Raw genomic sequence first — 52175 nt, forward strand, 5'->3', positions numbered from 1 at the left:
ATCATTGTGACATTATAGAGACCGGAAATGAGAGCTGGAGATTCAAAAATAGAGCATGATTTAAACAGACTTTAGGGGGGTCAAAATTGGACGCTGATGGGGGGTCAATTTTGGGTGCTGATTGACACCTTTACAACTGGCTCAAAATAATTTGAACCTTCTTTGAGATAAATAACATCAGTTTCAACCTTGAGTTTCTGTAAACACTCTTTAGCCGATGTGGAAGAAATATTTCCACCTGCATCACTTGAATAACAATCATTAAATCTCTCTAGGATTAGATTGATGCAATTGTTTGTATAATCTCCTACTTCGATATCTTGAACTAACGCTTCCAGTGAATCGTGTAAATTAACATTCGTCTGAAAAACAACTGCTTGGCAATTTTCTCCAAAGTTCACTGTATGTAACAATAGCTTGCCGCCGAAGCTGTCTTTTATCTTATTAGAGCTAATTTTGCTTTGATCTTTTACTTTTGGATCGATTCCAAATATCTCGCAGATGGTCCAGTTATGATTGCTTTTTCCATGAGTTTTTACTTGATAAAAGTCATAAAGACTTTTCCCATCAATATTTCGTCTGATGACAAAATCATCATGGAGATCGCAATAGACCCTATCAACCTCACCACCTTCTAGTATTGAAAGTGAAGCTATAGCGGCAGATCGAACCTGGGCTTTATATCGAGCAAATGAGTCGCGTCCCGCTTGCTCTCTAGGCTTTTTTGTTTCTAGTGAATTTTGCGGACTCATAATATCGAACACTCTTTCATTGATTGCATTATCTCACCCTATATTTTCTAGCGTTTTGCATTTTGGAAATGCTGAACAGCCCCAGAACTGATTGCCTGCTTGCGGGCCTTTTTTGCTGGTGCGAAGTACCATTTCACTGCCGCATTTCGGGCATGATTTGGTTGCGGGTGACTCAGCTAGCTCACTCTTCGCTGCCACGCAACGCCTGACATGTTTGGCATGTTCGCGGCTGGTTTTGAGCGAGGGTTTCAGGCGGCCTTCGGCGATCTGCCCGATGATCTGCTGCACTTCTGTTTCGGTTAGCAGGATTTGCGTCTTTGATTTGATGTAACGGATATAACCGCCGCCGTAGGTGACGTTCTCGGGCATATCGGTTTTGAAGGTACTGTCGCCGACAAACACGACCACGGAAAACATCTTCTCATGCGCAAGCCCAAGCGCGGTCTCCAGCGTTTTGGTGTGTTTGTAATTCTGATGCAGCGGATTCTGGAAGCGGTGCTTCGACTTGTAGATTTGCTGCGTCCACTGCTTTTGATTTGCACTGCCGAAAATCCAGCCCTTCATATTCTTGGTTTCAACCACAAACACGCCGAAGCGGGAGACAATGATATGGTCGATCTGGGTGGTGCCATCCTCGGTCGGGATGGTGACGTTTTTGATCAGGTGGTAATCGTTTTTATTCAGAAACAACCGCGCGGCGAGATTGACCATCGCTTCGCCCATCACACCCTTGAACCATGCCGATTTGAACAGGGCGGCCAACCCAAACAGGGGCAATAACCACCAGAACGTGGAAAAGAGTTGAGAAAACAGTGCGCCGAAATCGGTCATCGAAAGGCTGTCTCACTTGGGGGGGCCGGTTCACTCCTGCGCCCTGTTGCATCCTTGCCAGGGCAAAGCATATACCGAACGCATCAGAAATGCTGTCCCCCATTTAGGGGACAACAAAAACCCGGATGATTGCCATGCTTTTCTGACACAGGGTAGATTGAACAGCATGAACCCTCTGGAAACATATACCATCACCTGTCCATATTGCTGGCAGGAGATTGAAATTACAGTGGATTGCTCCGCAGGAGCGCAACGCTACAGCGAGGATTGTTCGGTCTGCTGCAGGCCTCTGCTGCTGACGATTTTGCAGGATGAAAGCGAAAACTATCGGGTGGAGGTTTCAGCCGAAAATGAATAAAGAGAGTGCAGATCAATCATGGCGATAGATTGCGGCAACAAGCATGCCAGCCAGAATCAGTTCAATCAGGCCACCAATCATCCAGGTGGCCACCAGTGAGCCGGGAACCGGCTGCACAGCGTAGGTGATCAGCTGGGGAGAAACCATCAGCAGGCCGACAATCAGCCCATAACAGGCGCCGCCGCCAATACCACCGCACGTCCGCACGAATGAATAGAGATAACTGAAGACAGCCGCCATCAACAATTGGCCGCCCATCATCCAACCCATATGCGCTTCCATTTCTGCCTGCGATCGCCACAGGCTGGCAGTAGCCTGATAGGTATCGGCCAGATAGATGCCGTGGAACAACCACTCGAAAACAAACACAAACACAGCAACTGCCAGCATCGCCAGCAGCAGACGTCCTGCATTCGGACGCTTAAAACAGGAACAGAACATGGCATCACCTCACTGGCCGAAAGTATATCCTCCTTGCGGATGGCTCAATCTCAATCATTTTGGGGGGATTGGACGCCCTTCAAGAAAACGCTTCAGATCTCTGGCGCTTTTGACCGGGATTTCCTCCATCGGCATGTGGCCGGCATCCGGATAGGTGACGCTTTGCGCATGCGGTAAGGCCTGCCGCCAGCGTTCAAAATGGGACATTGGAATCCAGCGGTCCTGCTCACCCCACATCAGTAATGTCGGCATGCTGATGCGCTCTTTTCCCGGTGCGTCCTGAACAGATTGCGCGTTGGCATATCGAAACAATGACTGGGCGGCTTTTCTGTTACCCGGACGCAACTGCATGTCGTAATAATGATCGACCAGCGCATCATTGATCCGTTCAGGCTGCGCATAGACCTGGCGCAACAGAATGGTGGATGCAAAGCGCGGCGTGAAATGCATTGTGATTGTACCGATTACCGGTGCCGTAAAGGCCCACATCGGAAGCGGCACCTTCTGCTTGAAACCGGCCGCATCAATCAGCACCAGTTTCTGCACCTGTTCGGGATATTCGATGGCATAGTTCCATGCAAAATAACCACCCAGTGAATTGCCTGCCAGCACGAATCGCTCCAGGCCTATAGCCTGCGTAAAGTGATGAATGAATCTGGTGTAATGATCCCTGTTGTATTCGAAATTTGCAGGCCCGGTCAGGCCGAAAGCGGGTATATCCAGTGATATCACCCGGTAATCCGATTTTAACTCATGAACCCAGCCATCCCAGGTATGTAGCGAAGTCAGAATGCCATGCAACAGCACAATCGGCTGACCCTCGCCCTCATCGCGGTAGTGCACCCGCAATCCATCAATATCGATGAAACGGGAAGCGCCGGTAGCATATTTTTGTTCCAGTTCAGCCAGAGGTATTTCCGATATACCCAGGGCACAACCGCTGAGCATCAATGCCGAGAGCAAACCTGCCAGATAGTTCCGCCACTGCTTCATAATCCTCACCTCCTGCCGCAAACACAATATGCGACAAGCCAGGTGAAATGAAAAGAACACTTCCCTGCGCAGCAGGCTCCACTGGTCTACAATAGAACTACAAGCCTGCTGCAAAACAAAGAGGAGGTTATTATGCCAACATTCAAACCTGCCCAAGCTCTGTTTCTAACACTTTCAGCACTATTGATACTGGTTCCGGCATCGCCGGCCGAAGCCGGCCCCTACCGCTGTGAAAATGGAACCATCGTCTCCACCAGTTCGCAGTGTAACAGTCGCGGTGGCCTTGCAGTCACCAATACCGTCTGCGGTAACGGTTATATCGAAACAGGTGAGGTGTGCGACAACGGCACCCTGAATACAGACAATGAACCCGACGGCTGCCGTACTGACTGCCGCCGCTACTGGTGTGGTGATGGCGTCGTCGATTCGAATGAACAATGCGACAGCAATTATCTTCAACATGCCATCTGCAGCGATTTCAAAAGAGATGGCGTCAATTATTGGGGCGGAGAACTGAGTTGCCATGATAACTGCAGCTATAATCTCTCTGCCTGTCACTACTGTGGCGACGGTATCACCCAGTCACCGCAGGAGCAGTGTGATGACGGCAATGCCGCTGACGATGATGGCTGCAATCGCAATTGCACAAGCTGTATCAGCCTGAACAGTAATCTTGAAATCACCAGTGATACGGAAATCTGCACACAGAATTATGCTGCCGATGATTATGGCGATCTCGGTGTCATCATTATCAAAGCACCTGATATTACACTGGATTGCGACTTTGCACGCCTGACCGGTCAGGGCGACGGCATTGGCATCTACATTAAACGATCTGACAACGTGACGGTGAAAAACTGCCTCATCGATAACTACGAGTTCGGAATTTATGCCGAGGATTCGGACAATATTCAGGTGCTCGGTATGGGCAACAAAATGACGAACACCACGGATCAACTGGTACTGGATAACTCAACTGCCGCACAAGCAGCTGCTCCGACTGCTGCACAGTTCGATGCTTTGAGCCCCAGGCAACAGGTTTTCATGCAGCAGAGACTGCAAACCAGACGTGTACCATCGAGAGTAGGTGATTCGCTGAAGATGAAAGCGATGCCGGGAGCTTTGACAAGCCCTTCAAAAAGCGCGACGACAGTCCGAACACCGATGACTCGTGAGGAGAAGCGTAAAAAAGCACGTGAAACACGCATGGCCGAGCGCAAAGCACAACGCATAACCAGCACGCCAGCGTCAGCAGCCACCTCGAAATCCATCCTGCGACCACGCCCTGAACGCAGCGTACGAGCAGCCGCCCCGCTTGTTACTTTCCCGAAAAACGGTCAGCGCTTTACCGCACCCGCCACGCTTACAGTCAAAGCCCGCTTTGACCGGAAGCGTAAAGTAATTTACTCACTCAGACAGTTGCCGGGTAAACGTGTAATCAAAACTTCGGCACGAGGGTCATTCAGAACACTGACAGCAGGCAGCTACTGTGTAGCTGTAGCCTATGCCGGCAAAGGCGAAAAGATGAGCCCCTGCATTGCATTCAGCGTTGTGAAGCCTGAACGTTTGAGCGCACCAGTCAGGCAGCTTGCACCTCTTATGCACCGGCCATAACCGGGCTGATCAACTCTGCCCGGCAATAAATCCGGCTGTAACATAGTCCATGCTATTGATGTGCTGCTTCATCCAGGCGGGCAGCTCCACACACATAAACTGGCGTACCGGCCCGAGCTGCCGGGTAGATTTCCACTCATCTATGATTGTCTCAAACCCGGCTAAAAAAAGATCGTGGGCTCCTTTGTGCATGACGTAGGGGGGAAAGTGATACGCACTCATCAATCTTTCTTCATTGGCGAAATGTTCCTGCGTATGGAGCAACAGTTCATCCAGACTTGTTGTCAGCCTGGCCTGCTCTGCACTGCCTGCATCAACTGCTTCGATCAGATCATAGATGGCATTAATCATCTCCACCTCTTCGAGATGCACATCATGCATCACAGGAGAAGGGACTTCGGCAAAGTCGTCAGCACTGATTTTCATGTGACAAGGCTAGCAGAATGATCTGCTGTGGTGCAGTGCATCCCTTATCCATACCTCCTTTGCTGACACAATCCTGTCAGCTTTTTGCCACATCTGTAAACACCACAGTTTGTTCAGCACTGCTGCTGAATCCGTTTCCTGATTATTTTCCTCAGAAAGATCATGAAACTGCTTTGATTTCCAGCAATGAGTATGCCTGACCACTATCTAGACCCATCATTCAATCTATGCATTTTGAATCAGGCACGGAATTTGCTTTAGTTGATACAGTGATTTTGCGGCAGGGCAAAAGCCCGCCGAATTGTGAGGTGGTTATGCTGAAAACAATGCAGGGATGGTGGCGCCGGGAAGAGGGCGCACAACAAAAACCGGAACTCACGCTGGCTATCACCAAGCTAATGGTCGGCATGATGTCTATGGACGGAAAAATTGATGAGAATGAGCGTGGTGAAATCATTCTCATGCTGGCTGATCAATTCGGCCTGACAGCCGACGAGAGCGAATCATTGATTGAACAGGCAACAGACAAGGAGCGAACCGACCTCTGTTTCGCTGCTGTTGTAGAACAGGTCTCTGAACATTTTAATGTTGATGAGCGCGCCGCAATTCTTGCCAAACTTTGGCGCGTTGCCATGGCAGATGGCGATATCGACTTCCTCGAAGAACAATATATCAATCGACTGTCCGGTTTACTCAGTGTTCCGGCTAGTGCACTGGCAGAGATGAAATCAAGGCAGGAAGAGCTCTTCCCGGACCTGAATCAGTCCAAACGTTTCCAGCATCCGAATCCGGTCATCACCTGATTTCCTTTAATCCGGATTGACCGGATCAGTATACAAACTCCGGGATTGTGCAAGTCCCGGAGTTTTTTATGCCTGCAATCTGCATGCACTTGATATATTAGCAAATAATTATATATTGGCCGTATCCTGTGACTGCAAGGAGCAAGAGATGGCAACTGTTGAACTGAATAAAGAAAACTTCGAGGCTGAGGTATCATCCAGCAATATGGCTGTCCTCGATTTCTGGGCGCCATGGTGCGGTCCATGTAAGAGTTTTGCACCAAGCTATGAAGCTGTGTCAGAAGCTTACCCGGATACATTGTTCGGCAAGATCAATACCGAAGTCGAACAGGAGCTGGGGGCTCATTTTAATATCCGCTCGATTCCAACCCTGATGATTATTCGCGACAATGTTGTGCTCTTCTCACAAGCAGGTGCACTGCCCAAAGAGGCGCTTGCAGACGTCATCAATCAGGCTCAGGCCATTGATATGCAACAGGTGCATGCTGAAATCGCTGCCAGCAAACAGGATGCCTGAGGCATCAGCAACCTCAAAAGACAGCATAACACTATTCAAATAATCATACTTTAATGCCTTGCCCGGTGCATGCAGAGTAGCTGGATGCAACTGATTGATACGCATTGCCACCTTGATGACGAACGTTTCGATACGGACAGGTCTAATGTTATCCGGCGAGCGGCCGGAGCTGGCATTCAAGCTTTCATCGTGCCGGCCATCCATGCCGAAAGTTGCCGAACCATTCATGATTTACAGCAACGCTATGATCTCATTCATCCTGCTTATGGCTTGCATCCATGGTTCTGCGACAAACATCGCGAAGAAGATTTCGCGCTGCTTGCAGAGCTGCTCGGTGCATGTGTTGCTGTGGGAGAATGCGGTCTGGACTTCGGGCTGTGCAACACAGATGCAGAAACTCAGCTTCGCTGGCTGCGCCCGCAACTGCAGCTGGCTGTCGACTTTAACCTTCCGGTGATCCTGCATGCCTACAAAGCCACCGATATGATCATTGGCGAAATCAAAAAACAGCCTGGACTGCGCGGCGTGGTACATAGTTTTTCCGGCAGCCGACAACAGGCGCAGCAATTGATTGATCGGGGCTTTTGTCTCGGTTTTGGCGGGGCGATTACCCATCCGCATGCAAACAGATTACATGAGCTGGTTCGGCAACTGCCTTTATCACATATGCTGCTTGAAACCGACGCACCGGATCAAACGCCTTATGGCCAGCGCGGCAAACGTAACGAACCCGTTTTTATCATCGAAATCATCAGACAGCTCGCTAAGCTTCGCGATATGGATACAAATGAGATCACTGATATCTGCAATGCCAATGCGAAGGAATTATTCAATTTATGAACAAGCCACAGGAACGAACAGAAATACTGATTGGTAAGCAGGGTCTGGACTATCTGCAGGAGATGCATGTGCTGATCGTGGGTCTCGGCGGAGTTGGCGGGGCGGCTGTTGAAGCGGTTGCGCGAGCAGGCATCGGCCGAATGACTATTGTGGACCATGACAGCGTAGGGCTGTCGAACATGAACAGGCAGCTGGTCTGTAACCACTCGACGCTCGGGCAGGATAAAGCCACAGCCATGGGTGCCAGAGTGCTCGATATCAATCCCGACATACAGCTCAATGCCCATGTAGGCTTTCTCAATAAGGATAATATCGAGTCCTTTCTCGACAATGGTGGTTTTAATTATGTCATTGACTGTATCGATTCCGTGGCATGTAAAGCTGAGCTTGTAAGTACCTGCCAGCAGTTGAAGATTCCCGTTGCATCCAGCCTCGGCGCCGGCGGCAGGCTGGATGTTACACAGGCTGAAATCACCACGCTGGATAAGACCTATAACTGCGGCCTGGCGGTCAACCTGCGTCGCAAGCTGCGCCGGGCCGGTGCTTCGCTGGATTATCCGGTGGTATTTTCCGGCGAGTTTCCGATCAAGCCGCTACCACAGCAACCGGTTGGCACTGATCCGAATTCGCTGCCAAGGGCAGTCAATGGCACAATCTCCTATATGCCAAACCTGTTCGGTTTCATGCTGGCAGGTTTTGTGATTAAACAGCTTATTGATCAACAAGTAACGACATAACAGACAGAGGAAGGTAAGTATGTTCGGATGGAATAAAAAGAAAAAAACTGCATCGGCTCGTCATATTCTGGTTGCAGACCGCGAACAGTGTGAAGCATTGAAAGCCGAGATTGAAGCTGGTGCGGATTTTACGGAAATCGCCAAACAGCATTCAACCTGCCCCTCAGGCAAGAATGGCGGCGATCTGGGGTCTTTTCGGGAACGCCAGATGGTCAAACCGTTCAATGATGTGGTGTTTTCCGCTGAACTCAACAAGGTGCACGGACCGGTGAAAACCCAGTTCGGCTATCATCTGATCGAAATTACAGAGCGCTCGGACAATACATAATCATCAGGGCAGCCCTCGAAGGCTGCCTTGATGCTGTATTAACTGCTGTGCATCTGTGGCAGCAGGAAACGCAGTGCCTCAAAAAAGATCCAGCGGGTAATCAGATACGTTATCGACAAAGCGATACAGCTGAGTGCCGTGACCTTCAGCTTCTCCATGGTTGTCGTCGCAGGGACGAAAAAACGGGGTATCAGAATCATTGCGCCGATCACACCGCAACTGAAACCCTGCAGCATAAACAGGAAATATTTCAGTGAGTTTGCAGTCTCAGCCAGGCCCGGGATGGACATAAACTGCGGCATCAAAAACTGGAAGATAATCAAAGGGGCATAAATAAAGGGGTATTCGCGCCATAACAGGCCGACCTTTTCCTGCCCGAACACATAGATGACGCCAGCCATTATATTGGCTGAAATCAGATACAGCGTAATCGAGATTAACTCACTACTCATATCAGCCCCCCTGCGACCACAGACAGTATTCTGTTTGCTGCCAATCGGGAAGAGCGGGTATGTTCCCGTTAAGAGAGCTTATCTTCTTTCAGCTGGGCCAGACATGTATCAACGACATTCAGCATCTCATAACCCAGTTGCACCTGCCCGGTATCAGAAGATTGAATCATCAGATTGGCGCACTCATGAAATTTCTCCAGTACTTGTGGATCATCCATCAGGCGGTCCATATCGATGACAATCTCATGTGACTTGCTCATGAGCTTAGTATATCACACAAACCTGCACTGTCGTTGCAACATGCTAACAGATGTGAAATTTTACTGGCCTTTGCATCTGATCGCCTTAATCTGCCGCACCATGTTATACCGCCCTCTAATCCACATGAGTTTATACATACTGAGCCTTGCTGCCCCGATATCTGCATGGGCTGAAGAAAGCGAAGACGAATGGAACAACAATGTTGAACTTGGTGCTGTCAAAACCAATGGCAACACCCAGACATTGACTCTCAATAGTGCAGCCAAGCTGGTGCATAACGGAAAAGTATTGCGCAGTACGATTACAGGCAGCGCCAACAATGCGACCAATAATAATGCGACCACGGCAGAAAAATATGCCGCCAGCCTGCAGGAAGACTGGAAAATCACTGAAGCCGATTACCTGTTTGTACGCCTTGGTTTCGAAAGTGACCGCTTTGCAGGCTTTCGCCGTCGTTACAGTGAAACGATTGGTTATGGCCGCGATCTGATTAAAACAGATCATTTCAGCTGGAACATTGAACTCGGTGGCGGTTTAAGGCAAAGCCAGTTCACAGATCGCAGCAAAAAGAATGAAGCTATTGCCCGCTCAGCAAGTAATATGAGCTGGGATATCAGTGAGTCTGCCAAACTAACACAGGACCTCTCCACCGAGGGCGGCAAAAGCGGTTGGGCTTCCAAATCAGTGACCGGTTTGCAACACAAGCTGAACTCCAGCCTCTCCAGCAAGATCTCCCTGAAACTCGATCATAATAGTAAGGTTCCCGCCGGTACCAAAAAACTGGATATCGAAACGGCGATTACGCTGGTGGTAAACTTCTAGGAGTTTCCGGCAACAGTCTGTGGAAAGTTTGCTGCATAACAGGCAATCCACTCAGCAGCAGCCTGGTTATGACTTAGCAGGCGACCTGACTTCTGCCACTGATCCCTGCGATAACATTCGATCTGATACAGCTGGGCAATCATGCGCATACGAAAGCTGTCCGACTCAGTTGCGCCTGGCAGTTGTAGTCTAGCCTGTTGATGGCTGTGTCGAGTATCCATGTCCTTGTCCATGCATAAATCGTACCAACTACCGGAAATCTTCAAACGCGGAGTTGTTGCCCCCACAGGTAGAATTCTTACACCAGCCGGTTCTTGGCTTCTATCCAGCGTGACATGAATTCAGTGCTGCGATGATGATGGTGGCGCAGCATCGATCCTGTAAAATTATTCTGCCGATGTTCGGCAAGTTTTTCTCTCAGCTGAAGCATGCGCCTGATCAGGGCTTCACCATTTTTTGTCTCATTAAACAGCGTCTGTATAATATTATAGCCATGCTGCTGGCACCGCTGCCACTGCACTTTATCCTGATACAAGGCAGTTGCCTGTTCACTGAAGTCATCTGCCGAATCGGCTATCAAACCGCTCCATGGCAGATCTGCTGACATCCCCTCTGCTCCGATAGAAGTCGTCACATTGGGGGTTCCACTCAGCATGGCATCGGCCAGTTTGGTCTTAATACCTGCCCCGAAGCGCAGTGGTGCCAGGCATAACCTGGCCGATAACATCACCTGATGAACATCTTCTGCCCGTCCCTGAATAAAGAAGCCGGCTTCGGGTTTATGCAAGGCCATTGCTTTGGCTGGTGTATAGGCACCATAAATATGCAGCTCAGCCTCGGGCAGGACATTTCTAATGCGCGGCCATATTTCCTGCTTCAGCCACAAAACAGCATCCCAGTTCGGAGCATGGCGAAAGTTTCCGATCGTGACAAAATGTTGCCGCTGCTCAAAGGCCGGGTTTTCACGCTGGATTTGATGATCGGCAAACATAAACGGGCACAGATGTAATAGTGAATCATCAACAGAAAACTGTCTTTTCAGCAGTTCTATTTCATAGTCGGACACCATGATGGAGAGGTCCGAGCGCAGCATGGCGGCAATCTCCCGCAGTGCAACCTCATTATGGAGATCAGGGCTATCCACCTTCGTTGCCACCTGAGCCTGGCGTTTCAATAGCTGATGTCTGGCCTGGCGCAGGCAGTGCAGATCTATGGTTTCAAGTACGCGTAACGCATGCGGACATTGTCGTTCCACCCGCCAGCCGAACTGCTCTTCAATCGGGAATCGATCAAACACCACGATGTCCGGATTCATTTCAGTCAGGAATCTGTCAAATGTATCATCGTTAACAGCAATCATTCGCCGCTGAACCGAAAGGGCATCCAGATCGGCCATGAATTCTGATTCCACAGCTGTACAGGAAAATGTCACCTGCCACTGCTGTGCACGAAAAAGTCGAATCAGCTCCATCATACGCAAGCCCGCTCCCGACGAATTCGGTTCAGGCCATACGCTTCCAATAATCAATACATGCATCATCTGCGCACATTATCACAGTTGCCGCTCTTACATCAGGCGGATTTATCCGGTGCCAACTGATCGCTTACCGTGCTCATCAGTTCATCCGGCATAAATGGCTTCTTGATAAAACCGGATAATTTATGCCCTTCAAACTGACCCAGTACGTCATCTTCACTATATCCGGACACCAGAATAACTTTCACCTCGGAGTTTTTTTTCTGTAATTCGGCAAAACATTCGATGCCGCCCATGCGCGGCATTGTGAGATCGAGCAGCACCAGCGAAATCTCATCCTGATGCAGGGCATAAACCTGAACAGCTTCTTCACCATGTTCAGCAGTTAACACATGGAATCCATCATCTTGCAGAATGGTAAGTGCCAGCTCCCGTACATCTTCTTCATCATCCACCACAAGCACTGTACCAAGCTTCTCTCCATCCGCGTGCACCTCTGCTGTGACATGCTCATGCGGATGCTCTTTAACCACGCAGATCTCAAGTGCAGGAAACAGGACCTTGAATGTTGTGCCCTTGTTCAGCGTGCTATCGAGAAATATTGCGCCGGCATGGCCGCGAACAATACCCAGTATCGCACTCATCCCCAGTCCACGGCCGGTAAATTTGGTGGTGAAAAACGGATCAAATATACGTTCAGCCGTATCACTATCCATGCCACAGCCTGTATCGCTGATTTCCATATAAACATAGGAGCCCGGATTCGGGTGATCGCCAAAACAGTGAGCCAGATACGCTTCATCAGCATCGATGGTGCCGGTTTTCACCGTGATCGCCCCTGTTGAGTCTGTAATCGCTTCTGATGCATTGATAATCAAATTCATGATCACCTGCTGGATTTGGGCGATATCTACTTCGACCATCGGTAAAGACTCATACAGATCATAGGAAATCTCCGCATGTTTGCCGATTGCGGACTCCAGCAGAGGGATGATTTCGCTGAGTGCCTGATTCAAATCCACCGTCTCTACAACAAAATGGCCTTTGCCTGAATAAGCCAGCATCTGATTGCAGAGGTCTGCTGCACGCCTGCTGGAGTCTACGATACGGCTCAAGTTTTGTTGCGCCGATTCAGGGTCATCGAGCAGGTGCCTGTCAGCCACTGCAGCACTGCCCATAATCGAGGTTAAAATATTATTGAAGTCATGGGCAATACCACCCGCCATCAGGCCGAGTGAGTCCAGGCGCTGCGAATGCTCTAACTGAGCCTGCATATCAATTCGTTCATTAAACAGATTAATTCTATCCAGGGCTAATGCTACATGCGATGCCATGGCAGAAAGATGTTCCAGTTGCGATACTTCCGGCGAAAACACACCTTCTTCACCAAAGCTGCCTGTGCCCAACACACCCAGGCGTTTATTCGATAAAATAATCGGAATATTGATAATGGTTCTATTGCCCGTTTTGTTCACGATCTCTTTATTTGTACGCGCATCAGTGCGTGCATCCTCAATCACAACAGGACCTGTAGCAGAGGCAATGCCCTCCAGCACAGGATCTCCGGAGGTCGGCTTGGCTGGTAAACACTTATCGGGACCAATCGAAGCATCTCCGTTCTGCTTCGATGATAACAGATGCCAACTGTCCGGATCATCGCCACACAGATAGATCCAGGCATGTTGATAACCCAGTGCCCTTTCAATTTCAGCTTCTATTGCATGGATAATATCCATATGGCTTTCGGACTGCTCCAGCGCCTGTGAAAGCCTTAGCAATGACTGCAATTGGGCCGTCTTTTCTTTCAGCTTATTTTCACTATCGAGCAGACGATCTTCGTTGAGGCGTCGCTCAACAACTTCTGATTCAAGGTGGTCCAGCAAATCGGTATTTTTATAACGCAAACGCATGCTTTCCCTGACAGATTTATATTGTCGCCTGTTTAAGGCCCACATCAGTGCAATGTAAAGCATTATCAATATACCGGCAGATACCTGAACGGCCTCGTGTTGCAGAACCATCCATATCGCAGGTATAGCAAAACAACCAATAATAAATACCCGGTATGTCACCATCGAGCTGGAGTAGGTCGCAAGTGCTCCGGCAGACACTCCCGACAGAATCATGACAATAAACATCTGATAGGTAACATCTAACTGCTGTAGAAAGAGCAGAGCGCCACCACCCCATGTCAGACCGGCGGCCAGGGTAATCAGCGTAAATCGCTGCAGCCATCGTTCAGGCTGCAAGCCATTGCGCTCCGCATGTGACCGGTATGACCTGATCAAAACCAGACGTGTGATATTGATGACGCAGATGACAATAAACCAGCCGGCAAGCTGGAGCGCATTCAAGTGACCCCACAACACATATGTTACAACGGCTGACACGATTGTGGATGAAGCAAAGGTCTGCGGTGCCTGACTGAATAACAGCAACAACTGCTCACGCATGATCATCATTGCTGTTCGATCCTTTACTTTTTCCATCACTGCACTCATTCCCTACTTACAGCAAGCTCAATGCCATAAAATGAACAGCATTGATTCGGATGCCCGAATAGCCAGAATCAGGGGACACGAATAATGTCCTCCCGTGTGCTTTCAGCATGCCAGGGCAAAACTCAGGAGTTTGCTATGCCTATCATCACTTTTCAGGGTAAGCAGTACGAGTGTGACAGTGATACACCGATTCTCGACAGTCTGCTTGCCCGGGGCGTTAATGTTCCCTGTGGTTGCCGCGGCGGTATCTGTCAGGCATGTATGCTCAAGGCAACCAGTGGTAAACCTACTGAGCTTTCGCAGACCGGCATCGAGAAAAAACTCAAAGATAAGAATTACTTTCTATCCTGCCTGTGCAAAGCTGAATCAGATATGGAAGTGCAACTCCCTGACCCGTCGGACAAATATCACTCCTCTATCGTGTATGAAAAAGAGTACCTGAATGCTTCCGTTGTGCGTTTGCGCTGCAGCCGACCGGAAGGATTCACCTATCAACCGGGTCAATTTGTAAATCTTATGCAACCGGAGCAGGCACTTGTACGTAGCTATTCCTTAGCCAGCACCAGTGATGACAATTTTCTTGAATTTCATATTCGTTTGATTCATGACGGCCGCATGAGTAACTGGATTGCTGATACAGTTGAAAACGGGACGTTTATATTTGTTTCAGATGCCATGGGCAGCTGTTATTACAACAGTGCCTGCGAGGCCTCCCCCTTACTATTAGCTGGCACCGGTACCGGTCTGGCACCGCTGTACGGTATTCTTCGCAATGCGCTTGCTTCAGGCCATCAACAGGAGGTGTATCTATTACACGGCGGCCTGAGCAGCGAAGGTCTTTACTATCAGGAGCAATTACAGTTTATAGCGCAGCAAAGGGACAACTTCACTTACCAACCATGCGTATTGCATGGCCCGGCACCTGAGTCAGGGGTGCAAGGCTCAATCGATGAGCAGTTGCGACTGGTGCTCAACACCAGACAGGACTGGCGTCTGTTTCTTTGCGGTGATACGGAAATGGTCAATGCCATGCGCAATGTATGTCTTGAGCATGGCATTAATGAATCCGATATTCATACGGATTCATTCGGGTAATCAGGCTGTAATACGATTACTTTGAACTGTTGAATCCACAAAGTGCAATACCCATTGCTCTCTGCAGGATTGTTTTCACTATCGCGGATTAAAGAGCAATACCCATTGCTCTCTGCAGGATTGTTTTCACTATCGCGGATTAAAGAGCAATACCCATTGCTCTTTAATCCTTGCTGTTACTATCTTTCTGGCTGCTTTCCATCTCGATTTTTTTGCGCTGCCAGTGGGCGATCATCTCATCACGCGTAATGACTTCGTCTTCATCACGGTCAATAAATCGAAATTCTGCACGACGAAACTTGAGTTTTTCGTCTGTGCTGACATGTCCGTCTTTATTGCTGTCCCACTTCTTCATGATGTTATCGATAAGTTTTGGTTTGACGCTGCTTTTCAGAACATCCGGGCGTTTGGCATAACGGAAATGAAACATCTCTTCGCCACTTAGCACACCATCTCCATCAGTATCAATCGTACCGAACTGGTGCATCACGGCGCGTTCAAATTCTGCACCATCGATTGTATTGCTATGATCAACATCCAGTGTAGCCATCTGCCGGTCTGCTATCTCTTCAGGAGCGTAGGTTGGCAGCGGCATTGCTGCTGCATATTCAGGCACAGCAACAAACAGGCCTGCAGCAATTAAAACAAACTTCTTCATGATACTTCCTTTTTAAATAACGTTGTTTATGACACGATCAATGTACTAGCGGCAACAATAACCTATGAAACTCTGCTTATACACAAAAGAAACCCGTGCCGGTTGCGAAATCATAGCGGCCGCATCTTATTAGTAAATTAATATGTAATTAAATCTCTTCCGGGAACTGCGAGATTTCACATCAAATCGATACGATAACCCTGGGTAAAGGCAGCAAATATACAGCCAGCCCCACCGCAGCATATAACAGCAGGTATGAGAACCAGGATGAACGGCTGAAAAAGGTCAACGCCGAACCAAAAGACTCTTTTATCGAGGCCCCAATAAAATTCACACTGTAGAATTCATCCAGCAACAGATGAAGGATATAACCACCCGCCACAAATGCGGCCAGCAGCCAGGCAAAGTCCAACGGTAAGGCAAGCAGATAATGCGCCAGTGAAAATGCGGTGAAGCCAAACAGCAGGGCTGCCGGAACCGAATGAAACAGGCCGCGATGTTCAGTGATTCTGGCAAAGATAGCATAGACAACATAACGAATGCACAGAGCGCCCATCAATGCCAAGCCTAACAGATAGAGTAAATTCATCTGTCCCTGAAAAATAAGGGTGATCGACAGTGCTACGGCAAAGCTGAGTATATTAAATACCAGACGGGTGGGAATAGAGTGGTCGGAATCAATGTCGGGAAGAATCCCGGCCAGGCTACCCACGACTGACAATACCAGTGCCTGAGAAGAATCAACCAGGCCTGCCTCCATGCAGATGACACTTGCCGTCAAAGAACCCGCAGCAGCAACAGTTATATGCGTTTGAAAACTGGCCATATCACCTCCGGTATGGAGATCTATTATTGGAACACATTATCTGATTGCCGTGAGCCTGCTCACCAGCTGCACACTTTTCTATCTAGACTTCAACCCGCTCTGGTTTCTCTTCGGGTAAAAACGGGTCAAGCAGATCATCCAGCCACTGCTGCAATTCTTTCATACCCTTACGCATATCATCGAAATCCTTATCAGAGAGAACACCGTCTTTATTATGGTCCATTGAATCAAATGCAGCGCGCACAGATGGTTCGAGCCTCTTCATGACCTCTTCAAAAGTGACTTTCCCATCGCCATTGGCATCAAAATCATCTGATGAACTGTCTTTCGCTATTGCCGGAGTGGCTGCAAGCAGGGCAGCAAGCAATAGGGCAGAACACAGTGTTTTGATTGACTTGGGACACTCTATTGTAAACATGGTATACCTCCAAAGCGATTAAACCCGCCAGAATCAAACACTAATCATGATATGATCGGATATTTTGCATAGCTCTGATTACACCACCAGGCATGCAAAAATTCCCCGTCACTATGTTTTACGCAGCAGGGTCAGGCCATCGGCCACTGGCAGCATCGATAATTCAACGCGATCATCCTGCAGTCGTTTTTCATTAAAAGCCCTGATGGCATTTGTCGCACTGCTCTGGTTATCCGCATAAATCACACTGCCGCCCCACAGTACATTATCGATCAGGATCAGGCCTCCGCTTTTGACCAGCTGCAGACACTGTTCAAAATAGACCTCATAATTTTCTTTATCCGCATCGATAAATGCAAAATCAAAACTGTCATCCTCGCCCGCTGCAATTAACTGATTCAGTGTTTCAGTTGCCGGTGCCAATCTCAGTTTTATTTTATGCGCCAGACCTGCCTGCCGCCAGAATTGAGTGGCAACACTGGTCCAGGTTGTGGAAATGTCGCAGGTGATCAGTTCACCATCATCGGGTAGTGCTTCTGCCATCCACAGGCTCGCATAACCGGTATAGGTACCGACCTCAAGTACCCGTCTGGCTCCGGTCAAATGAAGCAACAGCGCCATAAACTGCCCCTGTTCGGGCGCTGAACGCATTTCGGACAGAGTCTCATGTTCCGTGGCTTGTCGAAGCTGCTGCAGCACTTCGCTTTCGCGCAGGCTATGTTTCAACAGATACTCATACAGCGGCTCGCTCAGGCCTATCGATCTATTGGACATGATTTTTCCCCCAACCTTCAATGTAACCGATCTGATTACCCATGCGTCACGAGCATGGCTGCAAACATCGCCAGAGTGAATCCAAACACAGCTCCAAGCGGCGGTGCCCAGTGACGTTTCATCCGTGATTGCGGGGCGATATCCTGAAAAAATAATATACAGGATTCCACCGGATGCAAACAGCATGATGCCACCTGCCACGTCAGGAGCATCGGACAAAAAAACATATCCCGCCATCGCAAAAACCGGACCCAATGGAACCAGCCCCAGCATCAGATATAAAACCCGGTCCGCGGAATAGTGCGCGATGCCTCTCAATTCCCGGAAAGTATTGAAACCTTCGGGCAGGTTCTGCAGGCCTATGAACAATGCCAGTAATGGTGCCATAGGTGAGTTGGCGACCATAATCCCGCCCAGAGCCAGCGATTCCGGCAGATAATCCAACAACATACCGGAAAGTTGGGGGGCTTCACGACGCCGCAGTGCCAGCGAGCGCTCAAGTATGAAAAATGTCAGGCCGCCACCTAGCAGAATCGGTATCGCCAGCAGTGAATGCTGCATATAGCTGATTCCCTCAGGAACCAGCACCAGTGCTACAGCGCCAAGCAATACTCCGCCGCCTAATGCAATAATGAAATGGCGAAACTCTTTTTCCAGCCAGTCAGGGTGAATATGCTCCCGGCTTGCGATAAAACCACCCAGAGGGATACAGAGTCCTGCAGCAGCGCTCATCCAGATGATATTGAACCACTCCATTCCTACTCCGCTTGCATTCGATCTTCCAGGCCAGTTAGTGCCTGCAAGGCTAATGCTGTCTGCAATTCACTGAATACAGCAATGCCATGCCGCTGCAGTAATCGTGCGGTTACACCCATGCCTCTGATCTTTTTTTTAGCGAATGTGCCATCGTTGACCCTGTTCACCCCGCACGAAGGACTGCCCTCTTTGAGTATGGCGATTTGAATCTTGTGCCTTATACACAAAGCCAGAGCTGCTTCAGCCCCATCGATAAACGCATCACTCACATCATCGCCATTTTCTCTTTCTACATGCTGTTGCCCGCGTAATACAGCCTCTGCATTACCACCTCTTACTTCAGCTGGCGGGCGTGGTATAGGCAAGCCTCCTGCAACTTCCGGACAGAGTGAAACAATGCGCCCTTCTCGCTGCCACTGCTCCAGAACACCGCCCTGTCGGCAAGCCTCACCATCGTAGCGGACTTTCTCACCAAGCAGGCAGGCACTGACCAGAATCTTCTGCATAGGATTAAACTAAACCCAAAGTGCTAAATCGCAAAGTGCTGTCGAATGTAAGAGATACTGCTTATCTTGCATGACACTTCTGCGCTGTATTTCCTGCAACAACTGTTCCGGATTATGCGGCATAGCCTTACCCTGATCGTTAACGTAACCCCACATGTGCAGCAAAGCATTCATCAGACGTCCTGATTGTGGCTTTTGCCTGACTATATCCACAAGAATCAGGGTCAGTGCGTGCATATCATCACGGAAACAGCCATGTGCAACCTCAGGGCCAATTTCCCGGCAACCCTGCGGGTCAATAGCCATCACAGAATATTTATGCTGCGCCCACAATTGCTGCGTGTTCGCCGGCAATGGAATACGACCACTGCGCTTGTCTGCCTTGTATTTACTGGCCAGAAGCACAAATTGATTAGCCGGAGCATCAATATATTGCTCAGGCCAGATAATCTCGGTATTCGTTTGCGAAAGATCGGAATGGTGCTGATAACCTCGCAAAAGCATTTCGCTTACCAACAAACTATGGCGTAATAATAGTGCTGGAATATGCCCAATCCAGCGCACGGTTTCCGGATGTTTTGAATAAGCTTTTTTACCTTGGTCAAGAATATTGAACAGACCATGTAGTTCCCTGTGCTCACCAAGTAACTGCTGGCGAGCAAGATAACCGGGGTGTACATCCCATATGCGCATGAGCCTCAGCGTAGTGCATGCATGACGTCAGTGAAACTACTATTCACAGACATGCTCAGATAATATCCCGACTTATGAAACGTATTTCGATTACATTGCTGGCATGTTTTTTTCTGCTATCCGATTCAGCCTATGCAGGTGACGATAAAACCAATCTTCCACAATGGGAGGCTGGTCTTGCTATCGGCGCAGCAAGCCTGCCCCAGTATATGGGCAGCGATGAACGTTATGTGTTTGCTGCCCCTTTACCCTATTTTGTTTATCGCGGAGATCGGGTAAAAATGGACAGGGGTGGTCTGCGTGCCGCCATCTTTGATATGGAACAGTTGAGTCTGGATGTTTCTCTGGGGGCAGGTTTGCCGGTACGCAATTCCAACCGCGCCAGAGCAGGCATGCCCACCTTGAACTTCAATCTGCAAGCAGGCCCTCGTCTGAATTGGCACGTTTTTGATGACTCAGGCAGTACACTCAAGCTCCGCCTTCCTGTTCGCGGCATTCTCGATACTTCCGGAGCATTTCTCGGTTGGTTAAGCGAGCCGGATATTCAGCTCCGTTTCAGACCATATTCAGATCTGAAGATTGAACTGACGAGTGGCTTGCTGTTCGCTTCGAAGAAATATCATGCCACTTACTATGATGTGGCTCCGATCTATGCGACGGCGACTCGCCCTGCATATCAATCCAAAGCGGGCCTGCATTCTGTATCCGCTTCAGCAAAGCTGGTTTACCAGTACTCGGATACGATTACTCTATTTTCAGTTGCCCGCTACCGAAATCTGAGCCCCGGCAGTATACGCAACAGCCCTCTGGTCAAAGACCGGAACTATTTATCCTTCGCAGCCGGAATCGCCTGGAGCCTGTACCAGTCCGAATCCCTCAGCCGGATTTCAGAAGACGATTAAGTGCTGCACTTGTGGGTAAAGCCTGACGTGCACCGAGTGTTGTGCAGGCCAGTGCACCGGTAGCCGAGGCAAAGCGAAGTAGTTCATACCAGCCCATACCTCGGGCCAGTCCCAGCGCAAACGCGCCATGAAAAGCATCACCCGCACCTGTGGAGTCAATCGCATCAACATCAAATGCTCTCAACTGCCCTTTTTTCCCATCAGATGCCCAGACAAGACCCCGCTCACCCAGCGTAATCACCACATGACCTGAAATGGCAATCAGTTCATCCAAGGCCTTTCCCATATCTTTCGTTTGGCACCATTGACGCGCAAACTTTTCCGAAGCCACCAGATAATCGACCATGCCGGCAAGTGCTTCTGTGCCTTTATGCAGGGAACCGGCATCCAGCACAGTAGGAATAGCTTGAGCAACCGCCTGGTGACACAGTTGCACAGACAGCTCCGGCTCATGTCCATCAAACAGCATCACCTTTGGCAATTCAGGCAAGCTGACTGCATCTGCGGCCAGCCACGGCGTATCACCTTTGAAATTAACCAGAGCACGGCAGCCATCCGGCTTGGCGAGAATTTGAGAAACGGGGGAGGGATCGGAACCTCGAATAAGCAGAGAAGTGTCAACACCTTCAGCCGAAAACTCAGACATATGCAGATCACCGAACAAGTCATTGCCCAGATATCCACAGAAACCTGCCTTGCCACCTAGTCTGGCCGCACAAACAGCCGCATTGGCAGCTGGCCCTCCACCGGAAAGGTTCATGGCATTGGCGAATACTTTCTCATCCGGGCCCGGATGCCTGTCGATTGCCATAGAGACATCGTAGCAGGCGTGGCCGATACAGAGCAGATCAAGCATGTAGTTTCAGCCGCTGATCAATTACGTTATTCCATACTCCCTGCCATAGTGCTCAACAACAAAATCGATGTCCTTGTCACCACGCCCGGAGAGATTAACGAGTATGCTGCCCTTCTCGCCCCCGAGCCCCATCTTCATCGCATACGCTACGGCATGTGCAGATTCTACGGCCGGAATGATTCCCTCCTGGCGGGAGAGACTGAAAAAAGCATCGATCGCTTCGCGATCATCCACGCTACTGTAATTCACACGACCGATATCCTTGAGATAGCTGTGTTGCGGGCCAACAGATGGATAGTCCAGACCACTGGCAACCGAATAGACCTCCATTGGTTCACCCTGCTCATCCTGTAACATATAGGATTTGAAGCCATGCATAACACCGGGTTTACCCTTGGTCATCGTTGCCGCATGCTCACCGTCCACCTCAAGACTGCGCCCGGCAGGTTCTACACCGTGCAACTGCACACTGCTGTCATCGAGAAATGCCGTGAAAATACCCAGAGCATTAGAACCTCCGCCAACACAAGCGACAACATTGTCCGGCAAGGCACCGGTCATCTCCTGAAACTGTTCACGGGCTTCATTACCGACAATCGACTGGAAGTCGCGCACCATCATCGGGAACGGGTGCGGGCCAACCACAGAACCAATCGCATAAAACTGATTCACGGGATCGTTCATGTAACCTTCAAAAGCAGCATCCACAGCCTCTTTCAATGTTTTCCGGCCATGTGTCGCCGGAATAACGCGGGCGCCCAGTATATGCATGCGCACGACATTCGGGTGCTCCTTCTTCATGTCGACCTCGCCCATATAGATGTCACACTCCAGACCTACCAGGGCAGCAGCCGTGGCCAAAGCCACACCATGCTGACCGGCTCCAGTTTCTGCGATCAGCTTTTTCTTGCCCATTTTCTTCGCCAACAGTGCTTCGCCAAGGCAGTGATTGATCTTATGGGCTCCCGTATGATTGAGATCTTCACGCTTCAGATAGATATCTGCCCCGCAGGATGCAGAAAGGCTTTCAGCATGAAAGATGGGGCTGGGCCTGCCGACATAGTGTTTGTAAAGCCTGCCCAGCTCCTCGATGAAACCTGGTTCCTGACGAATTTCCAGATATGAGGCAGTGATATCATCCATGATGACCTGCAAAGGCTCAGGAATAAAACTGCCGCCGTATTCACCGAAATAACCCTGTGCATCCGGCAACGCACTCGTAAACGTGTTTTTCATCGATCGCCCTCCCTGAGTAAGCTGTGAACCTGAGAATATGCCCAACTCATAGTGACACATGCAACAAAATTATGCGCTGGCATCATCATTACGGCCTCCTCAAAAAGATGAGGGGGGAAGTATCATGCTTAAATCCGGAAGTCTCTTTCCGGCCAAAAAAAAGGTTCATCGCGCATTAGCGGGAACCATGCCTGAAGAAAACTTTTGATCCCTGTTAAATAGATACATTCAATAGTTACTACTCTGCTAAAGCAGAGCATTCCCCTTTCTTTAGCGGTAAAGAAAGGGGTGAAAGAAAGCCGCCCCGGAACCAGCCTGTCCTGCGGATTCCCGATCCTGCATATCCAAAACCGGTCACGGCTCCGCCGCTTTATTCCGGTTTTGGACATTTGTCTCGGCAGCCTGCTAGCGGGGGATCCAAACGCTGAGGTCCAATGTGTGATAGATCTACCAGGATTTTCAACCCCGTTCCAAGATGCGCCGGAGTATTTATTGTTCAATGGGATGAGGCGACAAACAGAAGGTACCGTTTGGACGAGCTTTAGCTCGCCCGAAGGGTGAGAGCCATGCAAGGCTCGAATCAAAAAGGTTTCGCCCCATTGAACAATAAATACGCAGGGAGAAGCAGATTGCCGGGCAGCTTTCTTTGGTTCGTTTCTTTTCTGGAAAAGTTGGAACAAACAATCCCGCCATAATAGAAAGAGAGAAACGCCTTCAGTTCTTATTTACAAAGACTGTTTCCCGGACTTCCGCGATGAGCCAAAAAAAAGGGAGCGACACAAGTCACTCCCTTTTTCAATGTATTACCAGTAAAGACTTATTCAGCGCCTGGAAGACCGTCTGCTGCAGGTGCCGGTGCCGCTGGAGTTTCGCTTTTCAGCTTGGATGGGTCAAAACCACCCTGAGCAGGCTGAGCATCCATAGGCTGTTCAACCGGGATCGTATCCACAATTGAGCGTTCAACCACTGAACCTGTCTGCTGTTGGGAGAAGAAGGCCAGTGTCAGGCTGGTCATCATGAATGCTGCTGCCAGACCACCGGTCATTTTACCCAGAAATGAGCCGGAACCACGGCTGCCGAACAGTGTCTGTGCACCACCGCCGCCGAAAGAGGCGCCGATATCAGCACCCTGGCCACGCTGCACCAACACTGTGCCAATCAGCAGCAGTGCTATAATTACATGAATAATAATCAGAACTGTTGTCATTTAACTTGTTACCCCTTAGCTCGCGGCTTTCACTGCGGCTTTCACAATATCCATAAACGAGTCGGCTTTCAGACTCGCACCACCTACCAGCGCGCCTTCAACACCAGGACAACCCATCAACTCTTCAGCATTACCCGGATTCACACTGCCACCGTAAAGCACACGGCAATCGTGGCCCAGACGGGTAAGCTCTTCATGCACAAATGCATGCGTTTCGGTGACCTGTTCAGCTGATGCAGTACGACCTGTACCAATAGCCCAGACAGGTTCATAAGCGACAGTCAGTGGTGCATTCTTTGGTGCACCTTTCAAAACCGCCAGCTGTTCAGCCAGTACCACATTGGTCACACCTGTTTCGCGCTGCTCCAGCGTTTCACCGATGCAGAGAATAGGCTCAAGGCCATGCAGCCATGCCGTATTCATCTTGGAACGAATCTGCGCATTGCTTTCACCAATAATACTACGACGCTCGGAATGGCCCAGAATTACATAGTGGCATCCTGCATCACGCAACATCATCGGACAGATCGAACCGGTAAAAGCACCCTTATCTTCATAATACACATTCTGTGCACCAAGCGTCACGCCCATGCCTGCCAGACGATCCGACATCGGATGCAGTAATGTAAACGGAGGCATCAGAGCAACCTCAACCTGTTCAGGCGCAGGATTGCTGCCAAATGCATCCATGAAATCATTGGCTTCCTGCAGAAGGCCATTCATTTTCCAGTTACCCGCAATCAATAGGCGTTTATCGCTACTCATGTCTGACCTCCGAAAAATTTCAACCTGAGCGGTTTGAAAAGGGACGCGGATTCTAGGAACAATGCCTTATAAGGCAAGGGAAAATAGGAATACTTATACAGACTCCCCGAATCGGCTACGATTGGCGCATGAGTAAGCATCCAGAGCAACATGCAAAAAAGGCACTCGGACAGCATTTTTTGCGCGACCATAGTGCCATTCGACGTATCGCCCACGCAGTGCCTGAAGGTGCCAATGCCATTGAAATTGGTCCCGGTCCCGGCGCCATTACCGAATCGCTACTGGCTCGAGTCGGCAAGTTATGCGTGATTGAAATGGATGACCGATTTGCAGAACACTGGCAAGGCGTTGCAGATGAAAATCCGGTGCTATCAGTTGTGCATGGTGATGTGATGCAGGAACTGGATACCACCGTTTCATCACTGAAACCAGAATGGATTGCCGGTAACCTGCCCTATAATCTCAGCGGGCCACTGACTGCCAAACTTGCAGGCTTTCCGCTTTCCGGCGGCATGGTGCTGATGTACCAGCGGGAAGTGGCCGAACGTATTGCTGCTGATCCCGGCAGTAAAGTATATGGCGGGCTCTCTGTACTGGTGCGCCACTTCTATGATGTGAAACGATTACTTACCCTTCCACCCGGTGCCTTTTCTCCGCCGCCAAAAGTGCACTCGGCTGTTATTCTGTTAACGGCGCACGGCAGAATACCTGCATGTGACTATAAAATCCTGCAGAAAACTGTCCGTCAGGGTTTTGCACATCGCAGAAAAACCATTTCCAACAATTTCAGAGGCTCCATATCGGCAGAACAGTTTGAAGTCATCGGTATTGATCCGCGTAAACGGCCTGAACAAATCGATTATGACAGCTGGGTGAAGATGGCAATCTTTCTGGCTGAAAAGCAAGGCCAGTAGTCTTAGCTGGCTGCAGGCCAGGAACTACTCTCACTCGGGGTCACCCGATACAACGGTGCCACATCATCCGGTGATCTTTTGGTGCTATTCAGATCATGCAGAAGGCCATCATTAAGGCTGTAAATCCAGCCATGTACTGACAATTCATCACCACGCATCCAGGCATTCTGTACGATGCGGGTATGACAGATATTATCCACCTGACGAATGACATTGAGCTCACACAGACGATTCATACGTTGTGATTCATCCAGTTGATCCAGGGCCTCCTGATGCAACATATAGGTATCACGAATACTGCGAATCCAGTTATCCACAATGCCGTGATGCTGGCCCTGCATGGCTGCGCGAACACCACCGCAATCATAGTGACCGGTAATGATGATATGTTTCACTTTCATGACATCAACTGCGTACTGAGCCGCCGAGAGACAGTTCAAGTCGGTATGTTGTACCTGATTGGCAACATTGCGATGCACAAAGACCCGACCCGGCTCCAGACCAATAATTTCATTGGCCGGCACCCGGCTGTCAGAGCAGCCGATCCAGAAGAATTCCGGCGTTTTGAATTCGGACAGGCGTTGAAAAAATTGCGGATCGTCCAGCAGTTTCTGCATGGACCACTCGCGATTATTATCTAACAGCTTGTCCGGATCACACATACGTTACGATTCCAGCCATGAATCAAGCTCACCTTTTTTTTCCAGAGCATATAGTTCATCGCAACCGCCTACATGGCGATCATTGATGAATATCTGGGGAATAGTGCGTGCCCCGTTTGAACGATCATGCATCTGTTTCTGGTGTTGTATATCACGCCGCACATTGTACTCGGTAAATTCGATACCTTTCTTTTGCAACAGTGTTTTTGCGCGTACGCAATAAGGGCAGAAGTCGCCCGAATAAATCTCTACATTTGCCATGGTTTGAATCCTATCTTTTCTGGGTTGTGCGTGCCAGTGACAACACTGAAACCGGAACCCCAAGGCGATTACAAGCCCTGGCTGCATAATGCAGTGTGGATCCGGTGGTCATGATATCATCTACGATACAGACCGATCTGATGCCTTCGATTCGCGCCCTGTAGTCGTCGGACAATATGAATGCCTTACGCAGGTTTTTACGACGTGCCTCACCGGACAGGGCTGATTGCCGCTGCTGCTCGCCCTGCCGCCTGAGAATCTGCCATGACCAGTGACACCCCACCGCATCAGCAATCCAGTGACACAGATTGGCTGCATGATGCTGTCCGCTTTTTCGCATGCGTGATAGCGGCATCGGTACGGGTAATAACAACACGTCTGCAGGCAGTTCTTGCTTCAAGCGGGGTATTGCAGATTGCAGTAACCAGCCCACAGCAGCCTCGTGACCGTTGAGTTTCCAGCTTAGAATTGCATCACGCACCGGCCCCTGATAGGTATACAGGTTCAAGGTTCTGCATTGCACCGGGCTTTGATTTAAACATCTTCCGCATGGTCCCGGTGCCATGGCTTCGGGTAGTTCCTGCCCGCACTGATGACAAACTGAAGTTGGCCATATATGAACAGACGCAAAGCAGTCATTACAACAGGCCTGACTCTGATCGCCTGAATCCAGAGGTCTTTGGCAAAACAGACAGGCAGGAGGAAACAACAAATCCCGCAGCCTGTTAACCGGCAAGGCTGATTTGGTTGACAGCTCGCTCATGCTATCCAGCATGCCGGATATGTCCGATTCCCGCAATTGGTTTGCTCCAACACCTGCTCACAGGCGCCGCCGCTTTGTCATTTCAAGGCGTGATGGCCTGTATATTCATGTGAATGGTAAAAAACTGCTCAATTTCGCCAGCAACGATTATCTCGGACTGAGTTTTCATCCGGCAGTCTGTATGGGTGCTAAAGGTGCTTTGTCTGAATCGGTTGGCAGTGGTGCATCACGTCTTGTCTCCGGTGATGACCCCATGTTGCACCGGTTGGAGCAGAAGCTGGCCGACTGGAAGGGCTATGAAGCCTGTCTGATCGTCGGGTCCGGTATGTTGGCCAATCTCGGGCTGTTGCAGGCGCTGGCTGATCGCTTTACTCATAGTTTTTCAGACAAACTCAATCATGCCTCGCTGGTTGACGGCGTTCGCCTCTCAGGCAGCCGGTCACACCGTTATACCCATCTGGATACGGATCAACTTGAACTGCAATTGCAAAAAAATCCGGCTGAAAAGCGCATTATTATTTCAGATGGTGTATTCAGTATGGATGGTGATTGCGCCGATGTGACAACATTGCTCAAGCTTGCTGAAGTTCATGAAACCCTGCTGCTCATTGATGATGCCCACGGCATCGGCACAGTTGGAAAAACAGCAAAAGGACTCACCGATGTGCCTGGCATAGCAGGTCATCCACGCTTGATTGAAGTCGGTACATTCGGGAAAGCATTCGGTTCCTACGGTGCGTTTATCCTTGGCACAGAAGAACTGATTGAAGGCTTGAAGCAGCGCCAGCGCACCATGATCTATTCCACCGCCCTGCCTGTTGCACTTATTGCTGCAGCCGAAACGGCACTGGCAATCGTGCAAAAAGGTGAGGAAGCAGGACGATTGCAGCACAACCTCGAATATTTCAAACAAGCCGTGACAGACCTTCCATTTATGGCATCGGACACACCTATCCAGCCGCTACTCATTGGTGAAAATACAAAAGCGCTGGATATGGCCAGCTTTCTGGCAGACAACGGCTTCTTTGTTCCGGCTATTCGACCACCGACAGTGCCAGAAGGCACAGCAAGATTGAGGTTTACCATTACTGCCGCTCACACAGAAGAGCAGATTGATGCACTGGTCCGCTGCTTGAGAAGCAAGCTGTGAAACCACTGGTATTTCTGCACGGCTGGGCACAGTCCCGCCAGATCTGGTGCAAACAGTTTGAAGCCTTTGGCGATGCCTTGTTCCTTAACCTTCCCGGTCACGGCGGCGCTGCAGACATGCCTGTCGATGCGTGGGTTGATGCCATCGTCGAGCAACTGCCTGATGAACCATGCCTGCTGATCGGCTGGTCACTCGGCGGCATGCTGGCCCTGCAGATAGCCGCAACATATCCCGAACGTGTGGCTCAGCTTGCATTGATCTCCACAACCCCTCGCTTCAGAGCCTCGCATGACTGGCCGCATGGCAGCAACGCTGAAGTGTTTGAAGGTTTCAGAGATGCGGTAGAATCCGGCACTCCGAAATCGCTGAATCGATTTTTCATGCTGATGCTACATGGCGATGAGATCAGTCGCAGCGCATACAACCAGCTGGCAAGAGAAGCGGTTGATCGTGAAAAGCGCGTCACTCAAGCCGGCCTGCAGTCTGGTCTGGAACTGCTTGAGCATCTTGATCTGCGAGAGCAGGTCAAAAAAATCTCCCAGCCGACGCTGGTCATACATGGTGAAAATGATGTCATCGTACCGGTCGAGGCAGGACAGTGGCTGGCCGGGCAACTGTCGGATCGGCAACAGCTGTTTTTTTCCGCCTGTGGTCATGCACCTTTTTTAACACAGCCGGAACAGTTTAATTCTATACTACAAACATGGTGGCAATCACAGTGAATAGTTCGCATATCCAAACCAGCCAGGTGAAACGCTCTTTCTCATCGGCATCAGACAGCTACGATGAGCATGCGGTCCTGCAACGTGAAATCGGTGATCGACTGTTGGCTCACCTCGATTTCACCAAACTGGAACCCAAACGCATTCTCGATGTCGGTTGCGGCACCGGTTACTTCACGCGCCTGCTGCGCGGCAAGTTCAAAAAATCAGATATTACAGCCTTCGATCTGTCTGAGTCCATGGTAACCACCACCCGCAAATCCCATAACAGACGCCTGCCCTGGCACGGACGCAACCTGCATGCCTCAGGCAACGCGACCTCCCTGCCGTTTAAATCCGACTCTTTCGATCTGGTCACCTCTAACCTCGCCATGCAATGGGTTCCCGATCCTGAACAGATGCTCAAAGAGATGCGCCGCGTACTGGCCCCGGGCGGACTGATTCTGTTTTCCACATTCGGTCGCCGTACCCTGATTGAACTCAGACAAGCATTGGCTGAAATCGATCAGAACAATGCAGGACATGTTCTGCCATTCCCTGATGTCATGAGCCTCGGTGATGCGGTAACCAAGCTGGCCGTTGAAACGCCGGTAACCGATGCCGACCTGTTTACACTCACCTATCCCGACACCATCAGCCTGGTGCGCGAACTCAAAGGTTTAGGTGCTTCGGCCTCTGCTATTCGCGGCCGCAAAAGTGGCCTGTATGGTCGTGCGCTGATCAAACAACTGGATGAGAACTACCGTGCCAAATATGCCGATGATGATGGCAGGGTTCGTGCCACCTTCGAAGCGCTCTATGCGCAAGCCTGGTATAAAGAGGAAGGTTTTGAACATCGAGATGGTATGATTCCCATTCGTGCCGAAGGGGACCTGACCATCCATGGCATCTAAGATTTTTATTACCGGTACCGATACCGATGCCGGTAAAACCTGGGTAACTGCATCAGCAGTCCGCTCATTGCTACAGCAAAACAGGAGTGTCCGGGCCTTGAAGCCAGTTGCATGTGGCCTTGATACAGATGGCCGCAATGAAGATATCGAAACACTGCTTCATGCTCAGGGTCTGCAGAACCCGGACGATATCTGCCTCTATCAGTTCGCCAAACCGGCAGCGCCTTCTCAGGCCGCTGCAGAAGAGGGTGGGCAGGTTGCCCCTCAACAATTAGTTCATTGGTGCGAAGAAAAATCATCCGATGTGGAAATCACCCTGATCGAAGGGGTAGGCGGCCTGATGGTGCCGATCACGGACAACTGGTTAGTCAGCGACTGGATTCAGGCCATGCCCGATGCCGAAGTCTGGCTCGTCATCGCCTGCAAACTCGGTGCTATCAACCAGACCCTGCTGACTCTGGATAAACTCAAACAGATAGGGCGCACTCCTTCGCGCATCTTTTTCAATGCTGCAGGTAACACATCTGACACATGGATCAAACCTACTCTTGAAGCAGCCCAACCATTTTTAACAACCAACTGTATAATCCAAGAAATCAGTTATGGTCAACACCCTGAAATCGACTTTGACAACTAAACATTCTCTTCGCTTACGACACCCTTCCATCCGAAAGTAAGAAGCAGAGCCAACATAGGCGCACCAGAAGCTATTTTTCCTTCAGCAAGCATCGCAAGTGCCTCCGCGCGTTTAACCCAGAAGCTGCGGATATCTTCCTGTTCATGATCGCAGCCTCCGCCTTCGCTGACAGGATTATTCTTGTCTACCAGTCCCAGGAACAGGTCGATGCGTTCAGAACATGCGCCGGGAGTGGTGTAGTAGCGCCCCAGAAAACTCGTTTCATATGGGATAAATCCGGATTCTTCCCTGGATTCACGATTCACAGTCTCTTCTGCCGTTTCTCCTTCATCAATGATGCCAGCGACGATTTCGGTCAACCATGGATTGTCGTCGCGTACGGCTGGACCAATGCGGAACTGCTCAAGCAACAACACTTCATCTTCTTTCGGGTCATAGAGCAGAATCGCAGCCGCATCACCGCGTTCCATATTTTCCCTTTTAATTGTAAGGGAACCGCCATCAAAACGCTCATGTTCGACCTGATACTGATCCATGGCGAAAAAGCCCTGATAGACTCTCTCTTTCTTCTTTACGCGGAACTCCATGCTCAGCCTCCGGATATGAACATCGTTTCTCTACCTGTCATAAACTATCATGCACCAGAAAGATCACTAAAGCCACGGAGAATAACAGCTTAGGGTGCTCTGACTTATTCAGAACTATCCGCACAGGCCATCGGCGACCAGTCAAAACCCAGCACTGCAATCACTTGATTATGTGAGCCTAATAATCTTCGGGAACTTCGTGTCCTTCCCGCTTACTCTGAACTCAGACATTGAGTATATGACCATTATCTAATAATCCCACTTTGTCAGAGTATCCTTAAATGCTACAGTAAGCCCCATGAAGATTCTGGTGGTAGAAGACGAAGAACGTGTAGCCCACTTTATTCAGAAAGGCCTGAAGGAAGAGGGGCATGCTGTAGATGTCTCATATGATGGCGAAGACGGTGAGTTTCTGGCCGAGGTGAATGATTATGATTTGATCATTCTCGATCTGATGTTGCCGAAGAAAAACGGCATCGTCGTATGCCGGGAACTACGTGCATCCGGTGTGGCAACACCTGTATTGATGCTGACCGCACGTGATTCGGTGGAAGACAAGGTGCGCGGGCTGGATGCAGGTGCTGATGATTATCTTCCCAAGCCATTTGCCTTTGAAGAGTTGCTCGCACGCGTGCGTGCACTGCTACGCCGTCAATCTGATAGTAAATCACCTATTCTTTCCATTGCCGATCTGGAGCTTGATCCGATCAGTCGCCGTGTCTCACGCAGTGGTAAGGCTATTCGTCTAACCACGAAAGAGTACGCACTGTTGGAATACCTGATGCGCAATCCCGGCAAGGTATTGTCGCGTACACTGATCGGAGAGCATGTCTGGGATATGAACTTCGACCCGGAAAGCAATGTCATTGATGTGTATGTCAGCCATTTACGGGCCAAAATCGATAAAGGCTTTGATGTCTCACTGCTGCACACGCTGCGTGGCCAGGGTTACCTTCTCAGTGATGATTCACCACCGGCCTGACGCGCATGGAATGGAAAAAATCCATGTGTGTTGTTTGTTCTATGTAAACCGGAGTCAGCCCTGACTCTTAATCCTTTCAGCATTCTCAATTCTATACGCTCTAATCTGTTCCGCACTTTTCGCGGCAGACTGGCTATGTTGTATATTGGCCTGGAGCTTTCTATTCTGCTCTTTGCTGCCGCCGTTCTCTATACGGCTCTCTCCAATCGCGTGTATTACGAAGTAGATGAACAGTTGATCAGTCAATCCAGATCTCTGGCCAATGAACTGGAAAGCTCGCCATTTTATTTCTGGTCCGGCCATCTCAGTAGTTTTGCCAATCATTATCCCGGTGCTGTTCAACTGATCGGTGCGAATGGTTTGATTCTGTTTCGTTCCGACCGATCCCTGATTGATAAAGGCGGCAATGATGTCAGTCGGGCTCTTGGGCAGTCTTTTCGATCCGGTACTCCCTCATTCGCATCAACCGAATCTCTTCTGAATAAAAATAACGTACGCGTCATTGCGTTTCCGATTCACCGGGCTGACCGGATTGTTGCGACCCTGATTCTCGGCCACGGCACAGGTGATATTCGATCGGTATTCAATCTCTTATACCTGCTCGGTGGCATTCTGGGTGTGATTTCTATCGCCATCAGTGCAGTAGCCGGTTATTACATGGCCAAACGTGCTCTCGAACCGATCCAGGAAATCACATCTACAGCACGAGGTGTAGCTGCAGGTGATCTATCCAGACGCCTGAAATCAGAATCGCAGGATAAAGAGATCCGGGTGCTTGTGCGCGTATTGAATAAAATGTTTGCCGATCTGGAAGCCAGTTTCCAGGCACAAAAGCGTTTTACAGCTGATGCATCACATGAATTGCGTCTGCCCCTCACCATTCTTAAGGGAGAAATCGAAGTCGCTCTTCGTCACCCTCGCTCTGAAGAAGAATACCATCAGATTCTGCAGCAGCAGCTTGGAACCATTGACCGCATTCAGCAAATTGTAAACGACCTGCTTACCCTGGCCCGAGCAGATGCAGGACAACTGGAGCTGGTTCAGTCGCCGATTGATCTTTCTCTGCTTCTGCAAGAGGTAGGACAGCAGCACCTGATTCTGTTCGACAGCCATAATGTGGCCTTGAACATGGATATTGAAGATGACATGGAAATCATGGGAGAGACGAGCCAGATCGAACGAACTGTTATGAACCTGCTCTCCAATGCCTTTAAACATGCCCCTGAACACTCTTCAATTCAGCTGTCGGGCAAGGTCATCGATGGCTCAGCTATTATTACCATTTCTGATGAAGGGGCTGGTATTGCAGAAGATCAGCAGGAACATCTGTTTGACCGCTTTTTCCGCGCAGATGATGCGCGCTGCCGTAAAGAGGGTGAAGGCGCAGGCCTTGGTCTGGCTATTTGCAAGCGTATTGTAGATGCGCACGGCGGAGATATCTGGGTTCAAAGTACACTGGGGGAGGGAGCCTCTTTCCTGATTCGACTTCCCCTTGCCGGTGCTGACCCGGTACTTAAAAAACGTCTGGATAATATTCTGATCGATCCCGAATTAACCGATTAAGAATACAGTTTATTGTTTTCCAGCCCAGATCACTCTGCGGCCTTCAATACTAAAACCCTCTTCAACCATGCGTTTCAATGTGGCCGGATAGATTTTGTGCTCTTCAATCTGGATACGGGCATGCAACGTATCACGCGTATCATCATCAAAAACCGGAACGATTGCCTGCGCAAGAATTGCACCGCCATCAAGCACCTCATCCACCAGATGAACTGTACAGCCTGAAACTTTCACACCATAGAGCAGTGCATCTTCAACAGCTTTTGCACCGGCAAAGGCTGGCAGAATGGATGGATGAATATTGATAATACGGCCACGGAACCGGCGTACAAAGGCTGAAGATAGAATACGCATATAACCGGCTAAGACGATCCACTGGCAACCATGTTTATCCAGCAGGTCAGCGCATTCGGCATCAAACTGTTCGCGCCCAGAATAGTCTTTTGGATTCACATGCACGACATGCTCTACACCCGCTATGCGGGCAATATTCAGCGCTTCAGCATCGCCTTTGTCAGCAATCACCAGAGATACATCCACAGGACAATCACCAGCTTTCACAGCATCAAGGATCACTTTCAGGTTCGTGCCACGGCCGGAGGCCATCACTGCAATGGATGTTGAGCTCATCTTCAAGAAAAAACTAACCGATCAATGTAACAGGTTCACCATCACGCTGATGAACAGATCCCATGCGATATGTGGTTTCACCTGCATCTTTGAGAACTTTTTCAACCTGCTCTGCTTCACTTTCTGGCAGAATCACTGCAAATCCGATACCCATATTGAAGGTGCGATAGCGTTCATCACGTTCCACATCGGCAAAACCCAGAAGATATTCAAATGCAGGTGGCACAGGCCAGCTACTGACATCAATCGTCACAGCCAGATCATCACTCAACAGGCGTTCGAAATTATCAAACATACCGCCACCGGTGATATGTGAGAAACCGTGGATATCAGCTCCGGATTTCATCAGTGCATTCACGGCGGGTACATAGAGGCGGGTAGGGGAGAGAACTCCTTCTACAGCCTTTCGACCATCGGAAAGAACATCGTTGTTCAGATCTGCTTCACCCAGTTCAAGCAGTTTACGCACCATGGAAAAACCATTGGAATGCGGGCCATTGGAAGCCACACCGATAATCACATCGCCAGCAGTTATTTTACTGCCATCAACCATTTTCGGCCTGTCCACCACACCGACACAGAAACCACCGATATCGTAATGGCCCGGCGCATACATACCCGGCATCTCTGCAGTTTCACCACCCACTAACGAACATTCGCAAGTACGACAGGCATCCGAAATACCCTCAACCACACCGGCCAGGGTTTCACCAGCCAGTTTTCCGGTCGCCAGATAATCCAGAAAAAACAGTGGTGTAGCGCCAAGGGCAGCCAGATCATTCACACACATGGCAACCGCATCAATACCGGCAACATGTGGTTTATCATATTCCTGCAATAGCAGTAACTTGGTACCCACACCATCAGTTCCGGAAACCAGAACAGGTTCTTCCATATCGGAAAAATCAGGTTTAAACAGGCCACCAAAACCACCCAGACCTGATAATACTTCCGGACGCATGGTACTGTTTACAGCTTGTTTGATTCGGCCAACAAAGGCATTGCCAGCATCGATGTCTACACCGCAATCGGCATAACTCAGGGATTGTTTATCGTTCACAACTCTTTCCTATACGTCCAGATTTTGTACTTTCAATGCGTTGTCCTGAATGAAACGGCGACGTGGTTCAACCGCATCACCCATCAGTGTAGAGAAGGTTTCATCGGCATTGACCACATCTTCCAGGGTAACCATCTTGAATACACGATTGGCCGGATCCATAGTGGTTTCCCACAACTGTTCCGGATCCATTTCTCCTAGTCCTTTATAACGCTGAATCGCCAAACCCTTACGCCCTTCAGATTCAACTGTGCTGGCAAGCTCATCAAAATGAGCGATTGCCCAGCGTTTATCTTTATCAGCCAGATACGCTCCCTCATCCACAAGGTTCTGAATCGTTGCGCACAATTTTTGTGCTTCGCTGAATTCAGCCGTGCCAATCAGGTCCTTATCCAGTCTTGAGATCATCACACGGCCGTGATCACGGCGCTGGAACTGCACCCAGAAGCTGCCATCTTCTTCATCTTCGTGGATTTTGTAGCTCAACGTTTCATCCACACGCGTTGCCTGTTTAAAAACATGATCGAGCGCTTCCATGCGCTCCTCAAGAAGTTCGCGATTGCGCATCATCTTGACTGTAGTCTTGCCACTTTCAATCAGAAACTTGAGCACCTTGGCATCAATGCGCTGTGACAACCTGTTCTGCAGCCCCTGCAGGCGATGAATACTGCGTACTGCAGTCTGCAAACGCTCTCCTGACATAGCCGTGGCTTTACTGCTACCGAAGTACTCTTTTCCGTCGGAGCCATGTTCCAACAGGAACTCAAACAGTTCATTATCATTGGCAATATAACGTGCCTTTTTACCGCGTGTGACACGGTAGAGCGGTGGCTGCGCAATATACAGATGGCCGCGTTCAATTACTTCAGGCATCTGACGATAGAAGAAAGTCAGCAACAGGGTAAGAATGTGAGCACCATCCACATCCGCATCGGTCATGATAACGATTTTATGGTAACGCAGCTTGGCAATATCAAAATCTTCCTTGCCGATACCCGTACCGAGCGCAGTGATCATGGTGCCGATCTCCTGCGAAGAGAGCATTTTGTCAAAACGGGCTTTTTCCACGTTCAGGATTTTACCTTTCAGAGGCAGAATCGCCTGCGCCTTACGGTCACGTCCCTGCTTGGCTGAACCGCCAGCAGAGTCCCCTTCCACCAGATATAGTTCTGAGAGGGCAGGGTCTTTTTCCTGACAATCGGCCAGCTTTCCGGGCAAACTCGAGATATCGAGTGCGCCTTTACGGCGGGTCAGGTCACGTGCTTTGCGTGCTGCATCACGTGCAGTCGCAGCTTCGGTAACTTTACTGACAATTCTCCTGGCCTCTTTCGGATTCTCTTCAAACCACTCGGCCAGTTTTTCATTCACCACACTTTCCACAATCGGACGCACTTCAGAAGAGACCAGTTTGTCTTTGGTCTGGGACGAGAATTTCGGATCCGGTACTTTCACAGAAAGTACGGCAGTCAGACCTTCACGACAATCTTCACCAGTCAGACTTACCTTCAGTTTCTTCGCCAGGCCATTGGCTGAGGCGTAATTATTTACAGTACGGGTCAACGCACCACGCAGTCCTGCCAGATGGGCACCGCCATCACGCTGCGGGATGTTATTGGTAAAACAGAAAATATGTTCCTGATAGGAATCGGTCCACTGCATGGAGAGCTCAACGGTCACATCATCCTTTTCTGCACACATAGCCACGCAATCACTATGCAGAGGAATTCGGGTACGATTCAGATGCTGAACGAAAGCGGAGATACCACCTTCGTATTCAAACACCACCTTATTATCCGTACGCTCGTCAATAACCTCGATATGTACGCCTGAGTTAAGGAAAGAAAGCTCACGCAGACGTGTCGAAAGAATATCGAAGGACATATTACGATGAGAGAAAATATCCAGACTCGGCAGGAAACGAACTTCAGTGCCGGTGCCCTTGGCTGTGCCAATAGCTTTTAATGGCTCTACAGGTACACCCATCTCATACTTCTGATAATAGACATGGCCATCACGACGAATGACCAGTTCCAGGGTTTCGGAAAGTGCATTCACAACCGAAATACCCACACCATGCAGACCACCGGAAACCTTGTAGGAATTACTGTCGAACTTACCACCGGCATGCAGCACGGTCATAATGACTTCTGCGGCTGAAATCTGTTCTTCCTCATGCATCGCCACCGGTATCCCACGACCATTATCGCGTACGGTTACAGAATCATCAGAGTGAATAATCACTTCAATTTTATCACAGTGACCAGCCAGCGCTTCATCGATGGAGTTATCCACCGCCTCAAACACCATATGGTGAAGACCTGTACCATCATCGGTATCACCAATATACATACCCGGGCGCTTACGCACCGCATCCAGCCCTTTCAGGACTTTAATGCTATCGGCACCATATTCTTCCGGTTGTTGAGAAGCACTCATGCAGCTTCCTCCATTACTACTATTGTTTCACCTTGCACAGATATTGGATGCTCTGCTTCTGTTAAGCCTTGTCTATCCAACATTTGAATCCTGATATCGATATCAGATGCAATTTGCACACCATCCGGCGCACTCATCAAAACCTGAGCTGGACTTCTTTCCAGCCGTTTCAGAACCTTATACTGACGACTATGATCCAGCGCCTCCAGACAATCATCCAGTAACAATACCGGAATCAGGCGGCGGTAACGGCTCCACATAGCGCACTCTGCCATCTTTATGGCAATGGCCGCCAGTTTTTGCTGCCCACGTGATCCTGCACTGCGAATTTCCCGTTGCTGAAATGCAATTTTCAGAGCATCGCAATGCGGTCCAAAGCGGAGACCTCCAGATTTCAGGTCACTCTCTCGCTTCTCTTGCAAGCGGGTTAACCAGGCTTCTTCTTCATATCCCGTGTTGATACTCAGCTCTACAGCTGTTTCTGTTAATTCCAACTCTTCGCTTAACAGAACATTCATTTCCTCAATCAAGCGCTTTCGTGCCTGAATAATAGGCAAGCCATACGCAACAATCTGGTGCTCCCATGCATCCAGTTCATCCGATGAAGCCCTGCGTCTGAGCAGGCGACTGCGTTGCATCACAGCACGAAGATAGGATGTATATTGTTGCGCACTTCCCTGATAACAGGTCATCACCAGTGCATCCAGCCAGCGCCTGCGCTCTCCAGCCACACCATCTATGATTTTTCTACCCTGAGGTGCTTCAACCAGCACCGGAAAGCTTTCACTTACATCTTTACGCCTTTGTACATCCCGCCCTTGCAGACGTACCGAGGTTTGCCCGCGTCTTCCGGCCACTGACAAGTTCATCGGACCAAAACGCTTCCAGTTACCCTGAATAAAAAAACGCTCCTGGCCACGTTTTACCAGATAAGGATCACGCGCCTGCCTGAATGAGCGACCATGTGCCATGAGGTAGACCGCTTCCAGAAGACTGGTTTTTCCACTTCCATTGGCACCGAGAATAAGATTCAATCCGGAAGAACAAGACCAGAATATTTCATCATGGCAACGCAGCTGTTTCACCTTCACTTCCTGAATAGAAAGCGGGGTTGATGATAACATCGCTGCCTGATGATCTGACACCGGCTGTTTAGATCCGCATCGGCATAATCACATAGCGAGAGCCGCTATTATCATCGCCACAAACAAGCACAGGTGAAAGTTCATCTTTTAATTCAAGACGCACTGAAGCAGAACGGATCGCCCCCAATGTATCCCGCAGATAACGGCCATTAAAACCAATCGCAACGTCCTGACCCGAATAATCGGCAGCAATATGCTCTTCAGCCTCTTCCTGCTCCGTATTATGCGCAGAAATATCAAGCCCCTGATCAGAGAAATTCAAACGAACATCGTGCGTAAATTCGTTCGCAACAATCATGCTGCGGCGCAAAACCTGATCAAATTCACCTCTGGCCATCACAGCTTTTGCTGGGTTACCGCTAGGAATCACATCCTGATAAACCGGAAAACGTGCATCAATCAATTTGGATGTAAGAATATTGGAGCCTGCTACCAAACGAACCTGGCGATCACCCAATGAGAGTTCAATCTGATCCGGGCATTCATCACAAAGTTTACGCATCTCCATAATCGCTTTGCGCGGGACAATGCATTTACCTGCCTGCACTGATTGTTCAAGATGAACCTCTGACAAAGCCAGTCTGTGACCATCTGTTGTTACCAGCCGGAGCATCTGCTGATCATCGACTTCAATCAATGTACCTGTCAGATATTTTCGAGTCTCATCACTGGACATGGCAAAGCTGGTTGCCGCCACCATATCGGAAAGCATGGTTCCGGTCAGAGTAATCGTAGCCTGAACCTCATCCTCATTCATTGAAGGGTATTCATCTGCTGTAAGTGTAGAGAGACGAAAACGTGAGCGACCACTACGAATAGCAATAAAAGCATCACCTGTTTCCAGACTGACATCCTGCTCAGGATCCAGTTCTTTGATAATATCAAAAAGTTTACGTGCAGAAACAGTGACTGAACCTGAAGATTGAATCTGAGCTTCGGCCTGACTACGAATACCTACTTCCAGATCTGTTGCTGTAATATGAAGCATATTTCCATCTGCCTGAAGAAGAACATTGGCCAGAATAGGAATGGTATGACGTTTCTCTACAATGCTCTGGCAACGTTGAACAGCTTGTAATAAAGCTGCTCTGGACAATGTTATGTTCATACCTACTCCCTAATCCCTTTTAATTCCATAAATCTATTCATCATCATAGGTGTTGTGGATAGTGTGGAGAAGCACTGTTTGATCAGCAATCCATTCATTTTCCGGTCACCTGATAGTGTGAGTTAAACTCGAACACCATGTGAATAGTATGTGAATAACTAAGTATGTTGAGCCGGAGCTTATCGTTCAACGACTTTATACTCAACTTATCCACAGGCTGTCAGGGTATAGACTCACACCTTTTCAGCCCAAAAAAACTTTTTCCAACTACTGCTTTAAAAGAGCTAAAATTCGGCTCATTTCATCATCAAAATCATCAGACTCTTTTCGCATAGCTTCAATCTTTCTAACCGCGTAAAGAATTGTTGTATGATCCTTGCCTCCAAAATGACTGCCAATCTCCGGCAGTGACATCGTTGTCAGGTCTTTACATGCATACATCGCGATCTGGCGCGGGAAGGCCACTGTACGTGTCCGTTTACTTGAAGACATCTCTCGTACATTGATATTGTAATAAGAGGCCACCTTTTTCTGGATATCTTCGACAGAGATAGCGCGTACCTCTTCGTGCAACAGGTCACGCAGTACATGTCTGGCAAAATCAATATTAATCGTTCGTCCGGTCAGAGTTGCATGTGCCGTGAGGCGAGTCAGCGCACCCTCAAGTTCACGCACGTTATTGGTGATACGGGATGCCAGCATGTGAGCTACATCTTTATCCAGATGTACGCCCGCCAGTTCCGCCTTGCTGGATAAAATCGCCAGGCGTGTTTCAAGATCAGGTGGCTGAATATCTGCGACCAAGCCCCAGTTAAAGCGAGAGCGAAGTCGTTCCATGAGATTTGTCAGCTCTCTCGGGCTACGGTCCGAGGTGAGAATAATCTGCTTTTTGATCTCATGCAGTGCATTGAATGTGTGGAAGAACTCTTCCTGGGTCCGGTCTTTACCGGCGATAAACTGAATATCATCGATAATCAGCACATCAACCTGGCGATACTGATTACGGAATGCATCAGTGGAGCCATTTCGGATGGCCTGAATCAATTCATTGGTGAATCGTTCTCCGGTTCGATAGGCAATGCGACTATGATCTTTTTTTATCAGCTCGTTTGCTACTGCATTGATCAGGTGTGTTTTACCCAAGCCCACACCACCATAAAGATAGAGCGGGTTATAGATTTCACCGGGCTTATCGGCAACCGCACGGCTTGCTGCGTGACAAAACTCATTGCCGGAACCAACTACAAAATTTTCAAATGTAAATCGTGGATCAATGAAACCATCGACGCTGGAAGATGATGACGATGATTTTGCAGTCGCATCCTTTTTTTCTTCACGCATAGACAATGTCGGGTCAATTTCATAATGAACCTGCGTATCATCGCCAAGTAATGCATGGCTTAACTCATTCAGGCGCCCACCATAATGCGTTTTAAGTCCATCGAGAAAGAATCGGCTTGGCACTTTAATGGTAAGAATTTGATCGTCAAAATGTGCTGCGAGTGGACGAATCCAGGCATCAAATCGCGATGCTGGTACCTCATCCATTAATTTTTCCGCAATCATATTCCAGTGCGACTGATCAACTGTGTCTGTCATTGCCTGAATAGTACATGCTTATGGACCTTCATCCAGCATGATTACACACACACATCATTCCTTGACACTCATCATGGGGTATTTATCATGCGCGACCCTTTTTTAACAACTGCTTTTTATGAGTCAGGAGATATACAATGAGCTTTACATATAAGCCTAGCCGAATCCGCCGCGCCCGCCGTCATGGTTTCCGCGCCCGTATGGCAACCCGTTCAGGCCGCGCGGTAATTAATCGCCGTCGTGCAAAAGGCCGCGCTCGTCTTTCAGCTTAATTGATCTGAATCAGCGTTTTCCTAAAACATTACGACTGCGCTCCAAAGCTGATTTTTCTGCCATGCGAAAAGGCAGAAGGATTAACTTTGGAGCTTTTCGTTTGGTTTATCGATTAAATCAGCAGGGGAATTCACGTTTAGGTTTGGCTATTTCCCGAAAATATGGCAATGCCGTAGCGCGAAATCGCTTGAAAAGGCAATTGCGGGAAGTCTTTCGAAAGAGCCAACTCACTGCTGATATTGACGTTTTAGTCATTCCTTGCGTGAGTGCTTCCAAAATGAAAAACCCCGCACATGACTTTTCTGAAGCTTTAGCCAGTATTCAGCTGCAAATGTAATAACAACACAGGTTCAGTCATGCGCAAACTGGTTCTCATACTTGTCCGATTCTATCAACTCTGTATTTCACCAGTGATGCCTGCGCATTGCATTCATACACCGACCTGTTCGCAGTATGCCATAGAAGCAGTAGAGAGCCATGGTGTTTTGCGCGGTGTTTGGCTTGCTGTAAAACGTCTGTTACGTTGCCACCCGTTTTCAAAAGGTGGATATGACCCGGTGCCTGAAGTGGCTCACCATAAGTGTCTTAATAGTTTGAGGGAGAAATAACATGGATCAACGGAATATGATTCTGGCCTTCGCATTGTCGATGGTGGTACTGCTGGGCTGGGGCGCAATGTTTCCGGAGCAGCCAGCAAAACCGGTGGCCGAGCAGGCAGCCTCTGTTGCTACGGGAGATTTAACACCTCCAGCTTCTGATATTTCGGTGCCGACAACTGATGTTCCAGCTGTTGATGTGGCCACTGCTCCGGTTGTTGCAGAAACGTCTGTTGCGAAACCAGTCAGCAACACAGCTGCGGCCATTAACCCGAAGAACTTTAATATCAGCAATGATATGATGACACTGACCATCAATGATCAGGGTTGGTTTACACGAGCATCACTAACAAATTATAAAGAATCGCTGGATGCTGATGCAAAACATGTTGCCACTTTGAATATGGGAGATGGACATTCGGTGTATGCCAATGCCGGTGTACTGGGCAGACGAATTGATACGCCATTTACTTCGATCGAGAAGAGTGCAAGCAGCATACTGTTACAGGCAACCCTGGATGATGGACGCTTATGGAAGCGTCAGGTCAGCTTAAGCGATGGTTCTTATGTGATTGATATCAAAGACAGGATCATCGATGGCTCAGGCATGAAGATGTATCGACAGGTTGTTGAGCGCCATCCGGATCGTGAAGCCAGTACTTTTTATGAGCACAGTGGACCAACTGCACTGCTTAATGGTAAACTGGTTGAACCGAATTACGATGATCTGGATGAGAAAGGCGCTGAACGAATGGCCTCTATCGGTGGCTGGACTGCGATTATGAATCGCTACTTCATCGCCGCCTTGATCACCAATCCTGAACAGGACTACCCATATTATTTTAAAGGTGACGGTCGTTCATATCAGGCTGGTTTAATCGATGACGGAACCGTTGAAGGTAAAGATGCTGTTTTTACCGCCAAAATGTTTGTTGGACCCAAATCGATACCGGTACTGGAAGATGCCGGGTCCGAGCTTGAACGTTCGGTTGATTTTGGCTGGTTTGCACCAATTTCACAGCCTATGCACAGCTTCCTGGGCTGGCTCTATCAGTATCTGGGTAATTATGGCTGGTGTATCATCGTATTGGTGATCTGCATTAAGATTCTGTTTTTCTATCCAACCCAGAAATCTTATGAATCTATGGCTTCCATGCGCAAGCTGCAGCCCGAGATGACTCGACTCAAGGAGCAGTACGGTGATGACCGACAGGCCATGGGTCAGGAAGTCATGAAATTATACAAAAAACACAAGGTAAATCCGCTTGGTGGTTGTCTTCCGATCATTATCCAGATCCCTGTGTTTTTCGCCCTGTATAAAGTTCTTCTGATGTCAATTGAGATGCGCCAGGCTCCTTTTATCGGCTGGATTGAAGATATGTCACTTCAGGATCCGTATTTTGTTCTGCCTGTGCTGATGGGTATTTCAATGTTTATTCAGCAGCGTCTGAACCCTCAGCCGCCTGATCCGGTTCAGGCCAAGGTAATGCAGTTTCTCCCATTTCTGTTTACGGCGCTGTTCCTGTTCTTCCCTGCGGGTCTCGTATTGTACTGGGTTGTGAACAATGTACTCTCAATTATTCAGCAGCGTCTGGTAATGAAGAGGATGAACGTCGATTAATTTCTCAGATCAAACAACAATTGCGGCCATAGCCACACCGGCAGGCCGTGGTGGTGTGGGGGTCATTCGTATTTCAGGCCCACGTGCTTTACGTGTGCTTGAGGGCATTTCTGCAAGTAACAGAGAGATGCAGCCCAGAGTGGCTCAGCTATCATCCTGGCTGGATGAGGCAGGTGACCTGCTTGATCAGGGGCTTAGCCTCTATTTTCCCGGCCCCAACTCCTATACAGGAGAAGATGTGGTTGAACTGCAAGGCCATGGTGGTCCTGTATTACTACGCGCTTTGTTAGACAGGGTTTTTCAATTGGGTTGCAGGGCTGCAGAGCCGGGCGAGTTTACACGCCGGGCAGTAGAGAATGGCAAGATCGATCTGTCTCAGGCAGAAGCTGTTGCAGCCTGTATCGATGCGGCCACCGTGCGTGCCGGAAAACAGGCTCAGCGGCAGTTACAGGGCGCTTTTGGACAGTATATCGATGAGCTGATGCATACACTGACAAGCCTGGTGGCCCATGTCGAAGCAAGCCTCGATTTCCCCGAAGAAGAAATTCCTGCTCTTTTTTTTGATCAACTTGCCAGTCGCATGCAGAACGAAGTGATTCAACCTGTTGATAATCTACTTGCCACCGCACAGTTGGGTGAGCGACTGTTTGATGGTGCAACCGTGGCTATTGTTGGTGCGCCGAATGTCGGTAAATCCAGTCTTCTTAATATGTTGTCAGGGCGGGATCGGGCTATTGTCAGTGATATTCCGGGTACAACACGTGATGTGCTGGAAATTGATTTTGAAGTCCACGGGATTCCTGTTCGTCTGGTTGATACTGCAGGATTACGACAAAGTGATGATGTGATTGAACAGGAAGGTGTGCGTCGGGCCCATCAGGCGGCACACCAGGCTGATGTAACTATATTTATGGCTGATGCCAGCAGGTCTGACACCTGGACGCCTTCAGTGCATGCTGATGTGTCTCTGATGAACAAGATTGATTTAGAGCATGGTGATATTCCTGAGCACTTTTTATCACTTTGTGCCAAAACCGGACAAGGCCTTGAGTTGCTCAGAGACAGGCTGGCCAGTCAGCTGGGGGATATCAATCTGGCTGATGAGGGGCTACTCGTCACACGTGAAAGGCACAGGGTTATTCTGCTGGATGCAAACAATCATCTGAAGGCGGGTCTGCTCAGTCTGGGTGATGAAGATAAGCTTGAATTAACGGCAATGGAGTGGCGACGTGCCTGGGCGCTGCTGGGTAGTATTCTGGGTATCGGTGATGTTGAGCATATTCTTGACCATGTCTTCTCTGAATTTTGTATAGGAAAATAGGCCTGAAACAGTAATTCTGGTTTTCTCCTTGAAAATAGGGGGTGTTTTGCGGCATAATGGCCAACCTTTTGAAGATGCAAATGAGAGGGAATGAGGGGATTGATGTTGCGCTTGTCGCCTAAACCCTTGTTTTAAAAGAGTTTATTGGGAGATAGCATGTCAGCAAAACATCCAGTGATTTCCGTAACGGGTTCCTCCGGGGCCGGTACCAGTACTGCAAAGGTAGCACTCGAACATATTTTCAGGCGTGAAAACGTAACACCTGCAATTGTAGAAGGTGACTGTTTCCATCGCTTTGATCGATATGAATTTCGTGAAAAGTCCAAAGAGTTCGCAGCTGCCGGCAAGCGCCTCAGCCACTTTTCAGATGAAGCGAACCTGTTCGATAATATCGCAGATCTTTTTAAATCTTATGGTGAAGCAGGTATGGGCAAGGCTCGTACTTATATTCACGATGATGAAGAGGCAAAAATTTATGGTGTAGAGCCAGGGCGTTTTACTGAATGGCGTGATGTTGGTGAAGGTTCAGACCTTCTGTTTTACGAAGGCCTGCATGGCGGCGTGGAAGAGGTTCTGCCGTACACTGATCTGTTGCTTGGCATTGTTCCTGTAGTGAATCTGGAGTGGATTCAGAAAATCCACCGTGATACTGCCATGCGTGGTTATTCACCAGAAGCTGTGGTTGAGAATATTCTATCACGTATGCATGACTATATTCACTTTATTACCCCGCAGTTCACTAATACTGACATTAACTTCCAGCGTGTACCGCTTGTTGATACATCCAACCCGTTTATTGCGCGTGACGTTCCAACTCCAGATGAGAGTGTGGTTGTTATTCGTATTCGCAAGCCTGAGAAATGGGGTATCGACTTCCCATGGTTAACTTCCATGTTGTCTGGTTCGTTTATGTCTCGTCGTAACACTCTTGTGGTGCCTGCAGGCAAAATGATGTTTGCGATGGAGTTGATCCTTTCACCAATTATCCATGATATGATGGAAAAAAGTCGTAAGGGCTAATTGTACGTTTTCCGAAAAGGGGAGGCCATAGGCCTCCCCTTTTTTTATTGCGCTGAATAAATTTCGGCTTACGCTTCCCAATCCTGATATTGGTGACTGGCATTAGAGAGGTTTCACGTGAAACATCCAGATGAAATTGATGTGCTTGTGATTGGAGCCGGACATGCTGGTTGTGAGGCTGCGTGGGCTGCAGCCAGCCGCGGAGCTCGGGTCAGGTTTATTTCCCAGAATTTGGATACGATTGCAAAAATGTCATGTAACCCGGCCATCGGTGGCATCGGGAAGGGGCACCTAGTGCATGAAGTCGATGCTCTCGGTGGTCTTATGGGAATTGCAGCTGATCGATCTGCGTTGCAATACCGGGTGCTTAATCGGCGAAAAGGCCCAGCTGTTCAGGCAACGCGAGCACAATGCGACAGGATCATCTACCACATGGTGATGCGACAGCTGCTCGATTCTCACCAAAATATCAGCTTGCATCAGGGAACGATTTCAGAACTGTTGTTTGAAGGTGACAAAGTTTGCGGAGCTGTTGATGAGTTTGGTGTTCAGCATCATGCAAGGGCAGTAGTGCTGACTACCGGCACATTTTTAGGTGGGCTGATACATGTTGGAGAAAAGACGATCCCGGCTGGCAGATCCGGAGATGCCCCGGTGTATGGCTTAACAGATGAATTGTATCGCCGTGATTTTAATCTGGGGCGACTAAAAACGGGTACTCCTCCAAGGCTGGATAAGAAAACCATTGCCTGGGACAGTCTGCAGATGCAGCCGGGTGAGAAAGATGTGCTTCCTTTTTCTGCGCAGCATCAGCAAGTGACGCAAGACCAGATCCCTTGCGCTATTACGCGCACGAATGAACAGGCTCATGATATTATTCGTGATAATCTGGCCAGATCTCCCATGTACTCGGGTCAGATTGACAGTAAGGGGCCTCGTTACTGCCCAAGCATTGAAGATAAGGTGGTTCGTTTCGCAGAAAAAAATAGCCATCAAATTTTCCTTGAGCCGGAAGGGCGAGACCACGATGAAGTGTACCCTAATGGTATATCGACATCGTTACCGATTGATGTGCAGTGGGCTTTTATTCGCGCAATCCCCGGTTTAGAAGGGGCAAATATTATCCGACCTGGTTATGCGATTGAATATGATTACGTCGATCCAACCGAGCTAAAGTCCAGTCTTGAGTGCAAGAAAGTTGCTGGTCTGTTTCATGCAGGTCAAATCAATGGAACAACTGGTTATGAAGAGGCGGCTGCTCAAGGTCTGCTGGCAGGTATTAATGCGGCGGCTCATGCCATGGATGTAGAATCATGGGTTCCCGACCGTTCAGAAGCGTATCTGGGTGTCATGGCTGATGACCTGGTGAGCAAGGGGGTGACAGAACCGTACCGTATGTTTACTTCAAGGGCTGAGTTTCGTCTGCAGTTAAGGGAAGATAATGCCGATTTACGCTTAGGTGATGCCGCAATTCACTTGGGTTTATATAATGAAAAGCGCAGGCACTCTTTTGAATTACGGCGTGAAAAGTTGGCAACAGGACTGCTTAACTGCCAGGAAACAGTCATTGGTACCGGAAGATCCTGGAGGGAACGTCTTGATGCTTTAGGTCTGCCTCTGCCTTCACAGTCGATGAGCATTGTTTCCTATGCCCACCGTAGCGATGTTGAGGCAAGGGATGCATTGAAGCTTCTGGATGGGGTTGAGGCCTTTGGTGTGCGTGATTTTAAAAGTCTGCTGGCTCTTGTGCACTACGATGGTTATCTGGATAAGCAGCAGCAGGAAGTGGACCGATTCAAGCGGCTGGAAAGCCAGATAATCCCTGATTCGTTTGATTATGCTGCTGTGAAGGGGTTGAGCATAGAATGTTGTCAGAAATTAACGTGTGCAAAGCCACGAACGCTTGGCCATGCATCTCGAATCTCAGGTATTACACCTGCAGCTATTACAAGTTTGACGTTGTATTTAAGGAAACCTGAGTGATGTCTTCAGAAGCCTATGTCCAGGAGGTCATGAAATTCAGGAGGGCATTGAATCTGACTTCAATTTCTGATGCCCGATTGTTTCATGATCGTTTTATTCGTCCTTCAGAGGCATTAGCAGAGTGGATTCCGGATTCGGGACGAATGCTGGATATTGGCAGCGGCATGGGGGTTCCTGGTATCCCTTTACTGATTGCTAAACCGGGGCTGGTCGGGGTGTTGGTGGAGCGGCGTAAGAAACGGGCAGAGTTTATCAGGCACGTGGTCAGAAAATTGGGCCTGACAGCTGAAGTCTATGATGCGGATATTAATGATTTGCCATGTCTGAATATTGATGTTTGTGTTGCCCGTGCTGTTACAGATGAGGGGGTTTTGTTACAGATGTGTACTCCTCATGCTAATGAGGGGGCTATAGCTGTGTTGCCAGTTCCACTTTCCCATGCCCCCGTGCAAGTGAATGGATGGGAAATGGTTTCCGAGCATTCTATTGCTATTAATGGTGATCAGAACGATATTCAGCGTATACGTTGTTACAGGTATAGTTGAATAGTTGTGGGGGAGGGTTTCACGTGAAACATCAAGGATTTGGTCCGGTTACTGCTGTGGCCAATCAGAAGGGCGGTGTTGGAAAGACAACAACAAGCATAAACCTTGCAGCCTCACTTGCTGCTCTGGATCAGCGTGTTCTGTTGATTGATCTTGATCCGCAAGGAAATTCAACATCTGGTCTTGGTGTGGATCAGAAGCAGGTTGAATCAGGCACTTATGATGTGTTGATGGGTGAGGTGCTTCTGGCTGATGCACTGATTACGACTGATTGTGATCGACTGTTCCTTTTGCCTGCCACTATGGATCTGGCAGGTGCCGAAGTTGAACTGGTTAATGAGCAGGGGCGAGAACAGCGCATGCAAAATGCTTTCGCAGGGTTTCAGGGCGAACCATTTGATCACGTTATCATTGATTGTCCACCGGCTTTAAGTTTGCTGACAGTCAATGCGCTAACAGCATCAGACTTTGTGATGGTGACATTGCAGACAGAGTTCTATGCCATGGAAGGTTTGACTCAATTGATGGATAGTATTCGTCGCATTCGCAGTGGTTTAAACCCGGACCTTAATATGGAGGGGATCTTACTTACCATGGTGGACCGTAGAAATAATCTTTCGGTACAAGTGGAGCAGGATGTGCGTGCATATTTTGGTTCGCAGGTATACGAGAATACCATACCACGCAATGTCAGGTTGTCAGAAGCCCCAAGTTTTGGTGTGCCGGTGATGTATCATGATGTGAAATCCAAGGGTGCCCAGGCTTACCTGGCTGTGGCGCAGGAATTGATGCATCGCAGAAGTATTTAGGGAGAAGGGATATGGCAGTAGTAAAAAATAGAGGTCTGGGACGCGGGTTGAGTGCTCTACTGGCTGATACGCCTACGCCAGAAGTCATGAGGCAGGCATCTCAGATTCCAATTTCCAGAATTCAACCCAATAAATACCAGCCACGTACGCATTTCTCTGATCTCGAGCTGGAGTCTCTGACAGAGTCGATTCGTAAGGATGGGGTATTAATGCCCATCTTATTGCGACCACAAGGCGATGGTTATGAATTGATTGCTGGAGAGCGACGCTGGCGTGCATCTCAGGCTGCAGGTTTGCAAGAGATTCCGGCAGTAGTTCGGGATGTCGACGATTTACAGGCATTGGAACTGGCTATTATTGAAAATGAACAACGGGATGACCTGACTGCGATTGAATCAGCACGCGCATATCGTCGCTTGATAGATGAATTCGGTTGTACTCAGCAGCAGGTGGCAGAGAAGATAGGTGTATCTCGTGTGCAAGTCAGTAATCTTATTCGACTGCTTCAGCTTTCACCTGCAATCAAAGAAATGATTGAAAAACGGGAACTTAGCATGGGTCAGGCGCGCCCGCTTGTTGGCTTGCCATCGCATGTTGGGGAACGACTTGCCAGGCTCTGTATTGCACAAGCTTTGAGTGCCCGGCAGATGGAACGTGAAGCAAAGAAAGCAGCCAAAGAACCTGCCAGCAGAGTGAAGGCGGAGCCGGATGCGGATGTTCTGGCCTTGCAGGATGAGCTGACTAGAAAACTGGGCCTGCCTGTCGAAGTTATTTGTAAAAAGAATGGTTCGGGCGAATTAAAGATTGCTTATACACGTCCTGCAGAGCTGGATGCTGTGCTGAGTCGACTTAGGTCTTAAAAGTACTTTATAATCAACACTTTATGTGTGAATGGGATAAGCTGTGCGGGTAGGTTTAGACAATTTTCGAGCGGTAAATTGGCACCATGAGTCTGGAGGGGTGCAGTGGATTGAACAGCGTCTGTTACCTCACTGTTTTGAGCAGGTAGTCAGCATTGATCCTGAAAATGTTGCCATGGCTATTGAAACGATGCAGGTGCGCGGAGCTCCAAGCATTGGTGCAACGGCGGCCTATGGTCTGGCTTTGGCATGGACAAAGGATAAGGGACGTTTTTTTGATTTCTGGCTGGCGAGGTTTCGTTCAACGCGCCCAACGGCAGTGAATCTTTTCCATGCCTGCAATGCTATGCAAACATGTGCTGAATCGAATCCAACTGCGCAGCAGATCATTGAATATGCAGATGCGTATGCAGATGCTGAAGTAAGCGCCAATAAACGTATTGGCAAAACGATGGCGGAGTTTCTGGCTGTTGGGGAGAGGCGCATTCTCACGCATTGTAATGCCGGTTGGCTGGCCGCCGTTGATTGGGGTACGGCCACATCAGGCATTTATCACCTGGCTCATGCCGGAGAAAAGCCTTTTATCTGGGTGGATGAAACCCGCCCGCGCCTGCAGGGCGCACGTTTGACGGCCTGGGAGTTGAATCAGGAGGGTATTGATTGTCGAATTCAGGCAGATGGCGCTGCAGCATGGATGATGGCACAGGGTAAAGTGGATGCCATTGTTGTTGGGGCAGACCGCATTGCTGCCAATGGTGATGTGGCGAATAAAATAGGTACCTATGGCCTTTCACTGGCAGCTAAAGAGCATGCTGTTCCGATGTATGTGGCGGCACCGGCTTCAACGTTTGATGCGAACTGCTCAACTGGATTGGATATACCGATTGAAGAACGGGGCGGTCAGGAAGTGTTGCGGATGGATGGCGTGGATATTGCCGGCAAGTTTCAGGATGTAAGCATTGCTGCGCCAGAAGTGTCTGCAAATAACCCTGCATTTGACGTGACGCCATTTACAAATATCACTGCGATCATCAATGAATCAGGAGTCTGGAACCCGTAATTTCAGTATTTTCCAATCCGTAAATGAGTCTGAAAGCTGATCGCATGGTTTATAGTTCATGCTGCCTCGTTGTTCTGCCCAAAGATTGTTTTGAACAAGGTTTTGCGAGCGTTTCGTAAATGCTTCCATG

Annotated in this window: 58 protein-coding genes and 1 pseudogene; 28 read left to right on the forward strand and 31 right to left on the reverse strand. The window is 49.1% G+C overall.

Going from position 1 to position 52175, the window contains the following annotated elements; translation table 11 throughout:
• Positions 1-104: 104 nt before the first annotated feature.
• Positions 105-752 (reverse strand): dsDNA nuclease domain-containing protein, encoded by a 648-nt coding sequence (locus MMIC_RS09825; RefSeq protein WP_072660300.1) that lies wholly within the window; start codon positions 750-752, stop codon positions 105-107.
• Positions 753-785: 33 nt separating this feature from the next.
• A complete protein-coding gene (locus MMIC_RS09830; protein ID WP_072660301.1) occupies positions 786-1583 on the reverse strand; it encodes a nuclease-related domain-containing protein in 798 nt (265 codons plus the stop codon).
• A gap of 166 nt (positions 1584-1749) precedes the next feature.
• On the opposite strand from MMIC_RS09830, the gene MMIC_RS12990 reads away from it, so the two are divergent.
• Positions 1750-1941: a CPXCG motif-containing cysteine-rich protein gene (locus MMIC_RS12990; protein ID WP_072660351.1), complete on the forward strand. Its 192-nt coding sequence runs from the start codon at positions 1750-1752 to the stop codon at positions 1939-1941.
• Between the two features lie 12 nt (positions 1942-1953).
• Here MMIC_RS12990 and MMIC_RS09840 read toward each other — a convergent pair whose 3' ends face one another.
• The gene (locus tag MMIC_RS09840; protein WP_072660302.1) at positions 1954-2382 is read right to left on the reverse strand and encodes a hypothetical protein; all 429 of its coding nucleotides are present in this window, start codon (positions 2380-2382) and stop codon (positions 1954-1956) included.
• Between the two features lie 54 nt (positions 2383-2436).
• On the reverse strand, positions 2437-3375 hold the full coding sequence (locus tag MMIC_RS09845) for an alpha/beta fold hydrolase (RefSeq protein WP_072660303.1): 939 nt from the start codon (positions 3373-3375) through the stop codon (positions 2437-2439).
• 132 nt (positions 3376-3507) lie between these two features.
• On the opposite strand from MMIC_RS09845, the gene MMIC_RS09850 reads away from it, so the two are divergent.
• The gene (locus MMIC_RS09850) at positions 3508-4989 is read left to right on the forward strand and encodes a DUF4215 domain-containing protein (protein ID WP_072660304.1); all 1482 of its coding nucleotides are present in this window, start codon (positions 3508-3510) and stop codon (positions 4987-4989) included.
• Positions 4990-4998: 9 nt separating this feature from the next.
• Here the strand turns inward: MMIC_RS09850 and MMIC_RS09855 are convergent, their stop codons facing one another.
• On the reverse strand, positions 4999-5415 hold the full coding sequence (locus MMIC_RS09855; RefSeq protein ID WP_072660305.1) for a bacteriohemerythrin: 417 nt from the start codon (positions 5413-5415) through the stop codon (positions 4999-5001).
• A 314-nt stretch (positions 5416-5729) separates the two neighbouring features.
• Here MMIC_RS09855 and MMIC_RS09865 point away from each other — a divergent pair, with 314 nt between their 5' ends.
• The 5 genes from MMIC_RS09865 (at position 5730) to MMIC_RS09885 (ending at position 8640) form a co-directional block, all read left to right on the forward strand.
• Entirely contained in the window at positions 5730-6218 is a 489-nt protein-coding gene (locus tag MMIC_RS09865; protein ID WP_227819467.1) for a tellurite resistance TerB family protein, read from the forward strand.
• Positions 6219-6366: 148 nt separating this feature from the next.
• Positions 6367-6735 (forward strand): thioredoxin family protein, encoded by a 369-nt coding sequence (locus MMIC_RS09870; protein WP_072660308.1) that lies wholly within the window; start codon positions 6367-6369, stop codon positions 6733-6735.
• Between the two features lie 84 nt (positions 6736-6819).
• Positions 6820-7575: a TatD family hydrolase gene (locus MMIC_RS09875; protein ID WP_072660309.1), complete on the forward strand. Its 756-nt coding sequence runs from the start codon at positions 6820-6822 to the stop codon at positions 7573-7575.
• The gene (locus MMIC_RS09880; RefSeq protein WP_072660310.1) at positions 7572-8312 is read left to right on the forward strand and encodes a tRNA threonylcarbamoyladenosine dehydratase; all 741 of its coding nucleotides are present in this window, start codon (positions 7572-7574) and stop codon (positions 8310-8312) included. Before MMIC_RS09875 ends, MMIC_RS09880 begins: the two co-directional genes overlap by 4 nt.
• Positions 8313-8331: 19 nt before the next feature.
• Entirely contained in the window at positions 8332-8640 is a 309-nt protein-coding gene (locus tag MMIC_RS09885; RefSeq protein WP_072660311.1) for a peptidylprolyl isomerase, read from the forward strand.
• A gap of 38 nt (positions 8641-8678) precedes the next feature.
• Here MMIC_RS09885 and MMIC_RS09890 read toward each other — a convergent pair whose 3' ends face one another.
• On the reverse strand, positions 8679-9092 hold the full coding sequence (locus tag MMIC_RS09890; protein WP_072660312.1) for a hypothetical protein: 414 nt from the start codon (positions 9090-9092) through the stop codon (positions 8679-8681).
• A gap of 68 nt (positions 9093-9160) precedes the next feature.
• The gene (locus tag MMIC_RS09895) at positions 9161-9352 is read right to left on the reverse strand and encodes a hypothetical protein (protein WP_072660313.1); all 192 of its coding nucleotides are present in this window, start codon (positions 9350-9352) and stop codon (positions 9161-9163) included.
• Between the two features lie 124 nt (positions 9353-9476).
• On the opposite strand from MMIC_RS09895, the gene MMIC_RS09900 reads away from it, so the two are divergent.
• Complete coding sequence (locus MMIC_RS09900; protein ID WP_072660352.1) at positions 9477-10175, forward strand: DUF481 domain-containing protein; 699 nt, start codon at positions 9477-9479, stop codon at positions 10173-10175.
• Here the strand turns inward: MMIC_RS09900 and MMIC_RS12610 are convergent.
• The 3 genes from MMIC_RS12610 to MMIC_RS09910 form a co-directional block, all read right to left on the reverse strand.
• Positions 10172-10408, reverse strand: coding sequence for a hypothetical protein (locus MMIC_RS12610; RefSeq protein WP_171966501.1), 237 nt, complete (start codon positions 10406-10408; stop codon positions 10172-10174). The genes MMIC_RS09900 and MMIC_RS12610 overlap by 4 nt on opposite strands.
• A 65-nt stretch (positions 10409-10473) precedes the next feature.
• Positions 10474-11715 (reverse strand): glycosyltransferase family 4 protein, encoded by a 1242-nt coding sequence (locus tag MMIC_RS09905; protein WP_227819468.1) that lies wholly within the window; start codon positions 11713-11715, stop codon positions 10474-10476.
• 32 nt (positions 11716-11747) lie between these two features.
• A complete protein-coding gene (locus tag MMIC_RS09910; RefSeq protein ID WP_072660314.1) occupies positions 11748-14141 on the reverse strand; it encodes a hybrid sensor histidine kinase/response regulator in 2394 nt (797 codons plus the stop codon).
• Between the two features lie 147 nt (positions 14142-14288).
• Between MMIC_RS09910 and MMIC_RS09915 the strand changes: the two genes are divergently transcribed.
• Positions 14289-15248 carry a 2Fe-2S iron-sulfur cluster-binding protein gene (locus MMIC_RS09915; RefSeq protein ID WP_072660354.1) on the forward strand — a complete coding sequence of 320 codons (960 nt, stop codon included), beginning with the start codon at positions 14289-14291 and terminating at the stop codon, positions 15246-15248.
• 163 nt (positions 15249-15411) lie between these two features.
• Here MMIC_RS09915 and MMIC_RS09920 read toward each other — a convergent pair whose 3' ends face one another.
• From MMIC_RS09920 to MMIC_RS12750, 6 genes are all read right to left on the reverse strand, one after another.
• Complete coding sequence (locus tag MMIC_RS09920; protein WP_072660315.1) at positions 15412-15906, reverse strand: EF-hand domain-containing protein; 495 nt, start codon at positions 15904-15906, stop codon at positions 15412-15414.
• Positions 15907-16087: 181 nt separating this feature from the next.
• Positions 16088-16732, reverse strand: coding sequence for a metal-dependent hydrolase (locus tag MMIC_RS09925; RefSeq protein ID WP_072660316.1), 645 nt, complete (start codon positions 16730-16732; stop codon positions 16088-16090).
• 82 nt (positions 16733-16814) lie between these two features.
• Entirely contained in the window at positions 16815-17150 is a 336-nt protein-coding gene (locus MMIC_RS09930; protein ID WP_072660317.1) for an EF-hand domain-containing protein, read from the reverse strand.
• 111 nt (positions 17151-17261) lie between these two features.
• On the reverse strand, positions 17262-18680 hold the full coding sequence (locus tag MMIC_RS12835) for a class I SAM-dependent methyltransferase (RefSeq protein ID WP_227819469.1): 1419 nt from the start codon (positions 18678-18680) through the stop codon (positions 17262-17264).
• Between the two features lie 2 nt (positions 18681-18682).
• A complete protein-coding gene (locus MMIC_RS12745) occupies positions 18683-19186 on the reverse strand; it encodes a 2-thiouracil desulfurase family protein (protein WP_072660319.1) in 504 nt (167 codons plus the stop codon).
• 9 nt (positions 19187-19195) lie between these two features.
• Entirely contained in the window at positions 19196-19879 is a 684-nt protein-coding gene (locus MMIC_RS12750; protein WP_072660320.1) for a DUF1722 domain-containing protein, read from the reverse strand.
• Between the two features lie 74 nt (positions 19880-19953).
• Between MMIC_RS12750 and MMIC_RS09955 the strand changes: the two genes are divergently transcribed.
• Positions 19954-20781, forward strand: a complete 828-nt coding sequence (locus MMIC_RS09955) for a MipA/OmpV family protein (RefSeq protein WP_072660321.1) — start codon at positions 19954-19956, stop codon at positions 20779-20781.
• Here the strand turns inward: MMIC_RS09955 and MMIC_RS09960 are convergent.
• The 4 genes from MMIC_RS09960 to tpiA all read right to left on the reverse strand — a co-directional run bounded on the left by MMIC_RS09960 (position 20756) and on the right by tpiA (position 24845).
• Positions 20756-21637: a carbohydrate kinase family protein gene (locus tag MMIC_RS09960; protein ID WP_072660322.1), complete on the reverse strand. Its 882-nt coding sequence runs from the start codon at positions 21635-21637 to the stop codon at positions 20756-20758. The two genes, MMIC_RS09955 and MMIC_RS09960, sit on opposite strands and share 26 nt — an antisense overlap.
• 21 nt (positions 21638-21658) lie before the next feature.
• Positions 21659-22873, reverse strand: a complete 1215-nt coding sequence (trpB, locus tag MMIC_RS09965; protein WP_072660323.1) for a tryptophan synthase subunit beta — start codon at positions 22871-22873, stop codon at positions 21659-21661.
• An 817-nt stretch (positions 22874-23690) separates the two neighbouring features.
• Entirely contained in the window at positions 23691-24080 is a 390-nt protein-coding gene (gene secG, locus MMIC_RS09975; RefSeq protein ID WP_072660325.1) for a preprotein translocase subunit SecG, read from the reverse strand.
• 15 nt (positions 24081-24095) lie between these two features.
• Entirely contained in the window at positions 24096-24845 is a 750-nt protein-coding gene (tpiA, locus tag MMIC_RS09980; protein ID WP_072660326.1) for a triose-phosphate isomerase, read from the reverse strand.
• A 128-nt stretch (positions 24846-24973) separates the two neighbouring features.
• Here tpiA and rsmA point away from each other — a divergent pair, with 128 nt between their 5' ends.
• Positions 24974-25759: a 16S rRNA (adenine(1518)-N(6)/adenine(1519)-N(6))-dimethyltransferase RsmA gene (gene rsmA, locus MMIC_RS09985; protein ID WP_072660327.1), complete on the forward strand. Its 786-nt coding sequence runs from the start codon at positions 24974-24976 to the stop codon at positions 25757-25759.
• A 2-nt stretch (positions 25760-25761) separates the two neighbouring features.
• On the opposite strand, the gene can is transcribed toward rsmA, so the two are convergent.
• From can to MMIC_RS12845, 4 genes and pseudogenes are all read right to left on the reverse strand, one after another.
• Entirely contained in the window at positions 25762-26421 is a 660-nt protein-coding gene (gene can / locus MMIC_RS09990) for a carbonate dehydratase (RefSeq protein WP_072660328.1), read from the reverse strand.
• A gap of 3 nt (positions 26422-26424) precedes the next feature.
• Positions 26425-26682: a glutaredoxin 3 gene (gene grxC, locus MMIC_RS09995; RefSeq protein WP_072660329.1), complete on the reverse strand. Its 258-nt coding sequence runs from the start codon at positions 26680-26682 to the stop codon at positions 26425-26427.
• 10 nt (positions 26683-26692) lie between these two features.
• Positions 26693-27190 (reverse strand): ComF family protein, encoded by a 498-nt coding sequence (locus MMIC_RS12840; RefSeq protein WP_227819474.1) that lies wholly within the window; start codon positions 27188-27190, stop codon positions 26693-26695.
• A gap of 39 nt (positions 27191-27229) precedes the next feature.
• Positions 27230-27457 (reverse strand): annotated as a pseudogene (locus tag MMIC_RS12845) (double zinc ribbon domain-containing protein); the annotation flags it as partial.
• 7 nt (positions 27458-27464) lie between these two features.
• Here MMIC_RS12845 and MMIC_RS10005 point away from each other — a divergent pair.
• Genes MMIC_RS10005 through bioD form a run of 4 tightly spaced genes read left to right on the forward strand, consistent with a single transcriptional unit; the run spans position 27465 to position 30847 of the window.
• On the forward strand, positions 27465-28595 hold the full coding sequence (locus MMIC_RS10005; RefSeq protein WP_072660355.1) for an aminotransferase class I/II-fold pyridoxal phosphate-dependent enzyme: 1131 nt from the start codon (positions 27465-27467) through the stop codon (positions 28593-28595).
• Positions 28592-29317 (forward strand): alpha/beta fold hydrolase, encoded by a 726-nt coding sequence (locus tag MMIC_RS10010; protein ID WP_072660330.1) that lies wholly within the window; start codon positions 28592-28594, stop codon positions 29315-29317. Before MMIC_RS10005 ends, MMIC_RS10010 begins: the two co-directional genes overlap by 4 nt.
• Positions 29299-30210, forward strand: coding sequence for a malonyl-ACP O-methyltransferase BioC (bioC, locus tag MMIC_RS10015; protein ID WP_227819470.1), 912 nt, complete (start codon positions 29299-29301; stop codon positions 30208-30210). Before MMIC_RS10010 ends, bioC begins: the two co-directional genes overlap by 19 nt.
• The gene (gene bioD / locus MMIC_RS10020; RefSeq protein WP_072660331.1) at positions 30200-30847 is read left to right on the forward strand and encodes a dethiobiotin synthase; all 648 of its coding nucleotides are present in this window, start codon (positions 30200-30202) and stop codon (positions 30845-30847) included. The genes bioC and bioD overlap by 11 nt, the downstream gene beginning before the upstream one ends.
• Here bioD and MMIC_RS10025 read toward each other — a convergent pair.
• Entirely contained in the window at positions 30844-31434 is a 591-nt protein-coding gene (locus MMIC_RS10025) for an NUDIX domain-containing protein (RefSeq protein ID WP_072660332.1), read from the reverse strand. The two genes, bioD and MMIC_RS10025, sit on opposite strands and share 4 nt — an antisense overlap.
• A gap of 298 nt (positions 31435-31732) precedes the next feature.
• Between MMIC_RS10025 and MMIC_RS10030 the strand changes: the two genes are divergently transcribed.
• Both MMIC_RS10030 and MMIC_RS10035 read left to right on the forward strand, forming a co-directional pair.
• Positions 31733-32416, forward strand: coding sequence for a heavy metal response regulator transcription factor (locus MMIC_RS10030; protein ID WP_072660333.1), 684 nt, complete (start codon positions 31733-31735; stop codon positions 32414-32416).
• Positions 32417-32551: 135 nt separating this feature from the next.
• On the forward strand, positions 32552-33979 hold the full coding sequence (locus MMIC_RS10035; protein ID WP_227819471.1) for a sensor histidine kinase: 1428 nt from the start codon (positions 32552-32554) through the stop codon (positions 33977-33979).
• A 9-nt stretch (positions 33980-33988) separates the two neighbouring features.
• On the opposite strand, the gene purN is transcribed toward MMIC_RS10035, so the two are convergent.
• The 6 genes from purN to dnaA all read right to left on the reverse strand — a co-directional run bounded on the left by purN (position 33989) and on the right by dnaA (position 41957).
• A complete protein-coding gene (gene purN / locus MMIC_RS10040) occupies positions 33989-34609 on the reverse strand; it encodes a phosphoribosylglycinamide formyltransferase (RefSeq protein ID WP_072660334.1) in 621 nt (206 codons plus the stop codon).
• 13 nt (positions 34610-34622) lie between these two features.
• On the reverse strand, positions 34623-35669 hold the full coding sequence (gene purM / locus MMIC_RS10045; protein ID WP_072660335.1) for a phosphoribosylformylglycinamidine cyclo-ligase: 1047 nt from the start codon (positions 35667-35669) through the stop codon (positions 34623-34625).
• A 9-nt stretch (positions 35670-35678) separates the two neighbouring features.
• Entirely contained in the window at positions 35679-38105 is a 2427-nt protein-coding gene (gene gyrB, locus MMIC_RS10050; protein WP_072660336.1) for a DNA topoisomerase (ATP-hydrolyzing) subunit B, read from the reverse strand.
• Complete coding sequence (gene recF, locus MMIC_RS10055) at positions 38102-39229, reverse strand: DNA replication/repair protein RecF (RefSeq protein WP_072660337.1); 1128 nt, start codon at positions 39227-39229, stop codon at positions 38102-38104. The genes gyrB and recF overlap by 4 nt, the downstream gene beginning before the upstream one ends.
• 28 nt (positions 39230-39257) lie before the next feature.
• On the reverse strand, positions 39258-40358 hold the full coding sequence (gene dnaN, locus MMIC_RS10060) for a DNA polymerase III subunit beta (RefSeq protein ID WP_072660338.1): 1101 nt from the start codon (positions 40356-40358) through the stop codon (positions 39258-39260).
• 267 nt (positions 40359-40625) lie between these two features.
• A complete protein-coding gene (gene dnaA, locus MMIC_RS10065; RefSeq protein WP_072660339.1) occupies positions 40626-41957 on the reverse strand; it encodes a chromosomal replication initiator protein DnaA in 1332 nt (443 codons plus the stop codon).
• Positions 41958-42094: 137 nt separating this feature from the next.
• Between dnaA and rpmH the strand changes: the two genes are divergently transcribed.
• From rpmH to mtnA, 11 genes are all read left to right on the forward strand, one after another.
• Positions 42095-42229 carry a 50S ribosomal protein L34 gene (rpmH, locus tag MMIC_RS10070; RefSeq protein WP_072660340.1) on the forward strand — a complete coding sequence of 45 codons (135 nt, stop codon included), beginning with the start codon at positions 42095-42097 and terminating at the stop codon, positions 42227-42229.
• Positions 42230-42234: 5 nt separating this feature from the next.
• A complete protein-coding gene (rnpA, locus tag MMIC_RS10075) occupies positions 42235-42567 on the forward strand; it encodes a ribonuclease P protein component (protein ID WP_227819472.1) in 333 nt (110 codons plus the stop codon).
• 19 nt (positions 42568-42586) lie between these two features.
• Positions 42587-42838 carry a membrane protein insertion efficiency factor YidD gene (gene yidD, locus MMIC_RS10080; RefSeq protein ID WP_072660342.1) on the forward strand — a complete coding sequence of 84 codons (252 nt, stop codon included), beginning with the start codon at positions 42587-42589 and terminating at the stop codon, positions 42836-42838.
• Between the two features lies 1 nt (position 42839).
• On the forward strand, positions 42840-44447 hold the full coding sequence (gene yidC / locus MMIC_RS10085; protein ID WP_072660343.1) for a membrane protein insertase YidC: 1608 nt from the start codon (positions 42840-42842) through the stop codon (positions 44445-44447).
• A gap of 19 nt (positions 44448-44466) precedes the next feature.
• A complete protein-coding gene (gene mnmE / locus MMIC_RS10090) occupies positions 44467-45768 on the forward strand; it encodes a tRNA uridine-5-carboxymethylaminomethyl(34) synthesis GTPase MnmE (RefSeq protein ID WP_227819473.1) in 1302 nt (433 codons plus the stop codon).
• A gap of 156 nt (positions 45769-45924) precedes the next feature.
• Entirely contained in the window at positions 45925-46788 is an 864-nt protein-coding gene (locus tag MMIC_RS10095) for a phosphoribulokinase (RefSeq protein WP_072660345.1), read from the forward strand.
• A gap of 117 nt (positions 46789-46905) precedes the next feature.
• On the forward strand, positions 46906-48771 hold the full coding sequence (mnmG, locus tag MMIC_RS10100; RefSeq protein WP_083530562.1) for a tRNA uridine-5-carboxymethylaminomethyl(34) synthesis enzyme MnmG: 1866 nt from the start codon (positions 46906-46908) through the stop codon (positions 48769-48771).
• Positions 48771-49316: a 16S rRNA (guanine(527)-N(7))-methyltransferase RsmG gene (locus tag MMIC_RS10105; RefSeq protein WP_072660347.1), complete on the forward strand. Its 546-nt coding sequence runs from the start codon at positions 48771-48773 to the stop codon at positions 49314-49316. Before mnmG ends, MMIC_RS10105 begins: the two co-directional genes overlap by 1 nt.
• A gap of 23 nt (positions 49317-49339) precedes the next feature.
• Positions 49340-50125 carry a ParA family protein gene (locus tag MMIC_RS10110; RefSeq protein ID WP_072660348.1) on the forward strand — a complete coding sequence of 262 codons (786 nt, stop codon included), beginning with the start codon at positions 49340-49342 and terminating at the stop codon, positions 50123-50125.
• An 11-nt stretch (positions 50126-50136) separates the two neighbouring features.
• Positions 50137-50985, forward strand: coding sequence for a ParB/RepB/Spo0J family partition protein (locus tag MMIC_RS10115; RefSeq protein WP_072660349.1), 849 nt, complete (start codon positions 50137-50139; stop codon positions 50983-50985).
• 43 nt (positions 50986-51028) lie between these two features.
• Positions 51029-52045: an S-methyl-5-thioribose-1-phosphate isomerase gene (gene mtnA / locus MMIC_RS10120; protein ID WP_072660350.1), complete on the forward strand. Its 1017-nt coding sequence runs from the start codon at positions 51029-51031 to the stop codon at positions 52043-52045.
• Positions 52046-52175 lie beyond the last annotated feature (130 nt).

This window comes from Mariprofundus micogutta (assembly GCF_001895085.1).
GTDB classification, from domain to species: Bacteria; Pseudomonadota; Zetaproteobacteria; order Mariprofundales; family Mariprofundaceae; genus Mariprofundus; species Mariprofundus micogutta.

Coding starts and splice junctions, on each gene's coding strand:
- MMIC_RS12745 (WP_072660319.1), bottom strand. CDS start 19,186: ATGCAGAAGATTCTGGTCAGTGCCTGCCTGCTTGGTGAGAAAGTCCGC.
- dnaN (WP_072660338.1), bottom strand. CDS start 40,358: ATGAACATAACATTGTCCAGAGCAGCTTTATTACAAGCTGTTCAACGT.
- MMIC_RS09925 (WP_072660316.1), bottom strand. CDS start 16,732: ATGGCCAGTTTTCAAACGCATATAACTGTTGCTGCTGCGGGTTCTTTG.
- MMIC_RS12990 (WP_072660351.1), top strand. CDS start 1,750: ATGAACCCTCTGGAAACATATACCATCACCTGTCCATATTGCTGGCAG.
- gyrB (WP_072660336.1), bottom strand. CDS start 38,105: ATGAGTGCTTCTCAACAACCGGAAGAATATGGTGCCGATAGCATTAAA.
- MMIC_RS12750 (WP_072660320.1), bottom strand. CDS start 19,879: ATGCGCATATGGGATGTACACCCCGGTTATCTTGCTCGCCAGCAGTTA.
- MMIC_RS10105 (WP_072660347.1), top strand. CDS start 48,771: ATGTCTTCAGAAGCCTATGTCCAGGAGGTCATGAAATTCAGGAGGGCA.
- yidD (WP_072660342.1), top strand. CDS start 42,587: ATGCGCAAACTGGTTCTCATACTTGTCCGATTCTATCAACTCTGTATT.
- dnaA (WP_072660339.1), bottom strand. CDS start 41,957: ATGACAGACACAGTTGATCAGTCGCACTGGAATATGATTGCGGAAAAA.
- MMIC_RS09905 (WP_227819468.1), bottom strand. CDS start 11,715: ATGATGCATGTATTGATTATTGGAAGCGTATGGCCTGAACCGAATTCG.
- tpiA (WP_072660326.1), bottom strand. CDS start 24,845: ATGAGTAGCGATAAACGCCTATTGATTGCGGGTAACTGGAAAATGAAT.
- MMIC_RS09880 (WP_072660310.1), top strand. CDS start 7,572: ATGAACAAGCCACAGGAACGAACAGAAATACTGATTGGTAAGCAGGGT.
- bioD (WP_072660331.1), top strand. CDS start 30,200: ATGGCATCTAAGATTTTTATTACCGGTACCGATACCGATGCCGGTAAA.
- MMIC_RS09920 (WP_072660315.1), bottom strand. CDS start 15,906: ATGAAGAAGTTTGTTTTAATTGCTGCAGGCCTGTTTGTTGCTGTGCCT.
- MMIC_RS09960 (WP_072660322.1), bottom strand. CDS start 21,637: ATGCTTGATCTGCTCTGTATCGGCCACGCCTGCTACGATGTCTCTATG.
- MMIC_RS09955 (WP_072660321.1), top strand. CDS start 19,954: ATGAAACGTATTTCGATTACATTGCTGGCATGTTTTTTTCTGCTATCC.
- MMIC_RS12610 (WP_171966501.1), bottom strand. CDS start 10,408: ATGGACAAGGACATGGATACTCGACACAGCCATCAACAGGCTAGACTA.
- MMIC_RS09840 (WP_072660302.1), bottom strand. CDS start 2,382: ATGTTCTGTTCCTGTTTTAAGCGTCCGAATGCAGGACGTCTGCTGCTG.
- yidC (WP_072660343.1), top strand. CDS start 42,840: ATGGATCAACGGAATATGATTCTGGCCTTCGCATTGTCGATGGTGGTA.
- purN (WP_072660334.1), bottom strand. CDS start 34,609: ATGAGCTCAACATCCATTGCAGTGATGGCCTCCGGCCGTGGCACGAAC.
- bioC (WP_227819470.1), top strand. CDS start 29,299: ATGGTGGCAATCACAGTGAATAGTTCGCATATCCAAACCAGCCAGGTG.
- MMIC_RS09890 (WP_072660312.1), bottom strand. CDS start 9,092: ATGAGTAGTGAGTTAATCTCGATTACGCTGTATCTGATTTCAGCCAAT.
- MMIC_RS10005 (WP_072660355.1), top strand. CDS start 27,465: ATGTCCGATTCCCGCAATTGGTTTGCTCCAACACCTGCTCACAGGCGC.
- MMIC_RS09855 (WP_072660305.1), bottom strand. CDS start 5,415: ATGAAAATCAGTGCTGACGACTTTGCCGAAGTCCCTTCTCCTGTGATG.
- MMIC_RS09930 (WP_072660317.1), bottom strand. CDS start 17,150: ATGTTTACAATAGAGTGTCCCAAGTCAATCAAAACACTGTGTTCTGCC.
- MMIC_RS10115 (WP_072660349.1), top strand. CDS start 50,137: ATGGCAGTAGTAAAAAATAGAGGTCTGGGACGCGGGTTGAGTGCTCTA.
- can (WP_072660328.1), bottom strand. CDS start 26,421: ATGTGTGATCCGGACAAGCTGTTAGATAATAATCGCGAGTGGTCCATG.
- MMIC_RS09870 (WP_072660308.1), top strand. CDS start 6,367: ATGGCAACTGTTGAACTGAATAAAGAAAACTTCGAGGCTGAGGTATCA.
- rpmH (WP_072660340.1), top strand. CDS start 42,095: ATGAGCTTTACATATAAGCCTAGCCGAATCCGCCGCGCCCGCCGTCAT.
- MMIC_RS10095 (WP_072660345.1), top strand. CDS start 45,925: ATGTCAGCAAAACATCCAGTGATTTCCGTAACGGGTTCCTCCGGGGCC.
- MMIC_RS09915 (WP_072660354.1), top strand. CDS start 14,289: ATGCCTATCATCACTTTTCAGGGTAAGCAGTACGAGTGTGACAGTGAT.
- MMIC_RS09895 (WP_072660313.1), bottom strand. CDS start 9,352: ATGAGCAAGTCACATGAGATTGTCATCGATATGGACCGCCTGATGGAT.
- MMIC_RS10030 (WP_072660333.1), top strand. CDS start 31,733: ATGAAGATTCTGGTGGTAGAAGACGAAGAACGTGTAGCCCACTTTATT.
- MMIC_RS09825 (WP_072660300.1), bottom strand. CDS start 752: ATGAGTCCGCAAAATTCACTAGAAACAAAAAAGCCTAGAGAGCAAGCG.
- MMIC_RS09875 (WP_072660309.1), top strand. CDS start 6,820: ATGCAACTGATTGATACGCATTGCCACCTTGATGACGAACGTTTCGAT.
- MMIC_RS09845 (WP_072660303.1), bottom strand. CDS start 3,375: ATGAAGCAGTGGCGGAACTATCTGGCAGGTTTGCTCTCGGCATTGATG.
- MMIC_RS09900 (WP_072660352.1), top strand. CDS start 9,477: ATGAGTTTATACATACTGAGCCTTGCTGCCCCGATATCTGCATGGGCT.
- trpB (WP_072660323.1), bottom strand. CDS start 22,873: ATGAAAAACACGTTTACGAGTGCGTTGCCGGATGCACAGGGTTATTTC.
- secG (WP_072660325.1), bottom strand. CDS start 24,080: ATGACAACAGTTCTGATTATTATTCATGTAATTATAGCACTGCTGCTG.
- rsmA (WP_072660327.1), top strand. CDS start 24,974: ATGAGTAAGCATCCAGAGCAACATGCAAAAAAGGCACTCGGACAGCAT.
- MMIC_RS09910 (WP_072660314.1), bottom strand. CDS start 14,141: ATGGAAAAAGTAAAGGATCGAACAGCAATGATGATCATGCGTGAGCAG.
- MMIC_RS12835 (WP_227819469.1), bottom strand. CDS start 18,680: ATGGAGTGGTTCAATATCATCTGGATGAGCGCTGCTGCAGGACTCTGT.
- recF (WP_072660337.1), bottom strand. CDS start 39,229: ATGTTATCATCAACCCCGCTTTCTATTCAGGAAGTGAAGGTGAAACAG.
- MMIC_RS09885 (WP_072660311.1), top strand. CDS start 8,332: ATGTTCGGATGGAATAAAAAGAAAAAAACTGCATCGGCTCGTCATATT.
- MMIC_RS09850 (WP_072660304.1), top strand. CDS start 3,508: ATGCCAACATTCAAACCTGCCCAAGCTCTGTTTCTAACACTTTCAGCA.
- MMIC_RS10035 (WP_227819471.1), top strand. CDS start 32,552: ATGTTGTATATTGGCCTGGAGCTTTCTATTCTGCTCTTTGCTGCCGCC.
- MMIC_RS09830 (WP_072660301.1), bottom strand. CDS start 1,583: ATGACCGATTTCGGCGCACTGTTTTCTCAACTCTTTTCCACGTTCTGG.
- grxC (WP_072660329.1), bottom strand. CDS start 26,682: ATGGCAAATGTAGAGATTTATTCGGGCGACTTCTGCCCTTATTGCGTA.
- MMIC_RS10025 (WP_072660332.1), bottom strand. CDS start 31,434: ATGGAGTTCCGCGTAAAGAAGAAAGAGAGAGTCTATCAGGGCTTTTTC.
- MMIC_RS09865 (WP_227819467.1), top strand. CDS start 5,730: ATGCTGAAAACAATGCAGGGATGGTGGCGCCGGGAAGAGGGCGCACAA.